Here is a 57,671-nt window from a genome sequence, read left to right on the forward strand (position 1 = left end):
GCGCGACCAGCTCCTGCGCGCCGTCAACCGCCTCGACGCACTGAGCCGCCGTACCGGCCGGGACCTGGACTCCGACACGGTCGCCCTGCTGCGGGACCTGCTCGCCGGCTCCTGAGGCGACGGGCCGCCCGCCCTGCCACCCCGGCCGACCAGGGTGGCAGGGCGGGCGCTCACGCCTCCGAGGAGAGGGGGCGGCAGACGCAGGTGCCGTCGTCCGCGGGCTTGGAGGCCGTGTGGACATCCTGGACGGATCCTGTCGCCGCCCGGGCCACGGCCACCACGACGAACTCCACGGCGGTGGAGTGTGGTCAGACCGTGCGCAACCAGGCGTCGAGGGCGGTGAAGTCGGCGTCGGTGAGGCCGACTTGGGGGTCGACACGGTGGAGCAGCGCGCGGCCGGGGGAGTGGGCGTCGACCCAGCGGCGGTCGGCCGGGGTGATCTCGTCGTCGACCCAGGCGAACGGGCGGCCGGCCGCCCAGCCGACCAAGGTGCGGGTCTTCCAGTGCAGTCGGCCGACGCCCTCCGGCTCACCGGCCACCGGCCAGTCAACGTACGGCAGTTGCGGCAGACCAAGCCTGGGTGCGAGGCAGTCGTTGGCGTCGGCCAGCCAGGTGGTGGCCCAGACCAGTTCGCAGGTCAGGCCCAGCAGCCGGCGCCCGAGGGCCGGGTCGACCCGGGCCACCAGCGGATTGCCGGACGGCCCCGAACCCGGTCCTGGATAGGTGGGGTAGCCGCCCGGGGGCGGAGCCCCGAAGGGGATGAGCGGACCGTCGACGTCGAGGAACAGCAGAGGCAGGCCGGAACCGGTCATGACGGCACGATAGCGGCCGGTGCCGACGGCTTGGAGCGACGATCGCCCACCCGGCCTGGCTCGCGTGTGCCGGGATCTCGTAGGGTGGCGCGCACGGGTTGTGGTGGCAGGCACCACGAAGGCAAGGGCATCAGACGCCGTGGAAACGGCGGGGCGGGGCGGTGACCAGAAGATGGCGGAGACGACAGCTGTTTCCGGAGGTCCCGAACCGACAGCGGACTCGGGCCCCTGGGACGCCGTACCGCCGCCGCCCGTACGCCAGCCCGCCGAGGAGCACCCGCCCGGGCCCGCCGCGCTGTACGAGCCGCCGCCCGCGCCTCCGACGCCTCCTCCGGTGGTGCCCCCGGCCCCGGTCCCGGCCCCGGCCGCTTCGGTGCCGGCGGCTCCGCTGCCGCCCGCGCCCCCGGCCGCGCCCACCGGATGGACCCTCACCGGCCTGCCCGCCGCGGGCGCTCCGTCCCAGGCTGCTGCTGCCGCGGCTCCGGCTCAGAGCCCCGGTGGGCTGGGCGCGGCGCCGCGCGGTCGGATCCTGGTGATCGAGGGCGGCTACGGCAACTCCGGCCGCCGCACCTGGGGCCGGGGCGGTCCCGCCCAGGCGCCGGTGCTGTCGGCGATGCTGGCCGCGGTCTCGCCGCAGGTGCTGCTCGCCGCGGACGCGGTGGACGCCGTCCACCTCCCCGGCGCCAGCGACCCGCACACCGTGCTCGCCCACCTGCGCGCCGCCTCCCGGCACCCCGGACCGCTGCTGGTCCACCTGGGCGGGCACGTCGTCGCCGACAAGCGCGGCGGCCAACTGCAGCTCACCCTGCGCGACTCCAGGCAGGACGGCCTGCCCTGGCAGGCGATCGCCGCCGAACTGAGCCACCGCCCGGCCGAGTGGCAGACCCTGGTCATCGCCGACCTGAGCGCCGACCAGAACGCCTGGCCGTACCTCCAGGGCACCGTCTCGCCGCTCAGCGAGGGCATCCCGCTGTGGGCGGTCGTCAGCCCGGACCCGGAGCAGATCGGCACCTTCACCCGCGCCCTGATCGAGGCGCTGCACGGCGGCCGCCCGGGCGCGGGCGACGTGCTCGCCCCCGAGCAGCTGCGCCAGCAGGTGTACTCGGTGCTGCGGCCGGACGTGGTCATCCTGGCCACCCACACCCCGGACCGGCCGGTCTTCCGCAACACCGCCCGCCGGGGCGAGGCCCAGCCGGCGGACGTCATGCTGCCGGTGACGGATGCGCTGCCCCTCGCGGACGCGGCGCCGCCCGGTCCCGCGGCCCCCGAGCCGGCGCCGGTCGCGGGTCCGCCGCTGCCGCGCCAGGCGGAGCCGCAGGACGCCGTGGTCGAGCGGGCGGCTGCGGCTGCGGCCCCGGTGCCGACGACGTCGGTCGGCGGCCCGGTGAGCCTGATCAAGCCCGGCGTGCCGCCCACGCCGCCTCGACCGGCCCGGCCGGTCAGCCTGCTGAAGGCGGGCGAGGAGCCTGCGGAGGCGCCGTCGAGCGTGAGCCTGCGCAAGGCCGTTCCCGCGGATGCGGTGGTGCCGGTAGTGGACGCTGCGCCATCGGCGGGCGTCACGCTGCGCAAGGCCCGGCCGGAGGCCTCGGAGGCCTCGGGGGTCGATGCGGCCGTGGCTGAGGTTCCGTCGTCGGCGGTTGCCGAGGAGGCCGAGATCGACGTCGAGGTCGTCGAGGATGTCGTCGACGTCACCGAGCCGGTCGACGAGGTCGCGGACGAGGTCGCGGAGGAGGTCGTGGAGGAGCCCCAGGACGCCGTCCCGGCCGACGCCCAGCCGACGGAGGAGGCACCGCAGGACCAGGCGCCGTTCGACGCGGTGCCGGCCGACGAGCCGCCCGCACCGGTGGACGCCCCTGTCGCCCCGCAGGCCGACGCCCCGGACCCCAACGCGCCGCGTGCGGACTACCGCGAGGTCATCGGGCGGATCGTCCGCAGTGCCGACGCCGGGGACCACGCCGCCGCCACCGATCTCGCCTTCGCCCTCGAACTGGAGGCGATCGCCGAGCACGGCGCCGTCTCCGAGACGGTGCTCCAGGTGCGCCAGGTGCGTGCTCACGTGTGCCGGCTCGCGGGCCGACCGGCCGACGCGGCCGAGATCTACCGCGAGGTGGCGATGACGCTGCTCCGCTCGCAGGGCGCGGACCACCCGGAGACCCAGCGGGCGGCCACCAACGCCGAGGCCTGCTGGCGTTCGATCACCGACCGGGCGGAGGCCATCCGTATCGCCCCGGAGATCATCGAGCTGCGCGCCTTCCTCCCGGGGCCCGACAACCGCAAGCTCCGGGCCGCCGAGCGCTACCTCACCCAACTGGCCGCCACCCCGGCCCCGGCCGACCAGGCCTGACAGCCCGGTCGGTCGGCCCCCGGCCGGGGGCCGACGCGGTCCGGCCGGGTCCGGTCCGGTCTGGTCCGGTCCGGTCCGGCAACTGACGAACAGATGACAGCAAACAGAAAACAGCGAACGGATAACAGATTTCGAAATCTGTTATCCGTTCGCTGTTACTTGTCAGCTATCAGCTACCAGCCGTCAGACGCCAGCCAGGCCACACATCAACCAGCCATGACTGCTTACTGCTCGTCACCCTGGCTGTTGTCATCGCCCTGCACGTCGCCCGCGATCGCGTGGACGAACTTGGCGCCGTCGATGGTGCCGAGGCCGCTCGCGAGGTCGTAGCCCTCGGTGGCGTTGTAGCCGGTGACGCCGCCCCAACCGTTGTCGCCCTCCTTGACGTCCACGATGCCGCTCCAGTTGCTCGGGAGCAGGCTCAGGCCGTACAGGCTCGGGTTGAGCTGGCCGAGGCGGTGGCCGGCGAGCTGGTCGGCGAGGGCGACGACGCCCGAGAACAGCGGGGTGGCCTCGCTGGTGCCGCCGGTGAGGTGCCAGCCGACCGCGGTCGGGTCGTAGGACTCGTAGGTCCAGGCGGCGCCGTCGACGGCCGCGCTCATGCTGATGTCGGGCGTGCCGCGGTGGTCGCCGGTGACGTCCGCGACGCCGGTCTGGTACCACGGGCGGTCGAAGATGCCGGACACGCCGCCGCCGCCGGCGCCGGACTTGTCGTGCCACACCTTGTCGGCCGCGGTGCGGTTGCCCTTGTCGTCCAGGGTCAGCTGGGTGCCGCCGACGGAGGTGACCAGCGGGTCCGAGGACGGCCAGGAGTTGACCTTGAACTTGTACAGGTCGGTGCCGTTGGACTGCGAGTCGGTCGCGCCGTTGTCGCCGGAGGCGGCGAGCACGGTGACGTTGCGGTCGGCGGCGGCCTTGAAGGCGTAGCGCAGGTCGGTCAGCGACTTGAAGTCGCCCTTGTCGTAGCCCGGGAAGGTGTTCTCGGTGGCGCCGAAGCTCTGCGAGATGACGTCGCCGACGCCCTTCTTGATGAGGTCCTTCTCGGCGTCCATCATCTCGGGCAGGCCGGTGGTGCCCTCGGTCTCGGCGACACCGGTCTCGACCAGGACGATGTGGGCGTCGGGGGCGATCGCGTGGGCGTACTCGACGTCCAGGGTGGTCTCGCCGGCCCAGCCGGTGTGGTCGGGGTTCTTCGGGTCGAAGGCCGGGACGTTGCCCCACTTCCTGACCTCGACCTGGGTGTCCTTGAGACCCCACTGCTTGTCGAAGACCTCCAGGTCGTGCTGGATGGTCGGCGAGCCGAAGGAATCGACGATGACGATCGTGCGGCCCTTGCCGGTGATGCCCTCCTTGTACAGCGGGGCCAGGTTGTAGGCGGCCTGGTACTGGACGGGCGAGTAGCAGTGGATGCCGATCTGGCTGACGCACTGGGTGGTGGTCAGCGGCGCCGGGCGGGTGGTGGCGAGGTGGTGGCCGAAGGAGGCCGGGCGGACGTGCACGCCCGTGAGGTCGTGCGCGGGGGCGGCGGTCGCGGTGCCGACGGCCGGAACGGCGATGGTGCCGGCGGTGAGGGCGGTGGCCCCCACGGCGAGCAGAGCCAGGGCGCGGCGGAGGTTGGCGGGGCTGCCCATGGGACTCCTTGGGACGCAGAGGGCCCGACCAGGTCCGGTCGGGTCGATTTGGACATCCCATCGAGTGCCGCATGATCATGCCATAGTCATTTGGTGGGGTCACCTGACCAGGCGCATGGTCATGATCGGCCACGCGAAAAGGTAAAGGCCGTCCCAGGGAAAAGTAACCGCGCACCTGGGACGGCCATATGATGACACGTCAGTAATATTCAATGAATATTAACCGTATCTACCCAGTACCCACCCACTTCAATCCGGAGCCACCGGAGCCGCCGAACCCCCCCCCGGCTGCCGGGACTACCGGGCCCCGCCGTTGACGTACAGCGTCTGCCCGCTCACGTACGAGGCCTCCTCGCTGGCCAGGAAGGCCACCACCGAGGCGATCTCCTCCGGCTGCCCGACCCGGCGCAGCGGCGTGCGGGCGGCCACCTCGGCCTGGTGGTCCTCGGCGGTGGCGCCGACCCGTTCCGCGGTGGCCGCCGTCATCGCGGTGGCGATGTAGCCGGGGGCGACGGCGTTGACGTTGATGTTGAACGGCCCCAGCTCGATCGCCAGGGTCGCGGTGAGCCCCTGGATGCCGGCCTTGGCCGCCGCGTAGTTGGCCTGGCCCCGGTTGCCGAGCGCGGAGCGCGAGCTGAGCGAGACGATCTTCCCGTACTTCTGCGCCACCATGTACTTCTGCGCCACGTGGCTGCAGTTGTACGCGCTGGTGAGATTGACGGTCAGGACGGTGTCCCAGTCGGCCTTCGCCATCTTGAAGAACAGGTTGTCCCGGGTGATCCCGGCGTTGTTCACCAGGATGTGCAGTCCGCCGAGTTCCTCCGCGACCCGCGCGAACACCGCGTCGACGGCGTCGTAGTCGGCGACGTCGCAGCCGTAGGCCCGGGCGGTGCCGCCCTTGGCGGTGATCTCGGCGACCGTCCCGGCCGCGCGCTCGGCGGTCAGGTCGACCACGGCGACCGTGGCGCCCTCCTCCGCCAGCCGGCGGGCGGTGGCCGCGCCGATGCCCTGCGCCGCGCCGGTCACCACGGCGACCTTCCCTGCGAAACGCGCCATGTCAGTTCCTCCGCTCATTGGAAACTCCCTCAGACGTTCTCGACCAGCACGGCCGTACCCTGCCCCACGCCCACGCACATGGTGGCCAGGCCGCGCCGGGCGCCGGTGCGGTGCATGCGGTGCAGCAGGGTGGTGAGGATGCGGGCGCCCGAGCCGCCCAGCGGGTGGCCGAGGGCGATCGCCCCGCCGCTCGGGTTGACCACCTCGTCGGCCTGCTCCGGGCTGAACCCGATGCCGTCGGCGGAGGCCAGCGCCTGGGCGGCGAAGGCCTCGTTCAGCTCGGCGGTGTCCAGGTCGGCGAGCTGCCACCCGGCCCGACCGAGCACCTTGGCCGTGGCCGGCACCGGACCGATGCCCATGACGTCCGGGTGCACCCCGGCCGAGGCCCCGGCCACGTACCGGCCGAGCGGCTGCAGCCCGAGGTCGCGCAGCGCCTCCTCGCTGACCAGGACCAGCCCGGCCGCGCCGTCGTTCATCGGCGAGGCGTTCCCGGCGGTGACGGTGCCGCCCTGACGGAAGGCCGGCTTGAGCCTGCCGAGCTTCTCCAGGCTGGTGTCCTCGCGGATGCCCTCGTCCTGGGTCACCGTCACCCCGTCCGGCCGCTCGACCGGGATCAGCTCGGCGTCGAAGTGCCCGTCCTTGCGGGCGGCGGCGGCGCGCTGGTGGCTGCGCAGCGCGAAGGCGTCCTGGCGCTCGCGCCCGATGCCGTACCGGCTCGCCACCTCCTCGGCGGTCTCGCCCATGCTGAGCACGCCGTGCAGTTCGGCCATCCGCGGGTTGGTGAGCCGCCAGCCGAGCCGGGTGTCGTGGGTCTCGATCCGGTGCGGCAGCGCCTCGTCGGGGCGGGGCAGGACGAAGGGCGCGCGGGTCATCGACTCGCAGCCGCCGGCCAGCACCACGTCGGCCTCGCCGGAGCCGATGGCCCGGGCGGCGAGGGTGACGGCCTCCAGGCCGGAGGCGCAGAGCCGGTTGACGGTGGCTCCGGGGACGGTCTCCGGCAGGCCGGCCAGCAGGACGGCCATCCGGGCGGCGTTGCGGTTGTCCTCGCCGGCCTGGTTGGCGGCGCCCCAGTAGACGTCGTCGATGCGGGCCGGGTCGAGGGCGGGTACGTCGGCGAGCAGGGCGCGCAGCACGGTGGCCGAGAGGTCGTCCGGGCGGACCGTGGCGAGCGCTCCGCGCAGCCGGCCGATGGGTGTGCGGCGGGCTGCGGCGAAGTAGACGGGACGCACGTCGTGCTCCTTGTCGAGAGGGGTGGGATGCGCTTACGGATCTCAGAAGGCGTTGACGCCGGTCAGGGCACGCCCGATGAGCAGTTGGTGGATCTGGCTGGTGCCCTCGTAGAGGGTCATCACCCGGGCGTCGCGCAGGTACTTGCCGACGGGGTACTCGTCGATGAAGCCGTAGCCGCCGAACACCTGGAGCGCGTTGTTCGCGGCCCGGACGGCGGCCTCGCTCGCGTAGAGCTTGGCGACGGAGGATTCGGTGGCGAACGGCAGGCCGCGTTCGATGTGGTCGGCGACCTTCCAGGTGAGCAGCCGGGCGGCCTCGACGTCCACCGCGATGCCGGCCAGCAGCTCCTGGACGAGCTGGTGCGAGGCGATCGGCTTGCCGAACTGCTCGCGCTCGCCCGCGTATCGGACGGCGGCCTCCAGGCAGGCGCGGGCGATGCCGACGCAGCCGGCCGCGACCGACATCCGCCCCTTGGCCAGGGCGGCCATCGCCACCGTGAAGCCCTTGCCGACCTCGCCCAGCCGGGCGCTGTCGGGCACCCGGACGCCGTCCAGGGCGAGTTCGGCGGTGGCCTGGCCGCGCAGGCCGAGCTTGCCGTGGATCTCGGTGCGGCCGAAGCCGGGCAGGTCGGTGGGGACCAGGAAGGCGGTGATGCCCCGGTGGCCCCGCTGCTCGGGCTCGCTGCCGCCGGTGCGGGCGAAGACCAGCGCGACGTCGGCCCAGGTGCCGTTGGTGATGAACATCTTGGCGCCGCTGATCAGCCAGTCGTCGCCGTCGCGCACCGCCCGGGTGGTGAGGTTGGCGGCGTCCGAGCCGGTGCCGGGCTCAGTGAGCGCGAAGCAGCCGAGTGCCTCGCCGGAGGTGAGCCGGGGCAGCCATTGCCGCTTCTGCTCCTCCGTGCCGAAGGCGTTGATCGACTTGCCGACCAGGCCGAGCGAGACCGAGACGATCCCACGCACGGCCGAGTCGCCGCGCCCGAGCTCCTCCAGCACCAGGCAGTACGCGAGGTGGTCGCCGCCGCTGCCGCCGTACTCCTCGGGGATGGTCAGACCGAGGAAGCCGATCTTCCCGAGCTTGCCGATGATCGCGCGGTCCACCGACTCGGCGCGGTCCCACTCGGCGGCGTACGGCGCGATCTCGCGGTCGGTGAAGGCGGCGGCGAGGTCCCGGACGGCGCTCTGCTCCTCGGAAAACTCCAGGTTCACGGCGGCTCCCGACTCCCGACCGATGGGCGGGACGCGATTAAACTAGCGCTGCAAGTTTTACGAGGGGACTGTAGCCCCGGTGGGCCCGCGCTGGGAAGGGGCGCCTGCCGGAATCGGTCCCCACCCACCCGACCGGGGGAAACCGGCCGGAGGAAACGGAGGAAGTCGCCGCGATGGCCCGCCCGCGCACCCCGCTGCTCAGCCGAGAGCGCATCGTCGCCGCCGCCCTGCGGCTGATCGACGACGAGGGCCTGGAGGCCCTCTCCACCCGTCGCCTCGCCACCGAGCTGTCGGTCAGCGGGCCCTCGCTCTACAACCACTTCGCCACCAAGGACGAACTGCTGGACGCGGTGGTGGACAGCGTCATCGGTGAAGTCGACTTGTCGATGTTCGACGGCGTTGCGGGTACGGGCGAGGGCGAGGGTGAGGGCCTCCCGGCCGGGCCGAGGACCCCCTGGCCGGAGGCGCTGCACGCGTGGGCGCGCTCCTACCGCGCCGCGCTGGCCGCCCACCCCAACATCGTCCCGGTGCTCGCCCAGGGGCCGGGGCGGCGGCCCAACGCGCTGCGCCTGGCCGACGCCGTCTTCGGCCACCTGGTCGAGTCGGGCTGGCCGCGCGGCCAGGCCACCCGGATCGGCGCGCTGATGCGCTACTTCGTCACCGGCTCCGCACTCGCCTCCTTCGCGGCCGGCTTCCCGGCCGACGCCGAGGTCTACGACGCGGCCGACTACCCGCACCTCGGTGAGGCGCACCGGCTCGCCGGGCACCGGGGGACGGTCGACGAGGGCGCCTTCGAGACCGGGCTGGAGGCGCTGCTGGACGGACTCGTCCTGCGCTTCGAGCGCCTGGCGGCGCGGTCGTCGTAGGGCCGGGGGCTGGGGCGTCCGGACTGTGGTGCCCGGCGTCCTACCAGGGCTCGCGGGCGAGGAAGGCAGGTCGCTGATCCGGGTCCACCGGGTCGTAGTACCGGTGGTAGACCGGTGTCAGCCCGCCGGAGACCGGGGGCACGATCCAGCTCCAGTCCGCCGGGGTCGGGCGGCCGAGCCGCTGCTCCTGGGCGACGTGCTTGAGGAAGCGCTCCGACTCGGTGTGGTGGTCGGCGATCGTCACCCCGGCCTCCTGGAACGAGTGCAGCACCGCGAGGTTGAGCTCGACCAGGGCGCGGTCGCGCCAGAGCGTGCGGTCGCTGGAGGTGTCCAGACCCAGCCGCTCGGCGACGGTGCCGAGCATGGCGTAGCGGTCGGCGTCGGCGAGGTTGCGGGCGCCGATCTCGGTGCCCATGTACCAGCCGTTGAACGGCGCGGTGGGGTAGCGGACGCCGCCGATCTCCAGCGTCATGTCGCTGATCGCGGGCACCGCGTACCAGCGCAGCCCGAGCTCGGCGAACCAGGCGTGCTCGGGGTGGCTCAGCGGCACCTCCAGGGTGGTGTCGTCCGGCAGTTCGTACCACTGCGGGCGTTCGCCCGGCCGTTCCTGGATCAGCAGCGGCAGTGCCTCGAAGCGGTCCTCGGCGCACTTCCAGCCGAGTTCGCGGGCCCGGGCGGCGAGTTCTGTGCCCGCCGGGTCGCCGACCACGGCGTCGTCGACCAGGTGCCCGGCGTAGCGGACCAGCTGCTGGTTGAGGATCCGCGCGGCCGGTCGGCCCGGGCGGTCGGGGGCGAACACCGAGACCACCGGGCGGATCCGGCCGTCGTTGCCCGCCAGTCGCAGGTGCTCGAAGCACTCGGCGGCGATGTCGTCGGCGGAGGACAGGTGGCGCAGGTCGCGGACCACCAGGCTGCGCCAGTACAGCCGGCCGATGCAGCGGGCGGCGTTGCGCCAGGCGAGCTTGGCGCCGTAGGCGAGTTCGACGACGGTGTGCCGGTAAGTGCCGGTGCGGTCGATCTCCTCCCGGACGGCGCGCAGCCTGGGCTCCGGGTCACCGGCGGCGGGCTGCTCGCGGTGGAACTGGCGAATGAACTCGTCGGCCCGGTCGGGGTCGGTGAACGGCGCCGGCGCGGACGGTAGTCGCCGCTCCGGTGGGCGCGGGGCCGGTTGCGATGGCGTCGCTGGCTGCTGTGGGGCCGCCGGTCGCTGCGGGGGCACGACCTGCGGGAACGCGCCCGTGGCGTGGGCCGGGTGGGCGTGGGCGTACGGACAGCCGCCGCTCGGGGCGACGGCGGATCTGCGGGTGCGGAGCCGGTTGAAGATCAAGGACACATCCCTCCTGTCGCACAGGAGTACCGGAGGTCGCGGACCCACCGCAGAGAGTGAACGATTCGGCCCCCGCACCCGCGCCGAGCGCGCTAGGGTGCGGGGGCCGGAGGCCTGATTGTCGGACCAGCCGATGGACGGACTGGTCAGCCCATGTCCTCCAGTCGGACGCCCTTGGTCTCCTTCATGAACTTCGCCACGAAGACGATCGACAGCGCCGCGAAGGCCGCGTACACCAGGTAGGTCGCCGAGAGGTTCCAGCGCGAGAGCGACGGGAACGACACGGTGATCACCCAGTTGGCGATCCACTGCGCGGAGGCGGCGACGGACAGCGCGGCGGCACGGACCCGGTTGGGGAACATCTCGCCGAGCATCACCCAGACGACCACGCCCCAGGACATCGCGAAGAACAGCACGAAGGCGTTGGCGGAGATCAGCGCGACGGTGCCCTGCAGGTCGGGCAGCGAGACGTTGTCGCCGGAGCCGGTCGCGGAGGAGAACGCCCAGCCGGCCGCGGCGAGGGTGACGGCCATGCCGGCCGAGCCGATCAGGGCGAGCGGCTTGCGGCCGATCCGGTCGACCAGCAGGATCGCGATCACGGTGCCGAGGATGTTGATGACCGAGCCGATGAAGCTGATCAGCAGCGAGTTGCTCTGGTCGATGCCGACGGACTGCCACAGGATCGACGAGTAGTAGAAGATCACGTTGATGCCGACCAGCTGCTGGAAGACCGACAGGCCGATGCCGACCCAGACGATCGGGAGCAGGCCGAAGCGGCCGCCGAGCAGGTCGCGGAAGCGCGGGCGGTGGTCGGAGGCGATCAGCGACTGGATCTCGGCGATCCGGGCGTCGGTGTCGATGCCCTCGCCCTCGACCTCGGTCAGCACCTTGCGGGCCTCGTCCAGGCGCTCGGCCTGGATCAGGTAGCGCGGGGACTCGGGGATCACCGAGGACAGCACGAAGTAGACCACGGCCGGGACGACGCAGATGCCGAGCATCCACTGCCAGGCCTCCAGGCCGAGCAGGTGGCCGCGGGTGTCGCCGCCGGCGGCGTCCGCCAGCACCCAGTTGACCAGCTGGGATATCGCGATGCCGAGCACGATCGCGGCCTGCTGGAACGAGGCCAGCCGGCCCCGGTACTTGGTCGGGGCGACCTCGGCGATGTAGGTCGGGGCGATCACCGAGGCGATGCCGATGGCCGCGCCGCCGAGGACGCGCCACAGGGCGAGGTCCCAGGGGGAGAAGGGCATCATCGAGCCGACGGCGCTGACCGCGAACAGCAGCGCGCCCGCCTTCATGACCTTGATGCGGCCGTAGCGGTCGGCGAACCGGCCGGCCAGCGCGGCGCCGACCGCCGAGCCCAGCAGCGCCGAGGAGACGATCAGGCCGGTCTCGCCGCTGCCGACTCCGAACTTCCCCTGGATGCCGGAGACGGCGCCGTTGATCACGGAGCTGTCGTAGCCGAACAGGAAGCCGCCGAGGGCTGCGGCGGCGGTGATGAAGACGACGAAGCCGAGGCGGCCGGGCGCGGTGGCCTCGGCCGCCCCGGAGGGCTTCTGGGTGACGCTCACGATCTTGACTCCTGGTACTCAACGCTGAGCTCGGTAGCCGAGATCGTAACCCCTATTCGTTCAAGCTTTGTACACGGGGAAGCTCAAGCTGTGCTCCGAGAATTCGTAAGGTGAACAAGCAAATTGAGCTTCCTCGGTGCTTCCGCCAGCGACTCCGGTGCCGCGGCTCACGCCGGGGCGGACAGCGAGAGCCCGAACCGGCCCTCGGGGTCGGTCCACCAGTGGGTCAGCCGCATCCCGGCCGCGGCCAGCTCCCCGGCCACCCGCTCCCGGCGGAACTTGGCCGAGACCTCGGTGCGCAGCTCCTCGCCCAGGTCGAAGTGCACCGGCAGGTCCAGGGCCGGGATCTTCACGGTCTGCGAGCGCAGCGAGCGCAGCCGCATCTCGACCCACTCCTGCTCCGGGTCCCAGAGGGCGACGTGCTCGAAGGCGTCCGGGTCGAAGTCGGCGCCCAGCTCGCGGTTGAGCACGTTGAGCACGTTGCGGTTGAATTCGGCCGTCACCCCGGCGCGGTCGTCGTACGCGGCGACCAGCACCGCCGGGTCCTTGACCAGGTCGGTGCCGAGCAGCAGGAAGTCGCCAGGGTCCAGGGCGGCGCGCAGCCCGCGCAGGAAGGCGGCGCGCTCCTGCGGCAGCAGGTTGCCGAGGGTGCCGCCGAGGAAGGCGACCAGGCGGGGGCCGCCCTCCGGGGGCAGACCGAGCCGGGCGGTGAAGTCGGCCAGCACGCCGTGCACCGCCAGTCCGGGGTACTCGGCGGCGAGCGCGGCGCCGGCCGAGGTCAGCGCGCTCTCGCTGACGTCCACCGGGACGTAGTCCTCCAGGGTGTCGAGCGAGCGCAGCGCGTCCAGCAGCAGCCGGGTCTTCTCGGAGGAGCCGGAGCCCAGCTCGACCAGGGTGCGGGCCCGGGTGGCGGCGGCGATCTCGCCGGCCCGGGCGGTGAGGATGGCCCGCTCGGCGCGGGTCGGGTAGTACTCGGGCAGCCGGGTGATCTCCTCGAACAGCTCGCTGCCCCGCGCGTCGTAGAACCACTTCGGCGGCAGCCACTTGGGGTCGGCGGTCAGCCCCCGCCGGACGTCGTGGTGCAGGGCGGTGCTGAAGTGGTCGGCGGGCAGCAGTCGGGTGAGATCGAATGTGTCCATGACAGGGTGGTTCCTCTGTTCAGAAGATGAAGGGAGAGTGGAAGGTCAGTAGTGGCTGGGGAGCTGCTGGACGCGGACGCTCCCGGCGTCGGCCAGCAGCAGGGAGCCGTCCGGGACGGGCGTCCAGCCCGGGGCGTCGTCGTACGGCTCCGAGGCCACCACCGTGCCGAGGCCGGGCAGGCTCCGGTGGTGCAGGGTGTCGCCCCAGGTGGTCGCGGCGAGCGCGGTGCCGTCGGTGAGCAGCAGGTTGAGCCGCCCAGTGGTGTGCGCGGCGACGTCGGCCACCGTGCCCGCCAGTGCCTCGCCGAGGTCCGCACCCCGGCGCAGCCGGCGCAGGGTAAGCGCCCACAGCAGGGCCGAGTCGCTGCGGGCCTCCAGCTCCAGCAACTCGGCGGGCGGCAGCAGGGCGGCCAGCGCGTCCAGCTTGCCGGGCCAGCCCGCCACCGCGCCGTTGTGGCTGAACAGCCAGCGCCCGGCGGTGAACGGCGCGGCCGCGCCCTCACCCGCCGCGCAGCCCTCGGTGGCGGAGCGGACGGCGGCCAGCAGGGCCCGGGTGCGGATCACCCGGGCGAGGTCGGCGAAGGTCGCGTCCGCCCAGATCGGCCCGGCCCGGCGGTAGCGGGCGGGCAGTTCGTCGCCGTCCGCGTACCAGCCCAGGCCGAAGCCGTCCACGTTGACCGTCCCGTACTGCTGGGTCCGGGGTGCCCAGGACTGCCGGTACAGCGCGTACGGCGGGTGCACCAGCAGCTCCTGCGGCGCCACCGGCTCGCCCAGGTAGGCGATGTGACGGCACATCAGTCCGCCTCCAGGCTGCGGGCGGTGCGGAAGCCGGAGAAGATCTGCCGCCGGACGGGGTAGTCCCAGTTGCGGAAGGTGCCCCGGCAGGCGACCGGCGCCACCGCGAAGCAGCCGCCGCGCAGCACCTTGTACTCGGGCCCGAAGAAGACCTCCGAGTACTCCTTGTACGGCCAGGCCCGGAACCCCGGGTAGGGCTGGAGGTCGCTGGCCGTCCACTCCCACACGTCGCCCATCAACTGCCGGACACCGTACGGGGACTGGCCGTCCGGGTAGCTGCCGGCGGCGGCCGGGCGCAGGTGGCGCTGGCCGAGGTTGGCCTGCTCGGGGCCGGGCGGGCCGTCGCCCCACGGGTAGCGTCGGGAGCGGCCGGTGGCCGGGTCGTGCCGGGCCGCCTTCTCCCACTCGGCCTCGGTCGGCAGCCGGCGCCCGGACCAGCGGGCGTACGCGTCCGCCTCGTACCAACTGACGTGCAGCACAGGCTCTTTCGGCGGGACTGGCTCCACCGTGCCGAAGCGGCGGCGCAGCCACTGGCCGTCCTGGCGCTTCCAGAACAGTGGGGCGCTCAGGTCGGCCCGCCTGCAGTGCTCCCAGCCCTCCTCGGTCCACCAGCGCGGGTCGTCGTAGCCGCCGTCGGCGATGAAGCGCTGGTAGGCGGCGTTGGTGACCGGGGTGGTGTCCAGGAGGTAGGCCGGCAGGTCGACGGTGTGCGCCGGACGCTCGTTGTCCAGTGCCCACGGCTCGGTGTCCGTGCCCATGGTGAACGGGCCCGCGGGGATCAGGACTTCGGCCGGCAGGGTGGCCGCGTCGGCGGGGGCGGGCGGTGGCGGGGGAGCGGCCAGCGCGGGTTCGCCCCGGCGGAGCTGGTGGGTGATCAGCATCGTCTCGTCGTGCTGCTGTTCGTGCTGGGCGATCATCCCGAAGGCGAACCCGGCGTCCAGCAGCGGCGCGCCCTCCAACGGGCTGGCGGCCAGCAGGTCCAGCACCCGGCCGCGCACCTCGTGGGCGTAGTTACGGGCCTCGGCGGGCGGCAGCAACGGCAGGCTGGGGCGCTCGGCCCGGGGGTGCTGGAACGCGTCGTACAGCGGGTCGATCTCGGGGTGCAGCGGGTCGCGGCCGCCGACGTTGCGCAGCAGCCAGAGCTCCTCCTGGTTCCCGATGTGCGCGAGGTCCCAGACCAGCGGGGACATCAGCGGGGAGTGCTGGGCGGTGAGGTCGGCGTCCTCGACGCAGTCGGTCAGGGCGGCGGTCCGGGCGCGGGCGGCGAGCAGTTCGGCGGCGATGGTCTCGCGCAGCGCCTCGGTCCCCGTCGTCCCCGTATCCGGGGCGGCGGGCGGTCGGACGTCGGTCATGATGCCTCCTCCGGCGGAGTACGTCGGGTGCCGGACCGCAGGGCGTCCAGCTGGTCGTCGGCCGGGCAGCGGCCGCGTGCGGGGTAGCGCTCGGCGAACTCGGCGACGGCGGTGCGCAGCCGCCCGGCGCCGGGCAGGCGGCCCAGCGCGGCGTCGGCGGCGGCGAAGCAGGTGAGGGCGGCGCGGCGCAGCTCGGGGTCGGTGACGCCCAGGGTGGCGGCGCGGCGCCAGGCCGCGCTGCGCGGCGGGCGCGGGGCGGCGGCGCCCTGTTGCCGGTCGAAGGCGTCCAGCGGCTCCAGGGCGGCGAACACGGCGTCGGCGGCCACCGGGTCGTCCAGCAGCGCGGCGACCAGCGCGGTGACCACCATCCAGCCGTCCCCGGGCTGGGCGTCGATCATCCGCAGCTCCAGGTGGCCGCGCGGGCGCACCGGCGGGAACAGGGTGGTGCAGTGGTACTCCAAGTCGGCCAGCGTGGGCGGGCGTTCGCCACCGCCACGGATCCAGTCACGGAAGGTCAGGTCGGGCGGGGCCGTCCAGGGCAGGCCCTCCGGCCTCTGCACGCACAGGACTTGGGCGTCCAGCACGTACCGGGCCCAGGCCTCGCGCGGGTCGCCGTGGTCCGGCTCGGGGGCGAGGGTGCGGGTCGGGTCCATCCGGGACCAGACGGTCTGCCGGGTGGACCGGTGGCCGGTCGGCTTGCCGTCCAGGAGCGGGGAGTTGGCGAAGGCGGCGACCAGCACCGGGCCCAGCCGGTGGACCAGCTGCCAGCGTCGTTCGGCCGCGTGCGGACCGTCCGTGTCGCCGGCGTCCAGGCACACCTGAACGGAGGCGGTACCGGTCATCATGACCCGGCCCCAGGGGCCGGCCGAGTCGAAGAAACGCTCCATCGCGAGGTAGCGGGGGTGGTCCAGCACCATCCGGCGGGGGCGGGCGAGTGGATCCGTGCCGGTGCCGGTGAGTCGCAGGCCCTGGGCCGCGAAGGCGGCCCGCAGGGCGGTCAGATCGCGACGGGTGTCGTCGACGCAGGCCAGGAGGCCGGTAGCGGGCGGGGAGCTGAGCTCGACCTGTCCGCCGGGTTCGAGCGTGAGACGCGAACCGGAGGGGAGCGAGGTGCCGTCGGGGCCGCCGAGGGGCAGCGACTCCAGCGCGGCGTGGAGCAGTTCCGGCTGGACGGGACGGGTGGGACATCGGTCGTCATGGACGAACCACTCGACCTCGACACCCACCAGGCTGGGGGGTCCGATCTTGAAACAGACGCCCGACACGTGGCTGCGCGCCCCCGATTCGGTCAGCGGGGTCACCCCCGTGGGGGGCGGTGGTGCGCTCTGCCTGTCGGGCGGAGTGGTGCGGGATGTCGGTATCACCGGACTCACCATCCTCGGGATCACGATTGCGGCCCGGTCTACCCTGCCCAGTCTGATACGGAGCATGCGGGGCCGCTTCGCAAATATCGCGTGAATGTTCGTTTCGGCAGGTCAGGGACGTGGCGATCGGGTGAATGCGGGGGCTCGGGAGTGCCTCCGCCGGGGGTGCCGGCGGCGTTTTCGACAGGGGCACATGCCCCGGTCACAGCCGGTCCAGTCGCTCCAGCACGGTGTCCAGCACGGGGCCCGGCAGGGCGTAGTTGAGGCGTAGTGAGCCCGCGCCGCCCGGGCCGAACTCGGCGCCGTCGGAGGCCTCCAGGCCGCAGCGCTCCAGCAGCGCCGCACGGGCGGTCGCGGGTGGCAGGCCGAGGGCGGCGGCGTCCAGCCAGAGCAGGTAGGAGGCCCGCGCGGGGGAGCGGACGGCGGGGCCGAGGCGCTCGGTGAGCCGGGTGCGGGCGGCGGCGAGGTGGGCGAGCAGCGCGTCCAGCCAGGGGCCGCCCTCGGCCAGGGCGGCCCGCTGCACGGTCTGCTCCAGCAGGCCGCCCTCCCAGAGGCCGTAGCCGGCCAGGGTGTCGGTGAGGCGGGCGCGCAGCCCGGGATCGGGGACGAGGGCGAAACTGCTGGGGATGCCGGAGCAGTTGAAGGTCTTGCCGACCGAGTTCAGGGTGACGACGCGGTGCCGCACGGCGGGGTCGGCGGTGGTGACGGCGACGGGGTGGGCCAGGCCGGGATGGGTGAGGTCGCCGTGCACCTCGTCCGAGACCAGCAGTGCGCCGCTGTCCGCCGCCCACCCGGCGAGGCCGCGCACGTAGCCGGTCGGCCACACCGTGCCGGAGGGGTTGTGCGGGTTGCTCAGCAGCACGGCGGCGGCGGGGCGGGGGAGCGGGCCGCGCGGGGAGCGGTAGCCGGTGTTCGGGCCGAGGTGCAGCGGCAGTTCGCGGTACGGGAGGCCGGCGGCGCGGCAGAGCTGGGCGAAGCCGCCCCACTCGGGGGTGGGGAAGAGGACGGGGGCCTGGGGATGGGCGGCGTCGCTCCGTACGGTCTCCAGGAGGAGGCGCAGGGTGGTGCGCGGGCCGCAGGGGAGAAGCAGGACCCAGTCGGGATCCACCTCGGCGCCGTGCCGGGCGCGGTACCAGTCGGCGACCAGGGTCCGCCCGGCCGGGTCGCAGACGGTGTAGCCGTACGCGCGGTGGCGGGCGCGTCGTTCCAGTGCCTCGGCGACGGCGGGCGGGCCGGGCAGGTCCATGTCCGCCAGGCCCATCGGGATCACGCCGGGGGCGGCGGCCCGGGCCCACTTGCTGCTGCCGGTGGCGGTGCGGTCGAAGGGGGCGTCGAAGGCGAAGGGGGAGACGGGCGGGCCGCTGACAGCTGACAGATTTCGAAAGCTGTCAGCTGTTCGCTGAAAGTTGTCAGCTGTCATCTGTTCGCTGCCTCTCGTCCGCCGCCGCCCGCCAGGTAGGCCGCCAGCCCCCGGCGCCCCCGGCGCATCATCACCGCGTGGTTGGCCCGGAACAGCGGGTGCAGCGGCAGCGCGAGGCGTCGCAGCAGCGCTCTGCCCGGCCGGGTGTCCTCCTCGAACAGCACCCGGCACCCCGCGCCGCCCGGCCCGTCCGCCGTGACGGTGAACCGCGACCACCCGTCGAGGTCGCCCCGCATCACCGCCTCCAGCACCCCGGCCGCCGGGTCGCGCCGGCGCGTCTCCAGGCCGATCACCAGCCGGTACGGCAGCAGCGCGCGGATCACCACCTCTCCGGAATCCGGTCCGGTCTCCCGGGTCTCGCGGATCTCCGGCCACCACAGCGGGTAGCTCCGGACGTCCTCCAGCGCCGCGTACACCGCCGACGCGGGTGCCGCGAGCCGCCACACGCCCCGGAAGCGGTAGTGGTTGGGATCCACGGGCCCACCCTAGTCGGGCGCCCGCTGCCCGTGGGGCGAACGGGGGCGGCCGGACGCCGAGTTGGCGTCCGTGGGCCGTATCCCCGCCGCTCGACGCTCCTCGGCAGGGAGCGAACGCCCGGTAAATTCAGGGCAAAGGGCGCAGATCGCAGGGAAGCGTGCACTCCGCTTGCACCCGTTCGGGGTGCGGGGGAGGATCTTGTGTGCTTGTAGTCTCATCAGTCACGGCAGCATCCCCAGGCGCTGCACCCCCGGAACCGGAGTGAAGGAGTCACAGGCATGCGGCGACCGAGCTGGGTACCGGAAGGTACGGACCTGGACAAACCGAACGCCGCGCGGGTCTACGACTACTACCTCGGGGGCTCGCACAACTTCGAGGTCGACCGGGAGATGGCCCGCAAGGCGCTCGCCCTGTGGCCCGAGCTGCCCCAGATCATGCGCTCCAACCGGGCCTTCCTGCGCCGCGCCGTGACCTTCCTCGCCGAGCAGGGCATCACCCGCTTCCTGGACATCGGCTCCGGCATCCCCACCTTCGGCGCCGTGCACGAGATCGTCCGCGCGATCCGCCCCGGCGCGAAGGTCGTCTACGTGGACCGCGACCCGGTCGCCGTCGCCCACAGCCGCCTGCTGCTGGAGGGCGACCCGGACAGCTCCGTCGTCCAGGCCGACCTGCGCGACGTCGAGGACCTGCTGAGCCGCCCCGAGGTGGCCGCACTGCTGGCCGAGGGCGAGCCGGTGGCCGTCCTGCTGGTGGCCGTCGCCCACTTCGTCAGCGACGATGAGGACCCCTGGAAGCTGACCGGCACGATCCGCGACCGGCTCCCGGCCGGCAGCGCGCTGGCCCTCTCGCACGCCTCCCTGGAGGCCCGCCCGGACCAGGCCGAGGACCACCAGAACCTCTACCGGATGACCCCGACCCCACTGACCATGCGCACCAACGAGCAGGTCACCGCCATGTTCGCCGGCTTCGAGCTGGTCGAGCCCGGCGTGGTTCCGCTGCCGTGGTGGCGACCGGACCAGCCGGGCACGGTCGGCGAGCACCCCGAGCGGATCGCCGGAGTGGCGGGCGTGGGGTTCCGCCCTTGAACGGTCGCACCGGGCGTGCAACCGGCGGCCGTACGCCCCGCGAGACGGCCGCCGGGCGCCCGGCCCTGCGCACCACCGGACCCGGAACGCCCAGCAGCACGCGACGCAGAACCGGGGCGGCCGGATGAGCGGCGCGACCCCGGTGGACGGCAGCGCCGAGCGGTTCCACGAGGACTGGTCCCGGCTGCTCTCCGCCGACCACGGCATCGCCGTCCACCCCGGCCTGCTCGGCCGACTGGTCGCGCGCACCGCCGCGCTGCTGCACCGAGCCCAGCAGGACGAGCCCTTCCAGCCCCGGCTGGCCGCCCAGGCCGGCGCCGAACTGGTCGACGCGCACTTCACCGACCCCGTCCTGCTCGCCCGCGCGGTCGAACTGCTGCAGTCCCAGCCGATCGGCGACGACCGCGGTCCCGCCCTCACCGGCGCCTTCGCGGCCGGCTGGGCGAACGCCCTGCGCGAGCGCACGCTGCGCGAGCAGGAGGCCATCCGCACCGCCGCCGACGCCGCCCGCAAGGAGGCCGAACGCGCCCTGCGCGCCTCCGAGGCCAGGTTCCGCGCCCTGTTCGAGAGCGCCGCGATCGGCATCGGCATCGGCGACACCGACGGCAACATCATGGCCGTAAACAAGGCCCTGCAGGACCTGTTCGGCGCGGGCCCGGCGGACATGATCGGCCGCCGGGTCGGCGACCTCGTCCACCCCGAGGACACCCCGGGCGTCTGGGAGGCGTACGAGGAACTGATCAGCGGCAAGCGCGAGTACTTCCAGTTCGACAAGCCGTACTACCGCCAGGACGGCGAGGTGATCTGGACCCACCTGACCGTCTCGCTGATCCGCGACGACGATGGCGTCCCGCAGTACCAGGTCGCGATGCTGGAGGACGTCACTGACCGCTACCGGCTCCAGGAGCGGCTGCGCCACCAGGCCACCCACGACCCGCTGACCGGCCTGCCCAACCGTGCCGCCTTCTTCGAACGGCTGGAGAAGCTCTTCGAGGACCCGGAGCCGGGCGCCCGCTTCGGCCTCTGCTACGTCGACCTCGACGGCTTCAAGGTGGTCAACGACAGCCTCGGCCACGACATGGGCGACCAGCTGCTGTCCGCCGTCGCCGCCCGGCTGAAGGCCGCCCTCACCCCGCTCGGCCACCTGGTCGCCCGGCTCGGCGGCGACGAGTTCGTCGTCCTGCTGGAGAATTGCCGCGGCGAGCAGGAGGCGGTGGCCGCCGCCAAGACCGTGCTCAAGGCGTTGGCCGGACCGGTGCTGATCGGCGACCACAAGCTCGCCGTCGGCGCCAGCGTCGGTGTGCTGGAGCGGCGGGTGTCCACCACCACCCCCGGCGCCGCCGTCCGGGCCGCCGACCTGACGCTGTACCGCGCCAAGGAGGCCGGCCGCGGCCGCTGGACGCTGTTCGACCCCAAGGAGAACGCTCGCGCGGTCAGCCGCTACGCGGTGTCCGTCCGGATGCCGGCCGCCCTGGACCGCGGCGAGTTCTTCATCGACTACCAGCCGCTCTACCGCCTCGCCGACGGCCGGATGGCCGCCGTGGAGGCGCTGGTGCGCTGGCGCCACCCACAGCTCGGCGTGCTCGGCCCGGACGAGTTCGTCACCACCGCCGAGGAGACCGGGCTGATCATGCCGCTCGGCCGCTGGGTGCTGGAGCAGGCCTGCGGCCAGGCCGCGGAGTGGATCAAGCAGTACGGCGACGCCGCACCGCAGTTGAACGTCAACCTGGCGGTACGGCAGGCGCGCAGCGCCGCGCTGGTCAACGACCTCGGCAGGATCCTGGACAGCACCGGCCTGGACCCGGCCCGGCTGCAGCTGGAGATCACCGAGTCGACCGTGGTCGGCCCCGAGGACGAGGCGCTGCGCACCCTGCACGGGCTGGTCGATCTCGGGGTGTCGCTGGCGGTGGACGATTTCGGCACCGGCTGGTCCAACCTCGCCTACCTGCGCGACCTGCCGGTCTCCGGGCTGAAGATCGCCGGTTCCTTCGTCGGCGACCTGCACGACCCGGCGAAGGACGGGGCCACCGGGTGGCGGATCGTCAGCGGCCTGGTGTCGATGGCGCACGCGCTCGGACTGAACGTCACCGCCGAGGGCGTGGAGACCCGCAAGGACGCCGAGCGGCTGCGTGAGATGGGCTGCGACTGGGCGCAGGGCTGGCACTTCGGCCGCCCGGTGCGGCCCGTCGAGATCGCCCGCCGGATCGTCGAGGAGCCGAAGGGGCGCCCGGTCGAGCAGGGGTGATCCCCGGGCCCCCGTTCCCGGCCCTGGCCCGCGGCCTCCTTCCCGGCCTTCCTTCCCGGCCTTCCTTCCCGGCCCTCCTTTCCGGCCTTCCCTCCCGGCCTCCCCTCCCAGCCCTCGTGCCGGTCCGGCAACCGTTCCGGAAGCGTTGCGGAAAGCGCCCTGCAGCCCTGCCCGGTATGCGGGATGATGACGCGTCAAAATCACCACCCGGCACCGGTGCGCCCGTGGTCACGGCCTTCGCACCGGCCCCGGGGAGCGGGGAGGGGGCGCCGCCATGGGCGCAACGGAGGACGCCGGTCCGGTCGGGGAGGACCGACGCCAGGGAGCGCCGGGGGAGCCGCCGCGGACCAGGGTGGACTGGGGGTCGCGGGAGCGGGGCTCGCGGTTCCGGGGGTCGTGGGACCGGCGGCGCGGTGCGCGGGGTGGTGCGGAGGCCGGCGCGGAACGGGCGTCCCGGCTCGCCACCCAGCGGACCGCAGCGGTGGACCCGGAGGCCGCGACCCGGAGGATGCCCGGACCCCGCCACGACCCGGAGGCCGCGACCAGGGTCCGGCCCGGCGCCCCGGGCCGGTTCGACCCGGACGCCGACACCGAGGTCGTACGGCCCCGGTCCGCCCAGGGCCCGTCCTGGCAGGACAACATCGGCCCCGGACCCAGCCCGGCCGGCGGTCCCGGCTCGGTTGGTGGTCCCGGTTCGGCCAGCGGACCCAGTCCGGCCGGCGGTCCGGAACCCGTCGGTGGTGCCTCCCCGGGCGGCGCCTTCACCGCGCACGGCGACCCGTCCGAGGACGGCTTCCCCGACGCCCTGCGGGCCCGCTTCACTCCGCTGGGCAAGGCGGGCGCCGGTGCCGAGGGCACGGTCTGGTACGTCCGGCGCACCGACGGCGGCGCCGACGCCGCGGTCAAGGTGTCCGTCGTCGGCCAGCCGATGGATCACGACCTGCTCGCCCACCTGCGCAACGACGGCTTCCGGAGGCACGTCCCGCACCTGATCGACTTCGGTCGGGTCCGCCACCACGGCGCGCTGGTCGACTGGGTGGCGATGGAGTACCTGCCGGTCACCCTCTCCGCACACGTCGCCGCCCTGCGCCGCAGCGGTGCCCACACCGACCCGCGGACGGTCGAGCAGATCGTCTACGAGCTGGTCTCGCTGCTGGAGTTCTGGCAGCGGCGGATCCAGCGCAACCCGCTGGACTTCAAGCCCGCCAACATCCTGGTCCGGCCCGGCCGCGGGCCCGGGGAGTTCGTGATCGCCGACTTCGGCGGCGTCGACCGGCTCACCGACAGCCGCCGCTTCACCTCCGCGATGATGGTCACCGTCGCCTACATGGCCCCCGAGCAGCTGGCCGGCAAGAACCACGAGGCCGGGCCCTGGTGGGGGCTCGGCAACGTGCTGTACGAGCTGTTCGTCGGCCGCCCACGGTTCGTCGGCGCGGACGGCGAGCGGGCCGCCGACCACGACCTGGAGCTGGAACTGGTCATGGGTGAGGAGGTGGATCTCACCGCGGTCACCGACCAGCGCCAACTGCTGCTGCTCCAGGGCCTGTTCACCAAGAAGCCGGAGGACCGCTGGACCGCCCCGGAGGTCCGCAGCTGGCTGGCCGGCGGCAGCCCGGAGGTGGTGCGGCGCCGCCCGCAGGCCCGTCGGCCGATCACCTTCCTCGGCGACCCGTTCACCGATCCGGTCCGGCTCACCGAGGTGCTGCTGCGCAACTCCGGTGCGGCGGCGCGCTGGCTGGCGGCGGTGGGGGCGGAGCGGCTGCGCGACTGGCTGCGCGACGAGGTCAAGGACTCCGTGTTCGACCTGCACTACCTCACCGACGTGGTCCGCGCGCCCGGCTCCCGGCGCGAGTCCGTGGCCGGCATCGCCGTGCTCGCCCTCGGCGCGGCCTACGTGCCGTCCGCCGTGCCGCACTACCGCGACCGGCCGGTCGACCCGGCCGGACTGGAGCGCATCGCCACCGAACCGGACGGCGCCGCCCTCGTCGACGAACTGGTCCGCGGCGGCGCCCCGGCGGTCGCGGCGCGCTACGACTGCTTCCACCCCGAGTGCTCCGGCGAGCACTGCTCGCGGCTGCTCGCCCTGGCGGCGCTTCCGGACGTGCTCGCCGAGGTGGAGCGCACGGCCCGTACGGTCGGCGGCGGCCGGCGCGGTGACGGCGGGCTCAGCCCGGAGGAGCGGGAGGAGGCGCACCGGCTGGCGGTCTGGCTGAGCATCCGCCCGGAGGAGCGGTACCGGCTGCTCGGCCGGCTCTCCCCGCTGCCCGCCGCGCTGCACCGGCTGCCGCTGCCCGTACGGGTGTCGGAGCTCGCCGCGGTGGTCGCGGCGGCGGTGGTGGACGGGGCGCTGACGGCAAGTGCAGGGGCGCGTACGGCGGCGCGCTCGGCTGCTCGCCGGCCGGCGCCCGACCCGGAGGCGGCCACCCCGCGGGACGTGGTGCGCCGCCGCTGGTCGGCGCTGCGGCGGCGGGCGGTGGGGGCCGACCAGGGGCAGGTCGCCGGGCGGGCGGCGATGGTGGCCGCGGAAGCGCTGCGACGGCGCGGCCGCGGGCGGGCCGAGCGGCCCGAGCCGGAGGCGGGCGTGCTGCGGGAGGGGCGGGCGCGGGCCGGGCGGGCGGCCCGGCTGTGGCGGGAGCGGCGCCGACGGCCGCCAGTGGACTGGTCGGCCCGGCTGCGGCTCTGGTGGCCGTACGCCCGCACCATGCTGCCGCGCCGGGTGGCGGCGGTCGCGCTGCTGGTGGTGGGCCTGGGGCTGCTGCTGTGGTCGGGGGCGGTGCTGCGCCTCCCGGTCGAGACCGGGCACCAGCTCGACCTCTCACCGGACCTGTTCGGCGGGCCGCTGCACTCCGCCGGGAAGCGCGCGGCCGAGCAGGTGGTCGGCAAACTGGGCGCGGCCTTCGTGGCGGCAGCCGTGCTCGCCTTCTTCCCGGCCCGGGTCGGGTTCGGCACGGCCCTGCTGACCGGCGTGGGCGCCCTCACTATCGGCTACCTGCGGCTCGGACCGCCGATGACGGCGGTGGAGGCGCCGCAGCCGGTGGCCGACCGGGTGGTCATGTTCGAGGGCGGGATGGGGAGTTGGGCCGGGATCGCGGCGGTGATCGCGATCGTGGTGGCCTTCGTGCTGATCGAGCGGGCGTGCGACCGGCTGCTCAAGCCGGCCCAGCGGGCCCGGCGGCAGGTCCGGGAGGGCTGGCGGGACCTCGACCGGCGCGCCGCGCGGGCCGCGGGGCAGCCGATGCCGACGGCGGCCGTCGCCGGGGCGTGGCGGACGGGCCGGGCGGGGACGCGGGACCGGCTGTGGTTCGCGCTCGGCAGCACCGGGGTGCTGGTGCTGCTGCTGTGGGCGGCGGTGGAGGTGCGGCTCGCCTCCACCGGGGTGCACCGGACGCCGGACTCCTGGGGAACCGGCCAGACCGGTGCGTCCTACCAGGCCGGGTTCGTCATCCTGCTGGCGGCGGTGTCGCTGCTGAGCACCCTCGGGACGCCGGTCACCGCGCGGGTGCTGTTCGTCGTCTGGATCCTCGGGACGCTGTTCCTGGGCGCGTGGCCCGGGGCGTTGGGCCCGGTGGAGGCGCTGCGGATCCCGGTGTTCGAGGGACTGTTCGGCGCGGTCGCGGACTGGTGGGGGCACGGTGCGTTCTGGGCCGCACTGCTGGTGGCGCTGCCGCTGGCGGCGTACGGGGTGTTGCGCACGGTGCGGGGGCGGGCGGCTGGCTGACGGATGACGGGTAACAGGTAACAGCAGACAGATTTCGAAATCTGTTATCTGTCTCCTATCATCTGTTGTCTGTCGGCCGTCACCCGTTCGCCGCGGGCCGGCCGCCGCAGGCTGGGTTCAGCCCACAAGCCGGGAGAGCTCGATCGAGTGCCCGGTCCGCTCCACCTTCGCCGTCAGGTACCGGACGTTGCTCGCCGACAGGTGGACGCCGGTCGGCACCCGCCGCCGCACGGTGACGCCGAGCCCGGCCAACTGCGCTGCCTTGTCCGGATTGTTGCTCAGCAGGTCGACGCCGTCGATGCCGAGCGTGGCGAGCATCTGGGCGGCCGCGGTGTAGTCCCGGCCGTCCTCGGGCAGGCCCAACGCGGTGTTGGCGTCGTACGTGTCCAAACCGGAGTCCTGCAGGGCATAGGCATCGAGCTTGTTGTACAGCCCGATGCCCCGGCCCTCCTGGCGCAGGTAGAGCAGGTAGCCGCCGGCCTCGCTGATCAGCTCCACCGACTCGCGCAGCTGCGGGCCGCAGTCGCAGCGGTCCGAGCCGAAGACGTCGCCAGTCAGGCACTCGGAGTGCAGCCGCACCAGCGGCGTCCCGCCGTCCGGGACCGTGCCGAGGGCGAGCGCCAGATGCTCGGCGCCGTCGGCGAGGTCGTGGAAGGTGAAGACCTCCGCCTCGGCGCGGTAGCCGTCGGGGAAGGTCAGCGGGATGCGCACACGCGAGCGCACCGTGGCGGAGCCGGGCTGCGGCATGGGTGGGCCTCCGTCGATCGGGGGGGTGGACCGGGTTGGATCGGTTGGATCCGAATGGATCGGATGTTGACCGTACTCGGTTGTTCCAATTTGAACAACTGGATACGGGTGGTGCCCGGCTCAGCACCGGAGGCGCACAACACCCCACCCGCCCCATCTGTTCCCGCGGGCACACCGACGTCCCGGCCGGTGACATCGGCGTCGGCGGCCGGGAGATCGGCTACCTGTTCGGCCAGTACAAGCGGATCACCAACCGCTCGCGCGACTCCTGGACCTTCGAGCGCACCGAGGAGCGGCTGGCCGGGATCATGAAGCACATCCACGACTCCTGCTTCACCACCGCCGAGCGCTACGGGCACCCGGGCGACTACGTGGTGGGCGCGAACATCCCGGGCTTCGAACTGGTCGCGGACGCGATGCTGGCCCAGGGTCTGGTCTGAGCCCCTCCTCCTGCCGGTCACCCGGCGATCGGCACCCGACCGCAACGGGCACCGATCGTCGGGTGCGGCAGAGTGGGTCCTTCCTACGGTAGTGATCAGCAAGGGAAGGACGGGTTCGGCGTGCTGGAGCACCTGAACCGGGCGATGGAGCACATCGAACGGAACCTGGACCAGGAGATCGACGTGGCCGAGCTGGCGCGGATCGCGATAACGTCGGAGTACCACTTCCGGCGGCTGTTCTCGATGCTCGCCGGGATACCGCTGTCGGAGTACGTACGACGCCGGCGGCTGACCGTCGCCGGGGCCGAAGTGCTCGACGGCGAACGGACGTTGCTCGACATCGCGGTCCGGTACGGGTACACCTCGGGCGAGGCGTTCGCCCGGGCGTTCCGGTCGATGCACGGGGTCGGGCCGGGGGAGGCCCGGCGTGACGGTGCGGTGCTCACCTCCCAGCCCCGGATGTCCTTCCGACTCATCGTGGAGGGAAGTAGCAGCATGGAATACCGGATCGTCGAGAAGCCGGACTTCCGGATCGTCGGCCGGAAGGCCCGGGTGCCCCTGATCTACCTGGGCGTCAACCCGCACATCGCTGAGTTCATCAAGGGGCTCGGCACGGAGACCGTCGAGCGGATCACGGCCCTGACCGGCAAGGACCCGCTCGGCATCGTCTCGGTGACCGACGACTTCTCGCCCAACCGCGAGGAGGGCTCCGAACTCGACTACTGGCACGCGGTGGTGGCGCGTGAGGACGCCGTCGTCCCGGACGACCTGGAGGTCCTGAACGTCCCGGCCGGGACCTGGGCCGTGTTCACCAACAAGGGGGCGTTCCCGCAGGCGCTGCAGGAGATGTGGGGGGACGTGGCCAGCCAGTGGTTCCCGTCCAACCCGTACGAGGCCCGGCCGGGCCCGGAGGTCCTGAAGACCCGCTTCGTCCCGGGGACGGGCGACGCCGAGGCGGAGCTCTGGATTCCGGTCGCGCGGACCGCGCGCGGGTGACGGCGGACCGGTGGCGGCGGACAGATGACAGCGAACAGATAACAGCAAACAGATAACAGCGGACAGCTGACAGATTTCGAAATCTGTCAGCTGCCCGCTGTCGATTGTTCGCCCACCCCCGTTCGGCCCACCAGCGCCCGCCCCCACCCCGCCCCGCCCCGCATGCTGGGGCGGGGGGGCAGGGGCCGCAGGCCGCTATCCGAGGAGTGGGATCACCGATGGCCAAGGCATTCGGCTTCGTCGACTACGGCGGACCGGAGATGCAGGAGTTCCTCGACCGTCCGGTACTCGCCCCCGGCCCCGGCCAGCTGGCGATCACCGTCCGGGTCGCCGGGGTGAACCCGGTTGACTGGAAGATCCGCCGGGGCTACCTCGGCCGCGAGCGCGAACTCCCCGCCGTCATGGGCCAGGAGGCCGCCGGAGTGGTGCAGCAGGTCGGCCCCGGAGTCACCGGATTCACCCCGGGCGACGAGGTGTTCGGCCTCACCGCCGCCGGGGGCTTCGCCGAACAGACCCTGCTGCGGGCCAAGTTGAGTGCCCTCAAGCCCGAGGCCGTCGGCTTCGACCGGGCCGCCGTGCTCGGCGTCTCGGTCGCCACCGCCGACGACGCCCTGCGCCAACTCGCCCTCGGCGCCGGCCGGACACTGCTGATCCTCGGCATCGCCGGCGGGGTCGGCAGCGCCGCCGCCCAGATCGCCCGCAGCCGGGGCCTGAACGTGCTCGGCACCGCGAGTGACGGCAACCGCTCGTACGTGGAGTCCCTCGGTGCGACCCAGGTCCGCTACGGCGACGGCGTCGCCGAGCGGATCGCCGCGGCCGCCCCCGAGGGCGTCGACGCCATCCTCGACCTGATCGGCGGCGACGCCCTGCGCGCCGTGGCCGCCGTTCGCACCGACCGCACCGAGCTGGTCAGCACCGCCGACCCCGCCACCGTCGCCGAGCTCGGCGGCCGTCCCGTCGCCCGGTCGACCACCTCGGAGACCCTCGCCGCGCTCGCCGCCCTGGTCGCCGCCGGCGACCTCGACCCGCACATCACCGGCCGCTACCCGCTCGCCCGGGCCGCCGAGGCGATCGCCGCGGTCGAGTCCGGGCACGTCCGCGGCAAAGTCGTCATCGAAGTCACCTGACAGTCAACAAGGTTGACGAGCCATCAGTCACAATCCCCGACAGTCCAGAGAGTCAGAGCCATGAAGCAGACCTCCGTCACCACCAACGCCCCCTGCTGGGTCGAGCTGGGCACCGACGACCCGCCCGCCGCCCGGACCTTCTACACCGAACTGTTCGGCTGGCGCCCCGACAGCGAAGTCCGCCCCGAGGCCGAGGGCTACACCCAGATGTTCCTCGGCGACGCCCCGGCCGCCGCCGTCACCCCGCGGTACGCGCCGCAGCAGCCGACGGCCTGGACGGTCGCCTTCGCGGTCGCCGACGCCGAGGTCACCGCGGCGAAGATCAAGGCCGCCGGTGGCAAGATCCTCAAGGAGCCCACCGACGTGCTCGACCACGGCCGCTTCTCGGTGGCCGCCGACCCGTCCGGCGCGGTCTTCATCCTCTGGCAGGCCCGCGGCTTCAAAGGCGCCGGGGTGTTCAACGAGCCCGGCTCGCTCGGCTGGGTGGAACTGGCCACCCGGGACGCGGCCGACGCGAGGGCCTTCTACCCGCAGGTCTTCGGCTGGTCCGTCGCGCCGTCCGAGCACTACACCCAGTGGGGCCTGGACGGCCAGGACTTCGGCGGCATGCTGGTGATGGACGACCGCTTCCCGCCCCAGGTGCCGCCGCACTGGCTGCCGTACTTCTCGGTCGTCGACGCCGACAACACCGTCAGCCGGGCGGTCGCCATGGGCGGGGACGTGCTGATGCCCGCCGTCTCCATGCAGGGCGGCCGGCGGATCGCCGTGCTGCGCGACCCCCAGGGCGCCGCCTTCGGCATCTACCGCGACGCTACGGAGGGCTGACGGGGAGCGCTGAACGGAGGGCCGAGCGGGGGCAGAGCTGAACGGAGAGCTGAACGGAGAGCTGAACGGAGAGCTGAACGGAGAGCTGAACGGAGGGCCGAGCGGGAGCAGCGCTAGACGGAGGGCCGAGCGCCCGGCCCGGCCGTCTGCCGGGGGCCGCGCGAACGCCGGGCGGACACCGCCGCGCCCGCCGTGACCAGCAGCGCGCCGATCGGCACCACGTCGCCGATCCGGTCGTACCAGGTCACCGTCCCGGGCGCGGTGAGCGGCAGCCGTACGGTCAGCGTGCCGGTGCCGTCGGTGCCCAGTCGGGCCAGCTCCCGGCCCTGGGCGTCGAAGGCCGCGGAGACCCCGGTCAGCGATGCCTGGACGGCCGGGCGCCCGGTCTCGGCGGCCCGGATCGCCGCCAGCGAGACGTGCTGCTCGGGCGCCCAGGTGTGCTGGAAGGTCGAGGTCGAGGACTGGTAGACCAGCACCCGGGCGCCGTCCCGGGCCGCCGTTCGCGCCATGTCCGGGAAGGCCGACTCGAAGCAGATCAGCGCGCCGACCGGCAGTGGTCGGCCCGAGCGGTCGGTGGCCGGCAGCACGTGGAAGGCGGTGCCGGGCGCCCGGTTCTCGCCGGCCGCCCGGCTGACCCCGGCGATCCAGCCGAGCACCGGTCGCAGCGGGATGTACTCGCCGAAGGGCACCAGCCGGATCTTGCGGTAGCGGTCCACCACCCCCGCCGGGGAGACCAGCACCGCGTCCTTGGAGATCCGCCCGTCGGCCTTGCGGGCGTCCTCCCCAGCCATCACCTCGGCGCCGGTGGTGGCGGAGAGCCGGCGCAGTTCGTCCAGTGCGGCCGGATTGCGGTCCAGATCGGCGGTGGTGCTGCTCTCGCCCCACACCACCAGGTCCACCGGCTGCCCGACCAGGGCGGCGGTGTCCCGCGCGCTCGCGTCGAACCGGGCCTGCGGGTCCTCGACGATGCCGGGCTGGACCAGCGCCACCGTCACCGCCCCGGCCCCCACCGGCGCCGGGCGCAGCGCGAACAGCAGCGGACCGGTGGCCAGCATCAGGACGGTCACCAGCGCCGCCGCCGCCCGGGGCCGCCAGTGCACCGCGGTCAGCGCGATCAGCACACCGGTGTTCACCGCCGCCACCGCCGCGCTGACCAGCCAGATCCCGCCCGCGGAGGCCAGCCCGAGGATCGCCGGGTGCTGCCACTGGGTGGCGCCGAGCAACGCCCACGGCCCGCCGAGCGCGTGCCAGGACCGCGCGTACTCGGTGGCCACCCACACCGCCGGGACGACCAGCAGCGCGAGTAGCGCCCGACGGGTGGTCAGCGGCGGGTGCAGCAGGCGGTGCACCGCGTACCCGACCACGGCCTGCAGCGCCCCGAACAGCGCCGCGAGCACCGGCAGCGCCGGCCCGATCGACGGCACCAGCCAGTACATCGCGGTCAGGATGAACCCGGCCCCGAACCACCACCCGCGTACCGCCGCCTCCCGCCCCGACGGCGCCCGTTGCATCAGCAGCAGCCCCGGGACCAGCGCGACCCAGGCCAGCCACGCCTGCCCCGGCGCCGGGAACGCCACCACCGGCACGGCCCCGGCCCCCAGCGCCCCGAGTCGTGTCCGGTACCGGTGCGGCGCGCGCGACTGCCGCTCCTCCGTGGGGGTCGTGCTCAGGGCTGGGCTGGCGGGAGCGATGCGGCGCGACATGCCCCGTATTGTCCGCTCGGGCGGCGGCCGGTGCCAGATGGCGTCACGCGCGGTTGACGCCGGTCCTCGGAGGGGTCATGACGACGGCGGCCGCCCACCCCCCCCGAGGAGGGTGGGCAGCCGCCGCTCAGCAGTCGCAGCCCAGCCGCCGCCGCTCCAGCAGTCGCCGCTCGGCAGCCGCCGTTCAGCACTCGCCGTTCAGCACTCGCCGTTCAGGCGCCGGGCCCCGGCCCTCAGCCTTCGTCGCCCTCCAGGTCGCCCTCGGTCTCCAGGAACGCGGCCTGCAGCTGCTCGATCAGCTCCGGGTCCGGCTGCTCCCACAGCCCGCGGCTCGCCGCCTCCAGCAGTCGCTCGCTGATCCCGTGCAGCGCCCACGGGTTGGCGCCCGCCAGGAACTCGCGGTTGACCGGGTCGAGGACGTACTCCTGGGTCAGCTTCTCGTACATCCAGTCCGCGACCACGCCCGTCGTGGCGTCGTAGCCGAACAGGTAGTCGACCGTCGCGGCCATCTCGAAGGCGCCCTTGTAGCCGTGGCGGCGCATCGCCTCGATCCAGCGCGGGTTGACCACTCGCGCGCGGAAGACGCGGGCGGCCTCCTCGGTCAGGGTGCGGGTACGGACCGTCTCCGGGCGGGTCGAGTCGCCGATGTAGGCGGTCGGGGCCTTGCCGGTGAGGGCGCGCACGGTGGCCACCATGCCGCCGTGGTACTGGAAGTAGTCGTCCGAGTCGGCGATGTCGTGCTCGCGGGTGTCGGTGTTCTTCGCGGCGACGGTGATCCGCTTGTACGCGGTCTCCATCTCCTCGCGCGCCGGCCGGCCGTCCAGCCCGCGGCCGTACGCGTAGCCGCCCCAGACGGTGTACACCTCGGCGAGATCGGCGTCGGTGCGCCAGTCCCGGCTGTCGATCAGCTGGAGCAGGCCCGCCCCGTAGGTGCCCGGGCGGGAGCCGAAGACGCGGACGGTGGCCTTGCGCTCGTCGCCGTGCACCGCGAGGTCGGCCTGCACGTGGGCGCGGACGAAGTTGTCGGTCTCGGCCTCCTCCTGGGCGGCGGCCAGGCGCACCGCGTCGTCCAGCAGGGCGACCACGTGCGGGAAGGCGTCCCGGAAGAAGCCGGAGATGCGCAGCGTGACGTCGATGCGCGGGCGGCCGAGCTCGTCGAGCGGGATCGGCTCCAGACCGGTGACCCGGCGCGAGGCGTCGTCCCAGACCGGGCGGACGCCGAGCAGGGCGAAGGCCTCGGCGATGTCGTCGCCGGCGGTGCGCATCGCGCTGGTGCCCCAGAGCGAGAGCCCGACCGAGGGCGGGTAGGCGCCGTCGTTGTCGGCCCGGTAGCGGTCGACCAGCGAGCTCGCGAGCGCCTGGCCGGTCTCCCAGGCGAGCTTGCTGGGGACGGCCTTCGGGTCGACGGAGTAGAAGTTGCGGCCGGTCGGCAGCACGTTGACCAGGCCGCGCAGCGGGGAGCCGGACGGACCGGCCGGGACGAAGCCGCCCTGGAGCGCGTGCAGTACGGCGTCCAGCTCGTCGGTGGTTGCGGCGAGGCGCGGCACCACCTGGGTGGCGGCGAAGTCCAGCACCTCGCGGACGGCCTGCTGGATGGCCTCCGGCAGCCCGGCGGTGACCTTCTCCACGGCCTCGGGTGCCCAGTCCTCCGCCTCCATCGCCTCGACCAGCGCACGGGCCTGGGCCTCGGCCGCGTCGGTGGCGCCGAGGGTGAGGGCCGCCTCGTCCAGGCCGAGCGCCTCGCGCAGGCCGGGCAGCGCGCTGACGCCGCCCCAGATCTGCCGGGCGCGCAGGATGGCGAGCACGATGTTGACCCGGTCGGTGCCGGCCGGGGCCTGGCCGAGGACGTGCAGGCCGTCGCGGATCTGGGCGTCCTTGACCTCGCACAGCCAGCCGTCGACGTGCAGCAGGAAGTCGTCGAAGCCGTCGTCCTCGGGGCGCTCGTCCAGGCCGAGGTCGTGGTCCAGCTTGGCGGCCTGGATCAGGGTCCAGATCTGGGCGCGGATCGCGGGCAGCTTGGCCGGGTCCATCGCGGCGATGTTGGAGTGCTCGTCGAGCAGCTGCTCCAGGCGCGCGATGTCGCCGTAGGAGTCGGCGCGGGCCATCGGCGGGACGAGGTGGTCGACGAGGGTGGCGTGGGCGCGGCGCTTGGCCTGGGTGCCCTCGCCCGGGTCGTTGACCAGGAAGGGGTAGATCAGCGGGAGGTCGCCGAGGACGGCGTCCGGGCCGCACTCGGCGGACAGCGCGGCGGTCTTGCCGGGCAGCCACTCCAGGTTGCCGTGCTTGCCGAGGTGGATGACAGCGTGGGCGCCGAAGCCGCCGTCCTCCTGGGCGGCCTCGATCCAGCGGTAGGCGGCCAGGTAGTGGTGGCTCGGCGGCAGGTCGGGGTCGTGGTAGATGGCGACCGGGTTCTCGCCGAAGCCGCGCGGCGGCTGGATGAGCACCAGCAGGTTCCCGGAGCGGATCGCGGCGAGCACGATGTCGCCGTCCGGGTTCTGCGAGCGGTCGACGTACAGCTCGCCGGGGGCCGGGCCCCAGTGCTGCTCGACCTGGTCGCGCAGGCCCTGGGGGAGTGTGGCGTACCAGCGGCGGTAGTCGGCGGCGGGGATGCGGACCGGGTTGCGGGCCAGCTGGTCCTCGGTGAGCCAGTCCTGGTCGTAGCCGCCGGCGGCGATCAGGGCGTGGATGATCGCGTCGCCCTCATGACCGTCCTCGGTGCCATCGTCCAGGCCGGGCAGGTCGTTGCCGAGGTCCATGCCCTCCTCGCGCAGCCGGTGCAGCAGCCGGACGGCGCTGGCCGGGGTGTCCAGGCCGACGGCGTTGCCGACCCGGGCGTGCTTGGTCGGGTAGGCGGAGAGCACCAGGGCGAGGCGGCGTTCGGCGGCCGGGACGTAGCGCAGCCGGGCGTGGCGGACGGCGGTGCCGGCGACGCGGGCGGCGCGCTCCGGGTCGGCGGCGTAGACGGTCAGGCCGTCCTCGTCCAGCTCCTTGAAGGAGAACGGGACGGTGATCAGACGGCCGTCGAACTCCGGCACCGCGACCTGGGTGGCGGTGTCCAGCGGGGACAGGCCGTCGTCGCTGGCCTCCCACTGGGCGCGCGACCAGGTGAGGCAGAGGGCCTGCAGGATCGGGCGGTCGAGGGCGGCCAGCGCGCCGGCGTCCCAGGCCTCCTCGTCCCCGCCGGCCTGGGCGTCGGCCGGGCGGGTGCCGCCGGCGGCGAGCACGGTGGTGACGATCGCGTCGGCCGCGCCGAGTTCGGCCAGCAGCTCGGGCTCGGCGCCGCGCAGCGAGGCGCAGTAGTAGGCCCGGGGCCGGGCGCCCTGGTCCTCGATGGCCCGGCAGAGCGTCTCCACGAAGGCGGTGTTGCCGCTCATGTGGTGGGCCCGGTAGTAGAGCACGGCGACCGTCGGGCCGTCAGCGCTGCCGTTGTCGTCGCTGCGGGCTTCGCGCTCCAGCGGACCCCAGGCGGGGGCGGAGGCGGGCGGGGCGAAGCCGTGGCCGGTCAGCAGCACGGTGTCGGAGAGGAAGGCGCCCAGCTCGGCCAGGTTGGCCGCGCCGCCGTGGGCGAGGTAGGCGTGCGCCTCGGCGGCGATGCCGGCCGGGACCGTGGACAGCTCCATCAGCTGGGCGTCGGGGGCCTGCTCACCGGTCAGCACCACCACCGGGCGGGGGCCGGCCAGCAGTGCGTCCAGGCCCTCCTGCCAGGCGCGGCGCCCGCCGAGCAGACGGACCACGACCAGCTCGGTGCCCTCCAGCAGTGCGGGCAGGTCCTCGGGGGTCAGTCGGGCCGGGTTGCCGAGCCGGTACGGGACCGGGCCCGTCGAGGCGCGGGCACTGAGCAGGTCGGTGTCGGACGTCGACAGCAGCAGGATCATGCGAAGGGCCTCCCGGCCTCGTCGGTGGCCAGGATGGCCGCAGTGGTGGCCGGGGCGGCCGCGGTGGTGGCCGGGGGAACGGGCGCGGGCATGCGACAGCGCTGGTGCATTTCTGCCTTCCTCGGGGTCCGCGCCCCGGGCCGGTGGAGGACGGCGGGAGTTCCTGGCTCCCGCGGCCGACCGGCTTCCCGGTGAACCGCGGTCACAGTGGCGGGACCGCACCGGGCTTGCACCGGTTTCCTCCCCTGCGCCGTCGCTGGCGTGTGGGCGGCCCGCTGGGGACTGCCCGCCAGCATCGTACGGGGTGCGGCTGACCTGGGGGAGAGCCAGCTTCACCTCGCGCGGCGCACGGGCGGGCGCACGGTGCTCGGGGGCGGCGGATGGCGTGCCGGGCGTGCTGCCGGGTGTGACGCAGCGGACGGAGGCAAGCGATCGGATCATCTGTATGCTCGCCGCCATGCCACCGACACCCGACGCCACCGCGCCGGGCGCCGCCGTGCCCGACCGGGGGCGCGCGGACGCCTGCCCCGGTGCCCTCCGCCTGCACACCGCCGACGACGGTGGCCTCGCCCGGGTCCGGCTGCCCGGCGGTTTGCTGACGGATCGTCAGGCGATCGCGCTGGCCGAGGCGTCGCAGGCCCTGGGCGACGGGGAGTTGGAGACCACCTCGCGCGGCAACGTCCAACTCCGCGGCCTGGCCTCGGACTGCGGGGCCGAACTCGCCGAGCGACTGCGCGCCGTCGGGCTGCTGCCCTCGGACACCCACGAGCGGGTGCGCAACATCGTCGCCTCCCCGCTCGCCGGGCTGGACGCCGTCGGCCACGTCGATGTGCAGGCCTGGGTACGGGAACTGGACGCGCGGCTGTGCGCGAGCGACTGGGCGGCCGGGCTCTCCGGCAAGTTCCTGTTCGCGCTGGACGACGGGCGGGGCGACGTCGCCGCGCTCGACGCCGATGTGACATTGATCGCAGCTTCGGGTGGCGCAGCTTCGGGCAGCGGGGCTTCGGGCAGCGGGGCTACGGCCAGCGCGACTTCGGGCGGCGCGACTTCGGGCGGCCCCGCGGTGCTGCGCCTCGGACGGGCCACCCACGGACACCCGGTCGAGGCCGGGCAGGAGGTGACGGCCGTGCTGGACGCGGCCCGCGCCTTCCTGGACGCGCTGCGCGGCAGCGGCCGCAAGGCCTGGCACCTGCGCGAGGTGCCCGACCTGCTGCCGACGGGCTCCGTGCCGCTGCCGGCCACCTCCGCCGTCGCCGCCCCGGTGGGCGCGCTGCCCGGCGGGCTCTCGGTGGGCATGCGCTTCGGACGGGCGAGCGCCGCACAGTGGCGCGCGCTGGTCGCCGCCTCGGCCGGCGAACTGCGGCTGACCCCCTGGCGCGGCGCGGTGCTGCCCGGCGCTCCGGCCGACCGGCTGCCTGCGCTGGCGGCGGCCGGGTTCCGTACCGAGCCGGGCTCCGCCTGGGAGCGGGCCACCGCCTGCACCGGGCTGCCGGGCTGCGCCAAGTCGCTGGCCGACGTACGGGCCGACGCGGCCCGGGCGTTGGAGACGAGGACGGCGACGGGGACGGGGGCGGGGACGGGCGGACTGCCCGTCCACTGGTCCGGCTGTGAACGGCGCTGCGGCCATCCGGCCGGGCGGTGGGTGGACGTGATCGCCACTGGGCACGGCTACCGGGTGACGGTGAACGGGCCGACCACGACCGCGGGCGCACCCGTGGACGTGAGGTACGAGGAGATGGCCGAGGCGGTCGCCGAGGCCAGGAGGACCACGAATTGATCGAGTACGAGAAGGACGGCGCGTCCATCTACCGCCAGTCCTTTGCCACCATCCGTGCGGAGGCCGATCTGGCCGCCCTCCCGGCGGACGTCTCCCAGGTCGCGGTGCGGATGATCCACGCCTGCGGGATGACCGACCTGGTCGAGGACCTGGTGTACTCGCCCGGCGTGGTCGCCTCTGCGCGGGCTGCGCTGCACGCCGGTGCGCCCATCCTCTGCGACGTCAACATGGTCGCGAGCGGCGTCACCCGCAAGCGGCTGCCCGCCGACAACGAGGTGATCTGCACCCTCACCGACCCGTCGGTGCCCGAACTCGCCCGCGCGATGGGCAACACCCGCAGCGCGGCGGCCATGGAGCTGTGGCTGCCCCGACTGGAGGGTGCGGTGGTCGCCGTCGGCAACGCGCCGACCTCGCTGTTCCGGCTGCTGGAGATGATCGAGGCGGGCGCGCCGCGCCCGGCCGCGGTGATCGGCGTCCCGGTCGGCTTCATCGGCGCCGCCGAGTCCAAGCAGGCCCTGGCCGAACACCCCTCCGGCCTGGAGCACTTGGTGGTGCGGGGCCGGCGCGGCGGCAGTGCGATCGCCGCAGCCGCCATCAACGCGATTGCGAGCGAAGTAGAGTGACGGATCGTCAGATCACCATGGGCCGGCTGTACGGCGTCGGCCTCGGCCCCGGCGACCCGTCGCTGGTGACCGTCCGCGCGGCCGAACTCATCGGCAAGGCCGACGTGGTGGCGTACCACAGTGCCCGGCACGGCCGGTCCATCGCGCGCTCGATCGCCGAACGGTACCTGACGGGTGGGCAGATCGAGGAGAAGCTGGTCTACCCGCTCACCGTCGAGACCACCGACCACCCCGGCGGCTACCGGGGCGCGCTGGACGAGTTCTACGAGGAGGCCGCCGCCCGGCTGGCCGCCCACCTGGACGCCGGGCGCGACGTCGTGGTCCTCGCCGAGGGCGACCCGCTGTTCTACGGCTCCTACCAGCACATGCACAAGAGGCTCGCCCACCGCTACCCGACCGAGGTGGTGCCCGGCGTGACCTCGGTCAGCGCGGCGGCGGCCCGGCTCGGGCAGCCGCTGACCGAGGCGGAGGAGACGCTCACCGTCATCCCGGGCACGCTGCCCGAGGAGGAGCTGACCGCGCGGATCGCCTCCGCCGACTCCGCCGTGATCATGAAGCTGGGTCGCACCTTCCCGGCCGTCCGGCGCGCGCTGGAGCGGGCGGGCCGGCTGGACGACGCCCAGTACGTCGAGCGCGCCTTCATGGACGGGGAGCGCATCGCCCCGCTCGCCGAGGTCGACGGGGAGAGCGTCCCGTACTTCTCGGTGGCGGTGCTGCCGAGCAAGGTCGCCCCGCTGGAGCCGGCCGTACGGCTCGCGGACGGCGTGGGCAGCGTGACCGTGGTGGGCACCGGGCCGGCCGGGCCGCTCTGGCTCACCCCCGAGGCGCGCGGCGCGCTGGCCGAGGCCACCGACCTGGTCGGCTACACCACCTATCTGGACCGGGTGCCGGAGCGGCCGGGGCAGCGGCGGCACGGCTCGGACAACAAGGTGGAGTCGGAGCGCGCCGAGTTCGCCCTGGACCTCGCCCGGCGCGGGCACCGGGTCTGCGTGGTGTCCTCAGGTGACCCGGGCGTCTTCGCGATGGCCACCGCCGTGCTGGAGGTCGCCTGCGAACCGGACTACCGGGACGTGCCGGTGCGGATCGTCCCCGGGATGACCGCCGCCCACGCGGCCGCCTCCCGGGCCGGCGCCCCGCTGGGGCACGACTACGCGGTGGTGTCGCTGTCGGACCGGCTCAAGCCGTGGGGCGTGGTGGCCAAGCGGCTGCGCGCCGCGGCCGAGGCGGACCTCGTGCTCGCGCTGTACAACCCGGGCTCGAAGTCCCGCACCACCCAGGTCGGCCTGGCCCGGGACCTGCTGCTGGAGTACCGCGCACCGGAGACCCCGGTGGTGATGGCCCGCGACGTCGGCGGGCCGACCGAGCGGATCCGCGTCGTCCGGCTGGGCGAGCTGGACCCGGCGCTGGTCGACATGCGGACCATCCTGCTGATCGGTTCCTCGCAGACCCAGGCGGTCGAGCGGGGCGGCGACGTGGAGGTCGTCTGGACGCCGCGGCGGTACCCGGAGGAGTGACGGCGGACGAATGACGGATGACAGCTGACAGGTAACAGATGACAGCCAACAGATTTCATCATCTGTCGGCTGTCATCTGTGTTCCGTTCGCCGTTACCCGCCGGCCGTCACTCCCGCGCCGGGCGCCGTCACCGGGTCGGCTTGGCGATCAGCAGCTCGGTGTTGTGGTCCTGCCCGGCGCCGAGCAGGGCCGAGACCCGCCCGTTCGGGTCGTTGTACGACAGCTCGCGGTACAGCGCCGCCAGGTTGGCGTCCGAGGTGCTGCCGAAGTCCGTCGTGTACGGCGCGGAGGACTCGATCAGCGTGGTGAACAGCGACAGCGTGCCGTCCCCGTTGTCCGCGATCTCGATGATGCGGCCGTGCTGCGGGTAGTCGATGTGCGAGGCGGTGTTGATCTCCCAGAACGCCCGCTCCGGCACCGCGTGCCCGTGTGCCGTGATCTTGTTCATGTGGGTGTGCCCGTTCACCCAGGCGACCACGTTCGGGTAGCGCTGCAGCAGCGCGACCAGCTCGTTGCCGTCGTGCCGCTTCTCGAAGACGTTGCGCGGGTCCGGCAGCAGGTTGCCCATCGAGCCGCTGGTGTGGTGGCTGAAGACCATGATCACGTCGTCGGTGCTGCCGCCCGTGACCTTGTTCCCGTTGGTGTCGTACCAGTGCCCGCTGTGGTCCTTCAACTGCTGCTCCAGCCAGCGCAGTTGCGCGGTGCCGAGCGACCCGTCCGCGAACCCCGCCTGGTTGGTGGTGTCCAGGCTGATGCCGACCACCTTCTCCGAGATCCGGAAGGTGTAGTACAGCTTGCCGCTGCCCACCATGTCCGAGGTGAAGCCGTGCCCGAACGGACCGGCGCCGGTGACGGCCGGGTCCAGGTGGGCCTTGGCGAACTCCTTGAGCGTGAACGGGTGTCGGCGCTCGTCCGGGGTCACCCGGCGCACCGCCTCGCCGTTCGCGAGCAGCTTGGCGAGCAGCAGCACGGCGCCCGCCGGGTCGCGGCGCAGCGAGTCCATCAACTGGGCGGCGGTCGCGTCGTCGCAGCCCTCCAGCTTGAGACCGCCCGTGTAGAGGTCATTCAGCAGCCCGAAGTCCGGCAGCGAGCCCTCGATGCTGTCGTCGTGGTTGCCGACGGTGGTGTACCAGGGGGTCTTCAGGCCCGGCGCGTCGAAGGGCCGTCCGGCCGCGGACAGGAAGCCGGGTACCTGCGGGAAGCCCTTCGCCTTGTAGACGTCGTTGTAGGCGAGTTCGGGGTTCCAGAAGGCCGAGTTGCCGGAGTTCTGCACGCCCTCGTAACGGGTCGGGTCACCGGTGTTCTGGGCCATCCGCCCACCGCCCATGACGGTGAGGTACCAGTCGAGCTCGGCCAGCTCGTGGTTGTCGGTGTTGTCACCGGTGGCCATCACCATGCTGAACGGCATCCCGGTGTACGGGCCGCCGGACAGCGAGTTGACCCGCTCGACGAGCGCCGAGACACCACGGGCGTTCAGGGCCTCCTGCGGCCGGTAGGCGCTGTCGTTGTACTTGGCCAGGAACTCGAAACGCACCGGGGACTCGGTGTCCACCAGGTGCAGGTCGCTGAACTGGACGAAGCTGGCCAGCCCGGTGCGGCGGTCGTCCCGTCCGGAGCCCGGTGCCGCGAGCTCCCCGCGCACCACCAGCGGCCACCCCGGCCCCGCCGTCAGCCGCTTGTAGGCACCGGTGCCGGACGGCGTGGCCACCTGCTCCAAGGTCGTCCCGGCGACGTTGACCGCCCGCGCGGCCGTGGTCGCCAGCGCCTGATCCCGCCCGGCGGCCGAGGCGAGCTGCGCACCGCCCAGGGACAAGGCCGACCAGGCGGCGGCCACCGACGTACCGGTGATGAACGTACGTCGTTTCATGCCTGCCACAAAAACCCCCACATGCTGACGGCCCGGCCGGGAAGTAGCGTCCCGCCCACCGGACCTGAGTGTCATGAACCCGCTTCTGGCGGACCGCCAGATTACCCACGGGTAGCCTACGGGCGTTAGGCCCGGGCGGAGAACTCTTCGGGAACGCCGGGTCACGACCCCCTGGGTCGGCCCGCCGACGGTGGAGGCGGCAGCCACCCCGGTCGGGGCGGAGCCGGACGGATGGGGGAAAATCGGCGGCGACGGCCGGTGCGGCCGCCGAGGGACGACGGGCGGTGCGCGAGCGCGGCCCCGGCAGTGCGGAAGCGAGGCGCAGGTGGCCGCAGCGGGAGCCGAGGCGGGAGGCCGGGCCGGCCAGCTGAGGAGCAGCGGGCTGCGGCACGGCTGGACGACGGGTGCTTGCGCCACCGCCGCCACCAAGGCCGCGTACACCGCGCTGCTCACCGGCGAGTTCCCGGACCCGGTCACCATCACCCTCCCCAAGGGCCAGCAGCCCGCCTTCGCCCTCGCCGCCGAGCAGCTGACCGTCGCCACGCGACCGACCACCGCCACGCAGCCGACCGCCGCCGAGCAACCGGCCAGGACCGGCGAGGAGCCGGTCAGCGCCATGGCCGGCGTGGTCAAGGACGCCGGCGACGACCCGGACGTGACCCACGGCGCACTGATCCGCGCGACCGTACGGCCTGGCGAACCCGGCGCCGGGGTGGTGTTCCGGGCCGGCCCCGGGGTCGGGACGGTCACCAAGGCGGGCCTGCCGCTGGCGGTCGGCGAGCCCGCGATCAACCCGGTGCCCCGGCAGATGATCCGCGACGCCGTGGCCGAGGTGGCGGCGGCGTACGGCGGCAGCGGGGACGTGGTGGTCGAGGTCTCCGTGGACCACGGCGAGGAGATCGCCCGCTCGACCTGGAACCCTCGCCTCGGCATCCTCGGCGGCCTGTCGATCCTCGGCACCACCGGGATCGTCGTCCCCTACTCCTGCTCGGCCTGGATCGACTCGATCCGCCGCGGCGTGGACGTGGCCCGGGCGGCCGGGCGCACCCACGTGGCGGGCTGCACCGGTTCGACCTCGGAGAAGGTCGCGGTCGCGGTGCACGGACTGCCCGAGGACGCGCTGCTCGACATGGGCGACTTCGCCGGGGCCGTCCTCAAGTACCTCAAGCGCCACCCGGTGCCCCGGCTGACCATCGCGGGCGGCTTCGCCAAGCTCTCCAAACTCGCCTACGGCCACCTCGACCTGCACTCGGCGCGCTCCCAGGTGGACAAGGGGTACCTGGCCGAACTGGCCCGGCGCGGCGGGGCGGACGAGGAGTTGGCGGCCGCGGTCGCGGCGGCCAACACCGGACTGGAGGCGGTGCAGCTGTGCCGGGCGGCCGGGGTGCCGCTGGGGGACCTGGTCGCCGAGGCGGCCCGGGCGACGGCGCGCGGCGTGCTGCTGGGCTCGCCCGTCGCGGTGGACGTCATCTGCATCGATCGCGCCGGCACCGTCGTCGGCCGGGCGGAACCGCTCGGGCCCTGAACGTCCGGGCGGAACCGCGCGGCCGCTGGACGGCGTCGAGTTGAGTGCGCAACGCCGCTCAGCGGAACCTCAGCTTTTCGTGCGGTGATGTGAAGATCTGACACGCATACGGGGTGAGAAACGGACAAAAGTGTCGTCATGCTTGCTCTTGATTCTGGTGCCATCTCAACCATGAGATATGGTCTGCCGAGTGACAGGCGACTACCTCACCCGTATCGGCACCCTCATCCGTACCGCGCGCCAGCACCGCGGCTGGTCCCAGGCGCAGCTCGGCGAGGCACTCGGCACCAGCCAGAGCGCGGTCAACCGCATCGAACAGGGCAAGCAGAACGTCAGCCTTGAGATGATCGCCCGCATCGGCGAAGCCCTCAACAGCGAGATCGTCTCCCTCGGCTACTCCGGCCCGATGCACCTGCGCGTCACCGGCGGCACCCGCCTCTCCGGCGCCATCGACGTCCGAAGCAGCAAGAACGCCTGCGTCGCGATCCTGTGCGCCTCGCTGCTGACCACCGGCCGCACCACTATCCGCAGCGTCGCCCGGATCGAGGAGGTCTACCGCATCCTCGAGGTGCTGACCAGCATCGGCGTCAAGAGCCGCTGGCTCAACGACGGCCGCGACCTCGAACTCACCCCGCCGGCCGAGCTCGACCTCGCCGCGATGGACGTCGAGGCCGCCCGCCGCACCCGCAGCGTGCTGATGTTCCTCGGCCCGCTGATGCACCGCGCCCAGCGTTTCGCCATCCCGTACGCGGGCGGCTGCGACCTCGGCACCCGCACCGTCCAGCCGCACCTGACGGCGCTGCGCCGCTTCGGCCTTGAGGTCGCCACCACCGGCGGCGCCTACCACGCCTCGGTCGAGCCGGGCACCCCGATGGACCGCCCGATCGTGCTGACCGAGCGCGGGGACACCGTCACCGAGAACGCCCTGCTGGCCGCCGCGCGGCACGACGGCGTCAGCGTCATCCGCAACGCCTCGCCCAACTACATGGTCCAGGACCTCTGCTTCTTCCTGGAGAAGCTGGGCGTGAAGATCGAGGGCATCGGCACCACCACCCTCACCGTCCACGGCGTCCCGCAGATCACCTGCGACGTCGACTACACCCCGGCCGAGGACCCGGTGGAGGCGATGAGCCTGCTTGCCGCCGCGGTGGTCACCTCCTCCGAGCTGACGATCCGCCGGGTGCCGATCGAGTTCCTGGAGATCGAGCTCGCGGTGCTGGAGGGCATGGGCCTCGACTACGACCGGACCCCCGAGTACCGGGCCCACAACGGCCAGACCCGCCTGGTCGACCTCACCGTGCGTCCCTCCAAGCTGACCGCGCCGATCGACACCATCCACCCGATGCCGTTCCCCGGCATCAACATCGACAACGTGCCGTTCTTCGCCGCCATCGCCGCGGCCGCCCACGGCACCACGATGATCCACGACTGGGTCTACGACAACCGCGCGATCTACCTCACCGAGCTGACCCGGCTCGGCGCGGACGTCAAGCTGCTCGACCCGCACCGCGTGCTGGTCCAGGGACCGACCCGCTGGCGCGCCGCCGAGATGATGTGCCCGCCCGCGCTGCGCCCGGCCGTGGTCATCCTGCTCGCGATGCTCGCCGCCCAGGGCACCTCCGTCCTGCGCAACGTCTACGTCATCAATCGCGGCTACGAGGATCTCGCCGAGCGCCTCAACTCGATCGGCGCCCAGATCGAGACCTTCCGCGACATCTGACGGATTCACCTGACGGATCGTCAAGTCACAAACCAGCATTGTCCTTCTGACGGGTTCGCATTCCTGCCCCCTCCGGGCCCGCAGCCCCGGCGCCGGCGCGGCTGCTACTCGCCGGTGCTGCCGTCGAGGTGCTCGCGCAGGAGGTCGGCGTGGCCGTTGTGGCGGGCGTACTCCTCGATCATGTGGGTGAGGATCCAGCGCAGCGAGAACACCTCCTCGCCGTAATGACCCAGGACGTCCAACGACGGTGCGGCGGCGACGAGTTCCCGCGCGTGCTGGCACTCACGGCGCCAGACGGCGAAGGCCTCATCCGGGTCGGCGGTCTCGACGTCGAACTCGGCGAAGGTGCCGTCGGGGTGCTTCCAGAAGCCGGGCCGGCCTTCGCCGTCGAGGACGTTGCGGAACCAGCCGCGCTCCACCTCGGCGAGGTGGCGGACCAGTCCGAGCAGGGAGAGCCCGGAGGGTTCCAGTACGCGGGTGCGGAGCTGCTCGGCGGTCAGGCCGGCGCACTTCATCGCCAGGGTGTCGCGCTGGTAGTCCAGGAAGCTTGCCAGGGTGGCCCGTTCGTCGGCGGTCCGCAGGGTGACGGTGCGCTGATCATCGGTCATGGGCGCCATCCTGGCAGCCCGCCGGCGCGACCGCGCGGCGAATTCCACGGAGTGGACACGCGCCTGGACTCAGACCGTCCGCTCCAGCCAGTGCACCGCGCCCGCCGCGTCCGCCGCGACCGGTACGCCCTCCGGTACCGGCGGGCGCTCCACCACGACCACGGGCAGGCCGAGTTCGCGGGCCGCGGTGAGCTTGGGCGCGGTCGCGGCGCCCCCGCTGTCCTTGGTGACGACCACGTCGATCCGGTGGTCGCGCAGCAGCGCCCGCTCGCCGTCGAGGGTGAACGGGCCGCGGTCCAGCAGGACTTCGAGCGAGCACGGCAGCGGGGGCTCGGGCGGGTCCACCGAGCGGGCGAGGAAGTGCAGCCCGTCCAGGTGGGCGAAGGCGCCGATGCCCTGTCGGCCCGAGCTGAGGAAGACCCGCCGCCCGAGGCCGGGCAGCAGCTCGGCGGCCGCCGGGAGCGAGGGCACGAGGTGCCAGTGGTCCCCGGGGACGGACGCGAAGCCGGGGCGGCGCAGCACCAGCAGCGGCACACCGGTGGCGGCGGCCGCGACGGCTGCGTTGCGGGACATCCCGGCGGCGAACGGGTGGGTGGCGTCCACGACGGCGGCCACCCCTTCGGCGCGCAGCCAGGCGGCCAGCCCGTCCGGGCCGCCGAAGCCGCCGATCCGCACCTCCCCGGCGGGCAGCCGGGGCCGGGCGACGCGTCCGGCCAGCGAGCTGGTGACCCGCAGGGACGGGCGGCCGTCCAGCGCGGCGGCCAGCGCCCGCCCCTCCGTCGTCCCGCCCAGGATCAGGACGTGCGCCGGGGCGGCGGTCATGCGCCGCAGGGCTCGTGCGGGCGCTCGCGGTCAGCCGAGTAGAGGTGGCTGTCGCGGAACTGCTCGGCGGCGAGCGTGCGGCCGACGATGATGACGGCGGTGCGCACCACGCCCGCCTCCTTGACCTGCCCGGCGATGTCGGCGAGCGTGCCGCGCAGCACCAGCTCGTCGGGGCGGCTGGCCATCGCGACCACGGCGGCCGGGCAGTCGGCGCCGTAGTGCGGGAGCAGCTGCTCGACCACGTCGTCCACGTACCCGGCGGCCAGGTGCAGCACCAGCAGGGCGCCGCTGCGGCCGAGGGTGGCGAGGTCCTCGCCCTCGGGCATCGGGGTGGCCCGCTTGGCGATCCGGGTCAGGATGACGGTCTGGCCGACGGTCGGCACCGTCAGCTCCCGCTTCAGCGCGGCCGCGGCGGCGGCGAAGGCGGGCACGCCGGGGACCACCTCGTACGGGACGGCGGCCGCGTCCAGGCGGCGCATCTGCTCGGCGACGGCGGAGAAGACGGACGGGTCGCCGGAGTGCAGCCGGGCCACGTCCCGGCCCGCCCGGTGCGCGGCGACCAGTTCGGCGGTGATCTGGTCCAGGTTGAGCTGGGCGGTGTCGATCAGGCGGGCGCCGGGCGGGCACTCCTCCAGCAGCTCGCGCGGGACGAGGCTGCCGGCGTAGAGGCAGACCTCGGCGCGGGCCAGGATGCGCTGGCCGCGCAGGGTGATCAGGTCGGCGGCGCCCGGGCCGGCTCCGATGAAGTAGACGGTCACGAGGCGTCCTCCTGGGGGGTGTTGGGCTTGACGGCGGACCACTGGGTGACCGGCATGGCCTGCCGCCACCCGGTGAAGCCGCCCACCGGGACGGCGTGGGCGACGGCCAGTCTGACCAGCTCCCCGCCATGGCGCCGGTACCACTCGGTGAGCAGCGCCTCGGACTCCAGCGTCACGGTGTTGGCGACCAGTCGGCCGCCGGGGCGCATCGCGGCCCAGCAACCGTCCAGCAGGCCGGGGGCGGTGAGGCCGCCGCCGATGAACACGGCGTCGGGGGTGGGGAGTTCGGCGAGCGCGGAGGGGGCCGGGCCGGTCACCACCCGGAGCCGGGGCACGCCCAGCGCGGCGGCGTTGCGGGCGATCCGCTCGGCCCGGACGGGATCGCGCTCGATGCTGACGGCCCGGCAGTCCCGGTGGGCGCGCAGCCACTCGACGGCGATCGAACCGGAGCCGCCGCCGACGTCCCAGAGCAGTTCGCCGGGGGAGGGGGCGAGCACGGCCAGGGTCGCGGCCCGGACGTGCCGCTTGGTGAGCTGGCCGTCGCTCTCGTACGCGGCGTCGGGCAGGCCGGGCACGAGGGAGCTGCGGGGGCCGTCGCCGAGTTCGACGGCGATGAGGTTCAGCGGGTCGCCGGGCGGGTGCGGCCAGTCGTCGGCGCGGCCGTCAAGGCAGTGCTCGGCGGGGGAGCCGAGCTGTTCGAGGACGCGCAGGCGGGCGGCCCCGAAGCCGCGCTCGGTGAGCAGCGCGGCGACGGCGGCCGGAGTGGCGGCGTCGGCGCTGAGCACCAGCAGGCGGCGGCCGGGATTCAGGCCGAGCGTGAGGGTGTCCAGCGGTCGGCCGACCAGGCTGACCACCTCGGTGGCCTCCAGCGGCCAGCCGAGCCGGGCGCAGGCGTGGCTGACGGAGGAGGGGTGCGGCAGGACGCGCAGCCGTTCGGCGCCAACGATTTCGGCGAGGGTGCGGCCGATGCCGAAGAACATCGGGTCGCCGCTGGCCAGTACGGCGAGGCGGCGGCCGGCGTGCTCGGCGAGCAGCCGGGGGACGGCCGGGCGCAGCGGGGACGGCCAGGCGACGCGCTCGGTGGTGACCTCGTCGTGGGGAAGCAGTTCCAGCTGCCGGGGGCCGCCGACGACCACCTCGGCGGACCGCAGCGCGGACCGGGAGTCGGCGGCGAGGCCGGGCCAGCCGTCGGCCCCGATCCCGACGACGGTGATCGGAGGTGGCAGCTCGGGCACCGGGTGGCTCCTCGTCGTTCGTTCCTGCTGGCCGGGGCAGCCTACCTGGCGGTATCCGGGCCGGAACCGGCCGCCCTCACCTGTCCGTCCAGTCCCCCGAGGCGATCAGCGCAGGCCGCGCCCGCAGCCGTGCCGCGGCCGCCGGCCCGGCGAGGTACACCCACGCCTCGCGCCGCTCGCCCGCGGCCGTCCGCACCGCCATCCGCCGCCGCAGGTACAGCCCCGTCCCGTCCGATCGGCAGTCCTCCAGCCGGTCCAGGTCCGCGAGCACCCCGGCGTACGCGCCCGGGCGCACGGTGACCAGCTCACCCACGATCCGGCGCCCGGGCGTCGCGTCCGGTACCGCGTACGGGTACCCCGGTCCGTCGTGCAGGGCGGCGCCGTCCAGCACCGCCGGCAGGATCCCGGTGCAGCGCCCGGCCAGGTGGACGGCGTGGTTGCGGCCGCCGCTGCGCAGGGTGCCGTACACGAAGAACGGCAGGGCCGTCTCGACCGGTGGGGCCTGCTCGGGCGCGGACACGGCTTCGACCTCCTTGCTGCGGGAGCGCCCACGGTACGTTCTGCCGAACCGATTCGTGATACCCACTGGCGCGGGGGGCGCAGGTGCGCTGTCATGTCGGTTGTTCAGCCAGCACCGTCCTAGGGGGACACACATGACATCGCCCGCCTCCCCACAACCGGCAACGACCCCCGGCGGCAGCACCCCCGCCACCCCCGCCAACCCCGCCACCCCCGCGACCGCACCCGCCCGCCTCTCCGGCGCCGTCTGGCTCGCCCTCGCGGTGGTCTACGTGGTCTGGGGCTCGACCTACCTCGCGATCCGGATCGCGGTCGAGACGATGCCTTCCTTCTTCTCCGCCGCCGCCCGCTTCCTCACCGCCGGCCTGCTGCTGGTCGGCTACCTGCTGGTCCGGCAGGGCCCGGCCGGCCTGCGGGTGAGCGGGCGCCAGCTGGCCTCCGCCGCCCTGGTCGGCCTGCTGTTGCTGACCGGCGGCAACGGCCTGGTGGTGCTCGGCGAGACCTCCGTCCCGTCCGGACTGGCGGCCCTGCTGGTGGCGGCCGTCCCGCTGTGGATGGTCGTGCTGACGGCCTTCGGCGGCGGCGAGCGCCCGAAGCGCGCGGAACTCGCCGGGGTGCTGCTGGGCCTGGTCGGCCTCGGGGTGCTGTCCGCTCCCGCGATCGGCGGGTCCGTCAAGCCGCTCGGCGTGGTCCTGATCATCTGCGCCACGCTGGCCTGGGCGGCCGGCTCGTTCGCCAGCAAGAAGATCCCGATGCCGGGCAACGTGCTCGCCGCGAGCGCCTACCAGATGCTGGCGGGCGGTCTGTGCAACGTGCTGATCGGGCTGGCCCGCGGTGAGCAGCACGGGCTGGACCTCGGGGCCGTCTCCGGCCGGTCCTGGCTGGCCCTCGGCTACCTGGTGCTGTTCGGCTCGCTGCTCGCCTTCACCGCGTACGCCTGGCTGCTCCAGTCGGCCCCGCTGACCCTGGTCGCCACCTACGCGTACGTCAATCCGGTGGTCGCGGTGCTGCTGGGCTGGCTGATCCTCGCCGAGCCGCTGACCGGCCCGACGCTGGCGGGCGGGTCGATCGTGGTGGTCGGCGTCTGCCTGGTGGTCAGTGTCAGCCGGCGGCCTGGGAGCCGGCGGTCGGGGAGTCCGTCGAAGTCGAAGGGCGACGTCCGCGCGTAGGTGAGGACGACGTTCCCGCGTTCGAAGATCCGGCTGTCGGTGAGTGTGCAGGCACGCGGCTCGAAGCCACGCGCGCCCGCGCGCCCGTCGGTGCGCTGAGCACGCGAACGGCCTCCGCCGGCCCGAAGCGGTTCGGCGGAAGCCCGTGTATCGGAGCGCGCCGGATCAGAGCGCGTAGGGCGGCTTCCCCGTCCACCAGTTGCCCGGTGCCTCCGGGTCGCGGCTGGTCCAGTACTCGATGATCGCGCTGGTGAACTCGGCCGCCGACAGCGTCCCGTCCCCGTCCAGGTCGAGGTGGCGGAAGGCCTCGTCGGCGTCGTCGCGGCAGAGCCCGGCGAAGTGGCCGCGCTGGAACACGAAGAACTCGCCGGCGTCCACCGTTCCGCTGCGGTCGGCGTCGGCGACGGCGAGGAAGGACTCGGCCAGGGCGCCGAGGATCTCCCGGGCGGCCTCCGGGTCGTCGGCGAGCGCGCCGGTCGAGGCGACGAACTGCTCGCGGGTGATCGCCTCCGTCCCGGCGGGCTTTCCGGCGAGGTGGAGGTCGTGCCAGACCGTCAGGTAGGCGCGGACGATCACGGCCTCCGCCTCCGAGCCCTCCTGGTGGCCGAGCGAGCGGGCCACCGAGTGGCCCATCAGCACGTGGTCCCGCTCGGTGAGCAGCCCGTCCCCGTCGGTGTCGAGGTGGTCGAAACCGTGATTGATCTTTGCGATGAGCAGGTCGTCCGACAATGTGCCCCCTCCGGTGGCGATCCCGCGGCTCAGGGAGGGCCGCGGCACGTTGAGCGACGTCACGTCGCCAGCACGCTAACGCCTGGAGCCGCGCTCGCGCAGCCGAACGAAGGGCGAACAGCGGCGCCCGGTCGCCCCCACCAGCGCCCGGGTGTGCGGCGCACGCGGTGCGGCCGGCAGCTCGCCGGTCGGCGCGGACTCGACCTCGGCCCCGTCGCGCAGCACCAGCGTGCGGTCCGTCGTCCCGCGACCACGCCGAGGTCGTGGCTGACCAGCAGCACCGCCGTGCCGTGTTCGCGCTGCAACTCGCCCAGCAGTTCCAGGACTTGTCGCTGAACCCGGGCGTCCAGGGCGGTGGTCGGCTCGTCCGCGATCAGCAGCCGCGGGTCGTTCACCAGCAGCTGGGAGCGGACGTTCGGCAGCCTGAGACCTCTGCCACATCCCCGCGGTGTTGGTACGATCCCGGTGGACCGCGACTGGCGCGTAGGGATGGAATCGACCATCGGGAAGCGGTCCCGTGAATCCTCACGTCAGTTGCCGAGCGCCTGGGCCGCCCGCATCCCCACCAGGAGACCGCCATGGCCCAGCCCGAGCAGCCCCAGCAGACCCCCGCGCAGCCGCACACCGCCGCGAGCCCCGCCGCAGACACCGCCTTCCGCAGCGCCCTGGACGTCGTGGCCGGCGTCGAGCCGCGGATCGCCGCCGCCATCGGCCAGGAGCTGGAGGACCAGCGCGCCTCGCTCAAGCTGATCGCCAGCGAGAACTACGCCTCCCCGGCCGTCCTGCTCGCCATGGGCAACTGGTTCAGCGACAAGTACGCCGAGGGCACCGTCGGCCGCCGCTTCTACGCCGGCTGCCGCAACGTCGACACCGTCGAGGCGCTCGCCGCCGAGCACGCCCGCGAGCTGTTCGGCGCCCAACACGCCTACGTCCAGCCGCACTCGGGCATCGACGCCAACCTCACCGCCTTCTGGGCCGTCCTCTCCCAGCGGGTCGAGAGCCCGGCCCTGGAGCGCGCCAAGGTGCGCAACGTCAACGACCTCACCGAGCAGGACTGGGCCCAGCTGCGCCAGGAGCTCGGCAACCAGCGCATGCTGGGCATGTCCCTGGACACCGGCGGCCACCTCACCCACGGCTTCCGGCCCAACATCTCGGGCAAGATGTTCGAGCAGCGCAGCTACGGCACCGACCCGGAAACCGGCCTGATCGACTACGACGCGCTGCGCGAGACCGCCCGCGAGTTCCGCCCGCTGATCCTGGTGGCCGGCTACTCCGCCTATCCGCGGCTGGTGAACTTCCGCAAGATGCGCGAGATCGCGGACGAGGTCGGCGCGACCCTCATGGTCGACATGGCGCACTTCGCCGGCCTGGTCGCGGGCAAGGTGCTGACCGGCGACCACGACCCGGTGCCACACGCCCACATCGTCACCACCACCACCCACAAGTCGCTCCGCGGCCCGCGCGGCGGCATGGTGCTCAGCAACGCCGAGCTCGCCGAACACGTCGACCGCGGCTGCCCGTTGGTGCTCGGCGGCCCGCTCTCGCACGTCATGGCCGCCAAGGCCGTCGCCCTCGCGGAGGCGCGCCGCCCCGAGTTCCAGGCCTACGCCCGCGCCGTGGTCGACAACGCCCAGGCCCTCGCCGAGGGCCTGCTGCGCCGCGGCGGCAAGCTGGTCACTGGCGGCACCGACAACCACCTCGTGCTCGCCGACGTCTCCGGCTACGGCCTGACGGGCCGTCAGGCCGAGGCGGCGCTGCTCGACTCGGGCATCGTCACCAACCGCAACTCCGTCCCCCAGGACCCGAACGGCGCCTGGTACACCTCGGGCGTCCGGCTCGGCACCCCGGCGCTCACCACCCGGGGCCTGGGCACCGCCGAGATGGACGAGATCGCCGCCCTGATCGACACCGTCCTGCGCGGCACCACCCCCACCACCACCGCCAACGGGGCGTCCTCCAAGGCGAACTACGCCCTCGACGATTCCCTTCGCGAGGGCATCGCCAAGCGCGCCGCCGACCTCCTCGCGCCCTTCCCGCTCTACCCGGGCGTCGACCTGGTCTGACCGGCGGACGGCGCGAGCCGACCGCAACCCGGGGCTGCCGAAGAGCAGTTCGGCAGCCCCGGCCCAATCCGTCCAGTACTGCGGCAACTTGTACGTCAGGAACTCCTCCGCCCCGTGCCGGCCCAGTTCGCGGCCGAGCCCAGAGGTCTTGTAGTCGCCGAAGGGCGCCAGCGGGTTGAAGCGCCCGCCGTTGACGTCGACCTGGCCGGTGTCGAGCCGGCGGTCCAAGGCGGCGGCCTTGGCGGCGATCGCGACCGCCTCCTCGTACTGGTCCCGGTGCACCAGCAGCCGGGTCCAGGCGCTGCACGTCTGGCCCGAGGTGGCGAAGACGTCGGCGACGTTCACGTTCACGGCGCGGGTCAGGTCGGCGCCCGGCAGCACCACGTTGGCGGACTTGCCCCCAGCTCCAGGGCGACCCGCTTCAGCCCGCGCCCGGCCGTCTCGGCGACCTTCCGGCCGACCGCGGTGGAGCCGGTGAACGACACCACGTCCACCTCCGGATGGGCGGCGAGCGCCGCGCCCGCCACCGCGCCGGTGCCGGTCACCAGGTTGAACACCCCGGCGGGGAAGCCTGCTTCGTGCACCAGCCGGGCGAACAGCCGGGCCATCAGCGGGGTGCCCTCGGCCGGCTTCAGCACCACCGGGCAGCCGGCCGCCAGCGCCGGGACGACCTTGGCCGTGATCTGGTGCAGCGGGTAGTTCCACGGCGTGATCGCCGCGACCACCCCGGCCGGCCCGGCGAGCACCACCGAGTTGCCGATCCGCTCCTCGAAGGGGTGCTCGTCCAGCAGGCTCAGGTGGGAGGTCGCCACGGTCAGCGGCAGCCCGGCGTGCACGGCCCCGGCGAAGCCGACCGGGGCGCCCAGTTCTGCGCGCCCTGGGCGGCGGCGATCCCGTCCCGCACGCAAGAGCCGATCCCGCCGCGTGGACCGGCCGGTTACTTCGGAGCGAACCGCGCGGTGTACTCGTCGAACGGTTCGATCCCGACCTGCGCGCGGCGCTCGTCCAGTCGCTCCGGGTCCTCGCACGGCCACGGCACCGGGCGGCCGTCCGCCACCGCTCCGATCTGGGTGCCGTAGCGCTGCTCGCGCCCCTCGTTGACGGCCAGCCGGTCCTGCAGGAAGGCCAGGTCCCGGGCACTCGCCGCACCGGCCGCCACCGCCTCCGTCATCAGCTCCACCGCCCGGCGCTGGACGTCCAGTTGACGGTCAGCATGCTGGGCGACCAGCCAGGCCGCCCGGGCCGCCTCGGCGCCGACGGCCTGCTCGGTCGGCCAGCCGTGCACTGTCATGATCTCCGAAAGCCGGTCCCCGTGCCGGGTGGTGAGCCGTCGCCAGACGGCCTGTTCGGCCAGGTCAGAGCTGTGTGCCAGCCGCGCGGCCGCGTTGTCCTCGGCCATCATCGCCACCAACTCGGCGGTCAGGGACTGCTCTTGAGTGCCCATCCGGTCACGCTGTGCTGCCGTCATGTCGATCCGCTCCGTGCCTTCCGGCCCGCCGGTCGGGCCGCCCGCCACCACGGTAGGGGCGGAAGTTGCGACGAAGATCATCCGCGCGGCCGGTGACACGGGGCGGCCAATCAGGACACAATTGGACGTAGCCCACCAGCCAGACCGTGTTCACCTCCGGTTGCGAACGGCCAGGTTCCGCATTTCGGCAATTCGGGGCCCGAAAGCCCTCCTCATCGCCCGGGTACCCGCTGTAGATTGCAGCGAACTCCGTGGTGGGGCCTACTGTCGGTGGGGGTCGACTCGTGTACGGCCGGGTGATCCGGTCGTCCCCGTGGCCGGGCAGGCTGCCACCGCGCCGAGACGTGGCTCAGGACCTGCAGGTCATCCGTACCGCTAAGGAGCATCCCGTGACCGACACCGCGTTGCAGGGCGAATCGCAGCAGCCCGGCGAACCGGCCGTGTTGGAGGACGTGCCGGGCTGGTTCTGGGACCACGACCGGCACTCCTTCGAGTGGTTCCTCAAGCGGCAGACCAAGCGGGGCGTGACCGGCGACCTGCTGGAGATGGGCGCCTACCTCGGCCGGAGCGCGATCGTGATCGGCGAACACCTCCAGCCCGGCGAGACCTTCACCGTCTGTGACCTGTTCGACTCGGACGCGCCGGACGAGGAGAACTCCAGCGAGATGGACATCTCCTACCGGAAGACGCTGACCCGGTCGGCCTTCGAGGCCAACTACCTGTCCTTCCACGACGAACTGCCGGACGTCATCCAGGCCCCGACCTCCGTACTGGCCGGCGGGCGGATCCCGGCCGCGGCGTACCGTTTCATCCACATCGATGCCTCGCACCTCTACGAGCACGTGGTGGGCGACCTCGAGGTGGCCCGGGTCGCGCTGCAGGACCAGGGCGTCGTGGTGCTGGACGACTACCGGGCCCAGCACACCCCCGGCGTCGCGGCCGCGACCTGGGAGGCGGTGTTCAACCACGGCCTCAAGCCGATCATGCTCACCGAGTGCAAGTTCTACGGCACCTGGGGCGACCCGGAGCCGTTCCAGCGCGACCTGCTCGACCGGGTGGACCTCGCGTCCGGCTGCGAACTCAGCACCGAGACCCTGAACGGCCGGCAGCTGCTGCGGATGACCGGCAGCTCGGAGGGCATCGGGCCGTTCCGCGCCTCCCGCCACCGGCGGCGTCCCGCCGTCGAACAGTCGGACTACCGCGACGAGCTCCGCGCCGCCCGGGACGAGGCGGCGCGCGACCTCGCCGTCCGCCGCGCCCGCGCCGCCGAGGCGCGCCGCCCGGTCAACGTCGCCAAGCGCGCCGCCAGGGACCTCCTCCCGCCGGTCGTCACCTCGGCGATTCGCCGCGCCCGCCGGGGCTGACCGGCCGGCGGTGCCGCCGGCGAACAGATGACGGCGAACAGATAACAGCGAACAGATAACAGATTTCAGATTCTGTCCGCTGAACCCTGTCCCTCCGCCAACGCCGAAGGGCCGGTCGGAAACCCGACCGGCCCTTCGGAAGCGCCTACCCGCTCAGACCCGCGAAGGCTCCGCAGCCCCCGCACCTTCGGCCGACGCCTCAGCCTCGGCCTCCAGCTCGCGGCGCACCTCGGCCAGCGAGGGGTTGGCCCAGGAGCTGGCGACGCCCCAGTAGTAGAAAGCCAGCCCGATCGCGGCCACGATCAGCAGGTCCCAGCCCTCCGGCAGGTAGCCGTGGCCGCCGAAGTCGGAGCTGCCGGCCCAGGAGATCCCGGCCATCACGAACAGGTAGGCGACCATCCAGGCGCCCGCCTTCAGGTGCGGCTTCAGCTCGGCGAACGGCTTGCGCAGCTCGTAGAAGGCCCAGATCGGCAGACCGGCGGCCATCAGCAGGATGACCTTGCCGGTGAGCGGCCAGCGGGCCCAGTACAGGACCAGCGAACCGAACACCATCGCGATCGGCGCGATCACCGGCATGGCCTTGAGCCGCACCGGACGCTTCAGGTCCGGGGCGAGGCGGCGCAGCGACATCACGGCGACCGGGCCGGTGATGTACGAGATCACGGTGGCCACCGAGACGATCTCGGCCAGCGAGCCCCAGCCGCGGAAGACCGCGAGGAAGAGGAAGGCGACCAGCAGGTTCAGCAGCAGCGCCGGGCGCGGGATGCCGGTCTTGGCGTCGACCTTGCCGAAGATCTTCGGCAGGTGGCCGTTCTCCTGCACGCCGTGGATCATGCGCGAGGTGGTGGCGGCGTAGATCATGCCGGTGCCGGACGGCGAGACGAAGGCGTCCGCGTAGAGCAGCAGCGCGAGCCAGTTGATGCCCCAGGCGATCGCGAGGTCGGCCAGCGGAGAGGTGTAGGAGAGGCTGCTCCAGCCCTTCGACAGGTCGGCGGCCGGGATGGCGCCGATGAAGGCGATCTGCAGCGCGACGTAGATCACCAGGGCGATCAGGATCGAGCCGATGACGGCCTTCGGCAGCGACTTGCCGGGGTTGCGGGCCTCGCCGGCCAGGTTGAGCGGGGACTGGAAGCCGTTGAAGGCCCACACGATGCCGGAGACGGCGACGGCGGTGAAGACCGCGCTCCAGCCGTTCGGCGCGAAGCCGCCCTGGTGGGTGAAGTGAGAGGTGTCGAAGTGCGCGAGGAGCAGCGCACCGGCGGTCAGCGTCGGCACGACGACCTTGAACACGGTGATCGCCGTGTTGGTCTTGGCGAACAGCGTGATCGCGAACCAGTTGAGGACGAAGTACACGACGAGCAGCACGCTGGCGAGCGCCACACCGCTGAGGGTGAGCTCCTTGCCGTCGTACAACCCCTTGGCCCAGCCGAAGTGCCAGGAGCTCATGTACTGGACGGACGCGGTGGCCTCGCCCGGGATGACCGAGACGATGGCGATCCAGTTGGCCCAGGCGGCCAGGTAGCCGGCCAGCGAGCCGTGCGAGTACTGGCCGTACCGGACCATGCCGCCGGCCTTGGGGAACATCGACCCCAGCTCGCTGTACGTGAGGGCGATGGTCAGCGCCACGGCGGCGCCGATCACCCAGGCGAGGATCGAGGCGGGCCCGGCCAGCTTGGCCGCCCGCTCGGCACCGAACAGCCAGCCGGATCCGATGATCGAACCCAGGCCGACCGCGGTCAGGCTGATCGTCCCGAGCGATCGGCGGTAGTTCTGGTGTGATGCCGTCGACGAAGCGGGCTCACTCAACGTATCGGTCCTCTCGCTCGGGGTTCAGCGGATGGTGTCGGTGCTTTTACGGTTTTGAGTCGGTATTCCGGACAAACCCCAGCAGCCTATGGTCCGAAAAGGGCGAATACCTCAGAGGAAGCTCAAACTGCCCGATCGTTGCCATCTCGTGTCCGGTTTTCGGACCGCTGGACCCGCTCAGCGAGACGGACGCCACACCGGTGGACGGCAGTTGATCACGAGGGGGAACCGGGCTCGGGCCGGGAAAAGGAAATTCCCCGTGGATTCCTTTCGGATTCCACGGGGAATTTCGACTGTGTCCGAGGGGGGACTTGAACCCCCACGCCCGATAAAGGGCACTAGCACCTCAAGCTAGCGCGTCTGCCATTCCGCCACCCGGACGGGGTGTGTGCTTCGGGGGTTTTTCTCTCGCCCCCTCGGCGACAGAGAGAACATTACCAGGGTTCTGGAGTGCTTCTCACCTGCGTTTCCTCGGCCGCGGTCCGCGGGCGGCCGGCCGCCCGCGGAGCGGTGGGGACGCCGGGCCTGGCCGGACTGGCTGGGATGCCTCGCGAGGGCGCTCGAACCCCGGCCGAAGCGGTGGCGAGCGCGAAGCAAACGATCGGTTCCGCCCCCACCCGCGATCGAGCCCGGTCGGAACCGATCCGACACGGGCAACTTGTCGACGGTGGCACGGCCGCACCGATCGCTCTCCTAGCCTCTGTGGACCGAGGGCGCCATGAGCGGATCGCCTGATTCCCGGGTCGCGGACGA

The 57,671-nt window shown here is 73.3% G+C and carries 45 protein-coding genes, 1 tRNA gene, 2 pseudogenes and 2 riboswitches (2 of these 50 only partly in view); of the genes and pseudogenes, 19 read left to right on the plus strand and 29 right to left on the minus strand.

Going from position 1 to position 57,671, the window contains the following annotated elements:
- Positions 1 to 115, plus strand: the end of a protein-coding gene (locus ACIG5E_RS02045) for a LysM peptidoglycan-binding domain-containing protein (RefSeq protein WP_396530877.1). It extends 3,797 nt beyond the left edge of the window; 115 of the gene's 3,912 nt are visible here — the last part of the coding sequence; the start codon falls outside the window, past its left edge; the stop codon is at positions 113 to 115.
- Between the two features lie 55 nt (positions 116 to 170).
- Here ACIG5E_RS02045 and ACIG5E_RS02050 read toward each other — a convergent pair whose 3' ends face one another.
- Together ACIG5E_RS02050 and ACIG5E_RS02055 are read right to left on the minus strand one after the other, a co-directional pair.
- Positions 171 to 293: a hypothetical protein gene (locus tag ACIG5E_RS02050; RefSeq protein ID WP_396530878.1), complete on the minus strand. Its 123-nt coding sequence runs from the start codon at positions 291 to 293 to the stop codon at positions 171 to 173.
- Positions 294 to 308: 15 nt separating this feature from the next.
- Positions 309 to 812: an HAD domain-containing protein gene (locus ACIG5E_RS02055; protein WP_396530879.1), complete on the minus strand. Its 504-nt coding sequence runs from the start codon at positions 810 to 812 to the stop codon at positions 309 to 311.
- Positions 813 to 1,149: 337 nt separating this feature from the next.
- On the opposite strand from ACIG5E_RS02055, the gene ACIG5E_RS02060 reads away from it, so the two are divergent.
- Entirely contained in the window at positions 1,150 to 3,156 is a 2,007-nt protein-coding gene (locus tag ACIG5E_RS02060) for a hypothetical protein (protein WP_396530880.1), read from the plus strand.
- Positions 3,157 to 3,380: 224 nt separating this feature from the next.
- Here ACIG5E_RS02060 and ACIG5E_RS02065 read toward each other — a convergent pair whose 3' ends face one another.
- From ACIG5E_RS02065 to ACIG5E_RS02080, 4 genes are all read right to left on the minus strand, one after another.
- Positions 3,381 to 4,787 (minus strand): S8 family serine peptidase, encoded by a 1,407-nt coding sequence (locus ACIG5E_RS02065; protein ID WP_396530882.1) that lies wholly within the window; start codon positions 4,785 to 4,787, stop codon positions 3,381 to 3,383.
- 297 nt (positions 4,788 to 5,084) lie between these two features.
- Entirely contained in the window at positions 5,085 to 5,843 is a 759-nt protein-coding gene (fabG, locus tag ACIG5E_RS02070) for a 3-oxoacyl-ACP reductase FabG (protein WP_396530884.1), read from the minus strand.
- Between the two features lie 29 nt (positions 5,844 to 5,872).
- Entirely contained in the window at positions 5,873 to 7,072 is a 1,200-nt protein-coding gene (locus ACIG5E_RS02075) for a thiolase family protein (RefSeq protein ID WP_396530885.1), read from the minus strand.
- A gap of 42 nt (positions 7,073 to 7,114) precedes the next feature.
- Positions 7,115 to 8,278 carry an acyl-CoA dehydrogenase family protein gene (locus tag ACIG5E_RS02080; protein ID WP_396530886.1) on the minus strand — a complete coding sequence of 388 codons (1,164 nt, stop codon included), beginning with the start codon at positions 8,276 to 8,278 and terminating at the stop codon, positions 7,115 to 7,117.
- 173 nt (positions 8,279 to 8,451) lie between these two features.
- On the opposite strand from ACIG5E_RS02080, the gene ACIG5E_RS02085 reads away from it, so the two are divergent.
- A complete protein-coding gene (locus tag ACIG5E_RS02085; RefSeq protein WP_396530887.1) occupies positions 8,452 to 9,144 on the plus strand; it encodes a TetR/AcrR family transcriptional regulator in 693 nt (230 codons plus the stop codon).
- 40 nt (positions 9,145 to 9,184) lie between these two features.
- On the opposite strand, the gene ACIG5E_RS02090 is transcribed toward ACIG5E_RS02085, so the two are convergent.
- The 8 genes from ACIG5E_RS02090 to ACIG5E_RS02125 form a co-directional block, all read right to left on the minus strand.
- Entirely contained in the window at positions 9,185 to 10,477 is a 1,293-nt protein-coding gene (locus ACIG5E_RS02090; RefSeq protein ID WP_396530888.1) for a nitric oxide synthase oxygenase, read from the minus strand.
- A 140-nt stretch (positions 10,478 to 10,617) separates the two neighbouring features.
- Complete coding sequence (locus ACIG5E_RS02095) at positions 10,618 to 12,042, minus strand: sugar porter family MFS transporter (RefSeq protein ID WP_396530889.1); 1,425 nt, start codon at positions 12,040 to 12,042, stop codon at positions 10,618 to 10,620.
- Positions 12,043 to 12,209: 167 nt separating this feature from the next.
- Positions 12,210 to 13,181, minus strand: a complete 972-nt coding sequence (gene egtD, locus ACIG5E_RS02100) for an L-histidine N(alpha)-methyltransferase (protein WP_396530890.1) — start codon at positions 13,179 to 13,181, stop codon at positions 12,210 to 12,212.
- A 45-nt stretch (positions 13,182 to 13,226) separates the two neighbouring features.
- A complete protein-coding gene (gene egtC, locus ACIG5E_RS02105; RefSeq protein WP_396530891.1) occupies positions 13,227 to 13,976 on the minus strand; it encodes an ergothioneine biosynthesis protein EgtC in 750 nt (249 codons plus the stop codon).
- A complete protein-coding gene (gene egtB, locus ACIG5E_RS02110) occupies positions 13,976 to 15,328 on the minus strand; it encodes an ergothioneine biosynthesis protein EgtB (RefSeq protein ID WP_396530892.1) in 1,353 nt (450 codons plus the stop codon). The genes egtC and egtB overlap by 1 nt, the downstream gene beginning before the upstream one ends.
- Positions 15,325 to 16,758, minus strand: coding sequence for an ergothioneine biosynthesis glutamate--cysteine ligase EgtA (egtA, locus tag ACIG5E_RS02115; RefSeq protein ID WP_396530894.1), 1,434 nt, complete (start codon positions 16,756 to 16,758; stop codon positions 15,325 to 15,327). The genes egtB and egtA overlap by 4 nt, the downstream gene beginning before the upstream one ends.
- A gap of 136 nt (positions 16,759 to 16,894) precedes the next feature.
- Positions 16,895 to 18,112: an aminotransferase class I/II-fold pyridoxal phosphate-dependent enzyme gene (locus tag ACIG5E_RS02120; RefSeq protein WP_396530895.1), complete on the minus strand. Its 1,218-nt coding sequence runs from the start codon at positions 18,110 to 18,112 to the stop codon at positions 16,895 to 16,897.
- Entirely contained in the window at positions 18,109 to 18,588 is a 480-nt protein-coding gene (locus ACIG5E_RS02125; RefSeq protein WP_396530896.1) for an SRPBCC family protein, read from the minus strand. Before ACIG5E_RS02125 ends, ACIG5E_RS02120 begins: the two co-directional genes overlap by 4 nt.
- A 279-nt stretch (positions 18,589 to 18,867) precedes the next feature.
- On the opposite strand from ACIG5E_RS02125, the gene ACIG5E_RS02130 reads away from it, so the two are divergent.
- From ACIG5E_RS02130 to ACIG5E_RS02140, 3 genes are all read left to right on the plus strand, one after another.
- Entirely contained in the window at positions 18,868 to 19,674 is an 807-nt protein-coding gene (locus ACIG5E_RS02130) for an SAM-dependent methyltransferase (protein ID WP_396530897.1), read from the plus strand.
- 124 nt (positions 19,675 to 19,798) lie between these two features.
- A complete protein-coding gene (locus ACIG5E_RS02135; protein WP_396530898.1) occupies positions 19,799 to 21,919 on the plus strand; it encodes a putative bifunctional diguanylate cyclase/phosphodiesterase in 2,121 nt (706 codons plus the stop codon).
- A gap of 508 nt (positions 21,920 to 22,427) precedes the next feature.
- Positions 22,428 to 25,637 (plus strand): hypothetical protein, encoded by a 3,210-nt coding sequence (locus ACIG5E_RS02140; RefSeq protein WP_396530899.1) that lies wholly within the window; start codon positions 22,428 to 22,430, stop codon positions 25,635 to 25,637.
- A 117-nt stretch (positions 25,638 to 25,754) separates the two neighbouring features.
- Here ACIG5E_RS02140 and ribA read toward each other — a convergent pair whose 3' ends face one another.
- Positions 25,755 to 26,384: a GTP cyclohydrolase II gene (ribA, locus tag ACIG5E_RS02145; RefSeq protein ID WP_396530900.1), complete on the minus strand. Its 630-nt coding sequence runs from the start codon at positions 26,382 to 26,384 to the stop codon at positions 25,755 to 25,757.
- Positions 26,385 to 26,635: 251 nt separating this feature from the next.
- On the opposite strand from ribA, the pseudogene ACIG5E_RS02150 reads away from it, so the two are divergent.
- The 4 genes and pseudogenes from ACIG5E_RS02150 to ACIG5E_RS02165 form a co-directional block, all read left to right on the plus strand.
- Positions 26,636 to 26,824 (plus strand): annotated as a pseudogene (locus ACIG5E_RS02150) (glutamate dehydrogenase); the annotation flags it as partial.
- Positions 26,825 to 26,944: 120 nt separating this feature from the next.
- Positions 26,945 to 27,820 carry an effector binding domain-containing protein gene (locus ACIG5E_RS02155; protein WP_396530901.1) on the plus strand — a complete coding sequence of 292 codons (876 nt, stop codon included), beginning with the start codon at positions 26,945 to 26,947 and terminating at the stop codon, positions 27,818 to 27,820.
- 218 nt (positions 27,821 to 28,038) lie between these two features.
- Complete coding sequence (locus ACIG5E_RS02160) at positions 28,039 to 28,947, plus strand: NADP-dependent oxidoreductase (protein ID WP_396530903.1); 909 nt, start codon at positions 28,039 to 28,041, stop codon at positions 28,945 to 28,947.
- Positions 28,948 to 29,007: 60 nt separating this feature from the next.
- Positions 29,008 to 29,772: a VOC family protein gene (locus ACIG5E_RS02165; protein ID WP_396530904.1), complete on the plus strand. Its 765-nt coding sequence runs from the start codon at positions 29,008 to 29,010 to the stop codon at positions 29,770 to 29,772.
- A gap of 113 nt (positions 29,773 to 29,885) precedes the next feature.
- Here ACIG5E_RS02165 and lnt read toward each other — a convergent pair whose 3' ends face one another.
- A complete protein-coding gene (lnt, locus tag ACIG5E_RS02170) occupies positions 29,886 to 31,475 on the minus strand; it encodes an apolipoprotein N-acyltransferase (RefSeq protein ID WP_396530905.1) in 1,590 nt (529 codons plus the stop codon).
- A gap of 233 nt (positions 31,476 to 31,708) precedes the next feature.
- Positions 31,709 to 35,350 (minus strand): cobaltochelatase subunit CobN, encoded by a 3,642-nt coding sequence (cobN, locus tag ACIG5E_RS02175; RefSeq protein ID WP_396530906.1) that lies wholly within the window; start codon positions 35,348 to 35,350, stop codon positions 31,709 to 31,711.
- Positions 35,351 to 35,507: 157 nt separating this feature from the next.
- A riboswitch (cobalamin riboswitch) is annotated at positions 35,508 to 35,593 on the minus strand.
- Between the two features lie 214 nt (positions 35,594 to 35,807).
- On the opposite strand from cobN, the gene ACIG5E_RS02180 reads away from it, so the two are divergent.
- Genes ACIG5E_RS02180 through ACIG5E_RS02190 form a run of 3 tightly spaced genes read left to right on the plus strand, consistent with a single transcriptional unit; the run spans position 35,808 to position 39,264 of the window.
- On the plus strand, positions 35,808 to 37,127 hold the full coding sequence (locus ACIG5E_RS02180; RefSeq protein ID WP_396530908.1) for a cobalamin biosynthesis protein CobG: 1,320 nt from the start codon (positions 35,808 to 35,810) through the stop codon (positions 37,125 to 37,127).
- A complete protein-coding gene (locus tag ACIG5E_RS02185; RefSeq protein ID WP_396530909.1) occupies positions 37,124 to 37,750 on the plus strand; it encodes a precorrin-8X methylmutase in 627 nt (208 codons plus the stop codon). The genes ACIG5E_RS02180 and ACIG5E_RS02185 overlap by 4 nt, the downstream gene beginning before the upstream one ends.
- Positions 37,751 to 37,767: 17 nt before the next feature.
- Positions 37,768 to 39,264: a precorrin-2 C(20)-methyltransferase gene (locus tag ACIG5E_RS02190; protein ID WP_396531018.1), complete on the plus strand. Its 1,497-nt coding sequence runs from the start codon at positions 37,768 to 37,770 to the stop codon at positions 39,262 to 39,264.
- Between the two features lie 128 nt (positions 39,265 to 39,392).
- Here the strand turns inward: ACIG5E_RS02190 and ACIG5E_RS02195 are convergent, their stop codons facing one another.
- Positions 39,393 to 41,132 carry a TIGR03767 family metallophosphoesterase gene (locus ACIG5E_RS02195; protein ID WP_396530910.1) on the minus strand — a complete coding sequence of 580 codons (1,740 nt, stop codon included), beginning with the start codon at positions 41,130 to 41,132 and terminating at the stop codon, positions 39,393 to 39,395.
- 325 nt (positions 41,133 to 41,457) lie between these two features.
- Here ACIG5E_RS02195 and ACIG5E_RS02200 point away from each other — a divergent pair, with 325 nt between their 5' ends.
- Complete coding sequence (locus ACIG5E_RS02200) at positions 41,458 to 42,657, plus strand: cobalt-precorrin-5B (C(1))-methyltransferase (protein ID WP_396530911.1); 1,200 nt, start codon at positions 41,458 to 41,460, stop codon at positions 42,655 to 42,657.
- Positions 42,658 to 42,847: 190 nt separating this feature from the next.
- Positions 42,848 to 44,377: a UDP-N-acetylglucosamine 1-carboxyvinyltransferase gene (locus tag ACIG5E_RS02205; protein ID WP_396530912.1), complete on the plus strand. Its 1,530-nt coding sequence runs from the start codon at positions 42,848 to 42,850 to the stop codon at positions 44,375 to 44,377.
- A 104-nt stretch (positions 44,378 to 44,481) separates the two neighbouring features.
- On the opposite strand, the gene ACIG5E_RS02210 is transcribed toward ACIG5E_RS02205, so the two are convergent.
- From ACIG5E_RS02210 to ACIG5E_RS02230, 5 genes are all read right to left on the minus strand, one after another.
- A complete protein-coding gene (locus ACIG5E_RS02210; protein ID WP_396530913.1) occupies positions 44,482 to 44,985 on the minus strand; it encodes a DinB family protein in 504 nt (167 codons plus the stop codon).
- Between the two features lie 69 nt (positions 44,986 to 45,054).
- Positions 45,055 to 45,807 carry a cobalt-precorrin-6A reductase gene (locus tag ACIG5E_RS02215; protein ID WP_396530915.1) on the minus strand — a complete coding sequence of 251 codons (753 nt, stop codon included), beginning with the start codon at positions 45,805 to 45,807 and terminating at the stop codon, positions 45,055 to 45,057.
- Entirely contained in the window at positions 45,804 to 46,565 is a 762-nt protein-coding gene (gene cobM, locus ACIG5E_RS02220) for a precorrin-4 C(11)-methyltransferase (protein WP_396530916.1), read from the minus strand. Before cobM ends, ACIG5E_RS02215 begins: the two co-directional genes overlap by 4 nt.
- Positions 46,562 to 47,800 carry a precorrin-6y C5,15-methyltransferase (decarboxylating) subunit CbiE gene (gene cbiE, locus ACIG5E_RS02225; protein ID WP_396530917.1) on the minus strand — a complete coding sequence of 413 codons (1,239 nt, stop codon included), beginning with the start codon at positions 47,798 to 47,800 and terminating at the stop codon, positions 46,562 to 46,564. Before cbiE ends, cobM begins: the two co-directional genes overlap by 4 nt.
- A gap of 76 nt (positions 47,801 to 47,876) precedes the next feature.
- Positions 47,877 to 48,320 (minus strand): gamma-glutamylcyclotransferase family protein, encoded by a 444-nt coding sequence (locus tag ACIG5E_RS02230; RefSeq protein WP_396530919.1) that lies wholly within the window; start codon positions 48,318 to 48,320, stop codon positions 47,877 to 47,879.
- A gap of 133 nt (positions 48,321 to 48,453) precedes the next feature.
- Between ACIG5E_RS02230 and ACIG5E_RS02235 the strand changes: the two genes are divergently transcribed.
- Entirely contained in the window at positions 48,454 to 49,488 is a 1,035-nt protein-coding gene (locus ACIG5E_RS02235; RefSeq protein ID WP_396530920.1) for an EamA family transporter, read from the plus strand.
- Between the two features lie 165 nt (positions 49,489 to 49,653).
- Here ACIG5E_RS02235 and ACIG5E_RS02240 read toward each other — a convergent pair whose 3' ends face one another.
- Positions 49,654 to 50,280, minus strand: a complete 627-nt coding sequence (locus ACIG5E_RS02240; protein WP_396530921.1) for an EF-hand domain-containing protein — start codon at positions 50,278 to 50,280, stop codon at positions 49,654 to 49,656.
- Entirely contained in the window at positions 50,277 to 50,612 is a 336-nt protein-coding gene (locus ACIG5E_RS02245; protein ID WP_396530922.1) for a hypothetical protein, read from the minus strand. Before ACIG5E_RS02245 ends, ACIG5E_RS02240 begins: the two co-directional genes overlap by 4 nt.
- Positions 50,613 to 50,679: 67 nt before the next feature.
- A riboswitch (ZMP/ZTP riboswitch) is annotated at positions 50,680 to 50,775 on the plus strand.
- Between the two features lie 20 nt (positions 50,776 to 50,795).
- Between ACIG5E_RS02245 and ACIG5E_RS02250 the strand changes: the two genes are divergently transcribed.
- Entirely contained in the window at positions 50,796 to 52,280 is a 1,485-nt protein-coding gene (locus ACIG5E_RS02250) for a glycine hydroxymethyltransferase (protein ID WP_396530923.1), read from the plus strand.
- Between the two features lie 147 nt (positions 52,281 to 52,427).
- On the opposite strand, the pseudogene ACIG5E_RS02255 reads toward ACIG5E_RS02250, so the two are convergent.
- A pseudogene (locus ACIG5E_RS02255) lies at positions 52,428 to 53,314 on the minus strand (aldehyde dehydrogenase family protein); the annotation flags it as partial.
- Positions 53,218 to 53,748 carry a DUF6624 domain-containing protein gene (locus ACIG5E_RS02260; protein ID WP_396530924.1) on the minus strand — a complete coding sequence of 177 codons (531 nt, stop codon included), beginning with the start codon at positions 53,746 to 53,748 and terminating at the stop codon, positions 53,218 to 53,220. The gene ACIG5E_RS02260 and the pseudogene ACIG5E_RS02255, both read right to left, overlap by 97 nt.
- Positions 53,749 to 54,137: 389 nt before the next feature.
- On the opposite strand from ACIG5E_RS02260, the gene ACIG5E_RS02265 reads away from it, so the two are divergent.
- Positions 54,138 to 55,112: a class I SAM-dependent methyltransferase gene (locus tag ACIG5E_RS02265; protein ID WP_396530925.1), complete on the plus strand. Its 975-nt coding sequence runs from the start codon at positions 54,138 to 54,140 to the stop codon at positions 55,110 to 55,112.
- 153 nt (positions 55,113 to 55,265) lie between these two features.
- On the opposite strand, the gene ACIG5E_RS02270 is transcribed toward ACIG5E_RS02265, so the two are convergent.
- Together ACIG5E_RS02270 and ACIG5E_RS02275 are read right to left on the minus strand one after the other, a co-directional pair.
- Positions 55,266 to 56,918, minus strand: a complete 1,653-nt coding sequence (locus ACIG5E_RS02270; protein ID WP_396530926.1) for an APC family permease — start codon at positions 56,916 to 56,918, stop codon at positions 55,266 to 55,268.
- 296 nt (positions 56,919 to 57,214) lie between these two features.
- Positions 57,215 to 57,299: transfer RNA gene (locus ACIG5E_RS02275), tRNA-Leu, on the minus strand.
- A gap of 337 nt (positions 57,300 to 57,636) precedes the next feature.
- Here ACIG5E_RS02275 and ACIG5E_RS02280 point away from each other — a divergent pair.
- Positions 57,637 to 57,671, plus strand: the 5' portion of a protein-coding gene (locus tag ACIG5E_RS02280) for an ATP-binding protein (protein ID WP_396530927.1). 523 nt of this gene lie beyond the right edge of the window; the window shows 35 of its 558 coding nt (coding positions 1-35); it begins with the start codon at positions 57,637 to 57,639; its stop codon lies beyond the right edge, outside the window.

The sequence above is a fragment of the Kitasatospora sp. NPDC053057 genome (genome assembly GCF_044546945.1).
Taxonomy (GTDB): Bacteria; Actinomycetota; Actinomycetes; order Streptomycetales; family Streptomycetaceae; genus Kitasatospora.

Coding starts and splice junctions, on each gene's coding strand:
- ACIG5E_RS02055 (WP_396530879.1), bottom strand. CDS start 812: ATGACCGGTTCCGGCCTGCCTCTGCTGTTCCTCGACGTCGACGGTCCG.
- ACIG5E_RS02065 (WP_396530882.1), bottom strand. CDS start 4,787: ATGGGCAGCCCCGCCAACCTCCGCCGCGCCCTGGCTCTGCTCGCCGTG.
- fabG (WP_396530884.1), bottom strand. CDS start 5,843: ATGGCGCGTTTCGCAGGGAAGGTCGCCGTGGTGACCGGCGCGGCGCAG.
- ACIG5E_RS02085 (WP_396530887.1), top strand. CDS start 8,452: ATGGCCCGCCCGCGCACCCCGCTGCTCAGCCGAGAGCGCATCGTCGCC.
- egtD (WP_396530890.1), bottom strand. CDS start 13,181: ATGGACACATTCGATCTCACCCGACTGCTGCCCGCCGACCACTTCAGC.
- egtC (WP_396530891.1), bottom strand. CDS start 13,976: ATGTGCCGTCACATCGCCTACCTGGGCGAGCCGGTGGCGCCGCAGGAG.
- egtB (WP_396530892.1), bottom strand. CDS start 15,328: ATGACCGACGTCCGACCGCCCGCCGCCCCGGATACGGGGACGACGGGG.
- egtA (WP_396530894.1), bottom strand. CDS start 16,758: ATGCTCCGTATCAGACTGGGCAGGGTAGACCGGGCCGCAATCGTGATC.
- ACIG5E_RS02120 (WP_396530895.1), bottom strand. CDS start 18,112: ATGACAGCTGACAACTTTCAGCGAACAGCTGACAGCTTTCGAAATCTG.
- ACIG5E_RS02130 (WP_396530897.1), top strand. CDS start 18,868: ATGCGGCGACCGAGCTGGGTACCGGAAGGTACGGACCTGGACAAACCG.
- ACIG5E_RS02135 (WP_396530898.1), top strand. CDS start 19,799: ATGAGCGGCGCGACCCCGGTGGACGGCAGCGCCGAGCGGTTCCACGAG.
- ACIG5E_RS02140 (WP_396530899.1), top strand. CDS start 22,428: ATGCCCGGACCCCGCCACGACCCGGAGGCCGCGACCAGGGTCCGGCCC.
- ribA (WP_396530900.1), bottom strand. CDS start 26,384: ATGCCGCAGCCCGGCTCCGCCACGGTGCGCTCGCGTGTGCGCATCCCG.
- ACIG5E_RS02160 (WP_396530903.1), top strand. CDS start 28,039: ATGGCCAAGGCATTCGGCTTCGTCGACTACGGCGGACCGGAGATGCAG.
- ACIG5E_RS02165 (WP_396530904.1), top strand. CDS start 29,008: ATGAAGCAGACCTCCGTCACCACCAACGCCCCCTGCTGGGTCGAGCTG.
- lnt (WP_396530905.1), bottom strand. CDS start 31,475: ATGTCGCGCCGCATCGCTCCCGCCAGCCCAGCCCTGAGCACGACCCCC.
- cobN (WP_396530906.1), bottom strand. CDS start 35,350: ATGATCCTGCTGCTGTCGACGTCCGACACCGACCTGCTCAGTGCCCGC.
- ACIG5E_RS02180 (WP_396530908.1), top strand. CDS start 35,808: ATGCCACCGACACCCGACGCCACCGCGCCGGGCGCCGCCGTGCCCGAC.
- ACIG5E_RS02190 (WP_396531018.1), top strand. CDS start 37,768: ATGGGCCGGCTGTACGGCGTCGGCCTCGGCCCCGGCGACCCGTCGCTG.
- ACIG5E_RS02195 (WP_396530910.1), bottom strand. CDS start 41,132: ATGAAACGACGTACGTTCATCACCGGTACGTCGGTGGCCGCCGCCTGG.
- ACIG5E_RS02210 (WP_396530913.1), bottom strand. CDS start 44,985: ATGACCGATGATCAGCGCACCGTCACCCTGCGGACCGCCGACGAACGG.
- ACIG5E_RS02215 (WP_396530915.1), bottom strand. CDS start 45,807: ATGACCGCCGCCCCGGCGCACGTCCTGATCCTGGGCGGGACGACGGAG.
- ACIG5E_RS02235 (WP_396530920.1), top strand. CDS start 48,454: ATGACATCGCCCGCCTCCCCACAACCGGCAACGACCCCCGGCGGCAGC.
- ACIG5E_RS02250 (WP_396530923.1), top strand. CDS start 50,796: ATGGCCCAGCCCGAGCAGCCCCAGCAGACCCCCGCGCAGCCGCACACC.
- ACIG5E_RS02260 (WP_396530924.1), bottom strand. CDS start 53,748: ATGACGGCAGCACAGCGTGACCGGATGGGCACTCAAGAGCAGTCCCTG.